At 70.8% G+C, this 57,671-nt stretch carries 44 protein-coding genes and 5 pseudogenes (1 of these 49 running past the window's edge); 19 read left to right on the plus strand and 30 right to left on the minus strand.

The genetic code is table 11. The annotated features are described in order from the left end of the window. The coding region (locus tag AC3EO4_RS44260) for a hypothetical protein (protein ID WP_431901758.1) at positions 1-254 on the plus strand (254 nt) is incomplete at its 5' end. Positions 255-446: 192 nt separating this feature from the next. Further along, positions 447-670 (plus strand): annotated as a pseudogene (locus AC3EO4_RS44265) (response regulator transcription factor); the annotation flags it as partial. Here the strand turns inward: AC3EO4_RS44265 and AC3EO4_RS44270 are convergent. Further along, positions 667-1,080 (minus strand): hypothetical protein, encoded by a 414-nt coding sequence (locus AC3EO4_RS44270; RefSeq protein WP_431901760.1) that lies wholly within the window; start codon positions 1,078-1,080, stop codon positions 667-669. The pseudogene AC3EO4_RS44265 and the gene AC3EO4_RS44270 sit on opposite strands and share 4 nt — an antisense overlap. A gap of 113 nt (positions 1,081-1,193) precedes the next feature. Continuing rightward, positions 1,194-3,833, minus strand: coding sequence for a LuxR C-terminal-related transcriptional regulator (locus tag AC3EO4_RS44275; RefSeq protein ID WP_431901761.1), 2,640 nt, complete (start codon positions 3,831-3,833; stop codon positions 1,194-1,196). Between the two features lie 87 nt (positions 3,834-3,920). Between AC3EO4_RS44275 and AC3EO4_RS44280 the strand changes: the two genes are divergently transcribed. Then, positions 3,921-4,490 carry a DUF4262 domain-containing protein gene (locus tag AC3EO4_RS44280; RefSeq protein ID WP_379570356.1) on the plus strand — a complete coding sequence of 190 codons (570 nt, stop codon included), beginning with the start codon at positions 3,921-3,923 and terminating at the stop codon, positions 4,488-4,490. Positions 4,491-4,525: 35 nt separating this feature from the next. Here the strand turns inward: AC3EO4_RS44280 and AC3EO4_RS44285 are convergent. Continuing rightward, positions 4,526-4,822 (minus strand): annotated as a pseudogene (locus tag AC3EO4_RS44285) (IMP dehydrogenase); the annotation flags it as partial. Positions 4,823-4,838: 16 nt separating this feature from the next. On the opposite strand from AC3EO4_RS44285, the gene AC3EO4_RS44290 reads away from it, so the two are divergent. Then, on the plus strand, positions 4,839-5,111 hold the full coding sequence (locus AC3EO4_RS44290) for a hypothetical protein (protein WP_379570354.1): 273 nt from the start codon (positions 4,839-4,841) through the stop codon (positions 5,109-5,111). On the opposite strand, the pseudogene AC3EO4_RS44295 reads toward AC3EO4_RS44290, so the two are convergent. Next, positions 5,095-6,117, minus strand: a pseudogene (locus tag AC3EO4_RS44295) (IS5 family transposase). The gene AC3EO4_RS44290 and the pseudogene AC3EO4_RS44295 overlap by 17 nt on opposite strands. A gap of 68 nt (positions 6,118-6,185) precedes the next feature. Continuing rightward, positions 6,186-6,542 (minus strand): P-loop nucleotide/nucleoside kinase family protein, encoded by a 357-nt coding sequence (locus AC3EO4_RS44300; protein WP_379582488.1) that lies wholly within the window; start codon positions 6,540-6,542, stop codon positions 6,186-6,188. 44 nt (positions 6,543-6,586) lie between these two features. Here AC3EO4_RS44300 and AC3EO4_RS44305 point away from each other — a divergent pair, with 44 nt between their 5' ends. Next, a complete protein-coding gene (locus AC3EO4_RS44305) occupies positions 6,587-6,718 on the plus strand; it encodes a hypothetical protein (protein ID WP_431901765.1) in 132 nt (43 codons plus the stop codon). Between the two features lie 303 nt (positions 6,719-7,021). Here AC3EO4_RS44305 and AC3EO4_RS44310 read toward each other — a convergent pair whose 3' ends face one another. Further along, the gene (locus AC3EO4_RS44310) at positions 7,022-7,633 is read right to left on the minus strand and encodes a class I SAM-dependent methyltransferase (protein WP_379582490.1); all 612 of its coding nucleotides are present in this window, start codon (positions 7,631-7,633) and stop codon (positions 7,022-7,024) included. A gap of 258 nt (positions 7,634-7,891) precedes the next feature. Then, positions 7,892-8,362: a hypothetical protein gene (locus tag AC3EO4_RS44315; RefSeq protein WP_431901769.1), complete on the minus strand. Its 471-nt coding sequence runs from the start codon at positions 8,360-8,362 to the stop codon at positions 7,892-7,894. A 662-nt stretch (positions 8,363-9,024) separates the two neighbouring features. Here AC3EO4_RS44315 and AC3EO4_RS44320 point away from each other — a divergent pair. The 5 genes and pseudogenes from AC3EO4_RS44320 to AC3EO4_RS44340 all read left to right on the plus strand — a co-directional run. Then, positions 9,025-9,194: pseudogene (locus AC3EO4_RS44320) on the plus strand (IS5/IS1182 family transposase); the annotation flags it as partial. A gap of 345 nt (positions 9,195-9,539) precedes the next feature. Then, entirely contained in the window at positions 9,540-10,658 is a 1,119-nt protein-coding gene (locus AC3EO4_RS44325) for an RCC1 domain-containing protein (protein ID WP_431901868.1), read from the plus strand. 279 nt (positions 10,659-10,937) lie between these two features. Further along, on the plus strand, positions 10,938-11,807 hold the full coding sequence (locus AC3EO4_RS44330; RefSeq protein WP_431901770.1) for a GNAT family N-acetyltransferase: 870 nt from the start codon (positions 10,938-10,940) through the stop codon (positions 11,805-11,807). A 261-nt stretch (positions 11,808-12,068) separates the two neighbouring features. Continuing rightward, a complete protein-coding gene (locus tag AC3EO4_RS44335; protein ID WP_379582498.1) occupies positions 12,069-13,490 on the plus strand; it encodes an amino acid permease in 1,422 nt (473 codons plus the stop codon). 290 nt (positions 13,491-13,780) lie between these two features. After that, complete coding sequence (locus AC3EO4_RS44340) at positions 13,781-14,245, plus strand: hypothetical protein (protein ID WP_379582500.1); 465 nt, start codon at positions 13,781-13,783, stop codon at positions 14,243-14,245. A 21-nt stretch (positions 14,246-14,266) separates the two neighbouring features. Here AC3EO4_RS44340 and AC3EO4_RS44345 read toward each other — a convergent pair whose 3' ends face one another. The 4 genes from AC3EO4_RS44345 to AC3EO4_RS44360 all read right to left on the minus strand — a co-directional run bounded on the left by AC3EO4_RS44345 (position 14,267) and on the right by AC3EO4_RS44360 (position 20,852). Continuing rightward, on the minus strand, positions 14,267-15,631 hold the full coding sequence (locus AC3EO4_RS44345; protein ID WP_431901773.1) for an ATP-grasp domain-containing protein: 1,365 nt from the start codon (positions 15,629-15,631) through the stop codon (positions 14,267-14,269). Continuing rightward, positions 15,628-16,872, minus strand: a complete 1,245-nt coding sequence (locus AC3EO4_RS44350; protein WP_431901775.1) for an MFS transporter — start codon at positions 16,870-16,872, stop codon at positions 15,628-15,630. The genes AC3EO4_RS44345 and AC3EO4_RS44350 overlap by 4 nt, the downstream gene beginning before the upstream one ends. Beyond that, positions 16,869-18,887, minus strand: a complete 2,019-nt coding sequence (locus tag AC3EO4_RS44355; RefSeq protein ID WP_431901778.1) for a PEP/pyruvate-binding domain-containing protein — start codon at positions 18,885-18,887, stop codon at positions 16,869-16,871. Before AC3EO4_RS44355 ends, AC3EO4_RS44350 begins: the two co-directional genes overlap by 4 nt. Positions 18,888-19,754: 867 nt before the next feature. Then, positions 19,755-20,852 (minus strand): MASE1 domain-containing protein, encoded by a 1,098-nt coding sequence (locus AC3EO4_RS44360; protein WP_431901780.1) that lies wholly within the window; start codon positions 20,850-20,852, stop codon positions 19,755-19,757. Positions 20,853-21,503: 651 nt separating this feature from the next. On the opposite strand from AC3EO4_RS44360, the gene AC3EO4_RS44365 reads away from it, so the two are divergent. Next, the gene (locus AC3EO4_RS44365) at positions 21,504-22,703 is read left to right on the plus strand and encodes an MFS transporter (RefSeq protein WP_431901783.1); all 1,200 of its coding nucleotides are present in this window, start codon (positions 21,504-21,506) and stop codon (positions 22,701-22,703) included. Between the two features lie 161 nt (positions 22,704-22,864). Here the strand turns inward: AC3EO4_RS44365 and AC3EO4_RS44370 are convergent, their stop codons facing one another. The 4 genes from AC3EO4_RS44370 to AC3EO4_RS44385 all read right to left on the minus strand — a co-directional run bounded on the left by AC3EO4_RS44370 (position 22,865) and on the right by AC3EO4_RS44385 (position 27,161). Next, entirely contained in the window at positions 22,865-23,305 is a 441-nt protein-coding gene (locus tag AC3EO4_RS44370) for a MarR family winged helix-turn-helix transcriptional regulator (RefSeq protein WP_379582512.1), read from the minus strand. Next, a complete protein-coding gene (locus AC3EO4_RS44375) occupies positions 23,302-23,514 on the minus strand; it encodes a hypothetical protein (protein WP_431901785.1) in 213 nt (70 codons plus the stop codon). Before AC3EO4_RS44375 ends, AC3EO4_RS44370 begins: the two co-directional genes overlap by 4 nt. Before the next feature lie 64 nt (positions 23,515-23,578). After that, entirely contained in the window at positions 23,579-25,873 is a 2,295-nt protein-coding gene (locus tag AC3EO4_RS44380; protein ID WP_431901787.1) for a hypothetical protein, read from the minus strand. Positions 25,874-25,901: 28 nt separating this feature from the next. Further along, positions 25,902-27,161 (minus strand): glycosyltransferase, encoded by a 1,260-nt coding sequence (locus tag AC3EO4_RS44385; protein ID WP_431901790.1) that lies wholly within the window; start codon positions 27,159-27,161, stop codon positions 25,902-25,904. Positions 27,162-27,533: 372 nt separating this feature from the next. On the opposite strand from AC3EO4_RS44385, the gene AC3EO4_RS44390 reads away from it, so the two are divergent. Further along, the gene (locus AC3EO4_RS44390; RefSeq protein WP_379582520.1) at positions 27,534-28,325 is read left to right on the plus strand and encodes a GNAT family N-acetyltransferase; all 792 of its coding nucleotides are present in this window, start codon (positions 27,534-27,536) and stop codon (positions 28,323-28,325) included. 134 nt (positions 28,326-28,459) lie between these two features. After that, positions 28,460-29,086 carry a maleylpyruvate isomerase family mycothiol-dependent enzyme gene (locus tag AC3EO4_RS44395; RefSeq protein ID WP_379582522.1) on the plus strand — a complete coding sequence of 209 codons (627 nt, stop codon included), beginning with the start codon at positions 28,460-28,462 and terminating at the stop codon, positions 29,084-29,086. A 2-nt stretch (positions 29,087-29,088) separates the two neighbouring features. Here AC3EO4_RS44395 and AC3EO4_RS44400 read toward each other — a convergent pair whose 3' ends face one another. Further along, positions 29,089-30,303 (minus strand): cytochrome P450, encoded by a 1,215-nt coding sequence (locus AC3EO4_RS44400; RefSeq protein WP_379582523.1) that lies wholly within the window; start codon positions 30,301-30,303, stop codon positions 29,089-29,091. A 140-nt stretch (positions 30,304-30,443) separates the two neighbouring features. Further along, on the minus strand, positions 30,444-30,845 hold the full coding sequence (locus AC3EO4_RS44405; RefSeq protein ID WP_431901793.1) for a winged helix-turn-helix transcriptional regulator: 402 nt from the start codon (positions 30,843-30,845) through the stop codon (positions 30,444-30,446). 118 nt (positions 30,846-30,963) lie between these two features. On the opposite strand from AC3EO4_RS44405, the gene AC3EO4_RS44410 reads away from it, so the two are divergent. Next, positions 30,964-31,857 (plus strand): NADP-dependent oxidoreductase, encoded by an 894-nt coding sequence (locus tag AC3EO4_RS44410; RefSeq protein WP_431901870.1) that lies wholly within the window; start codon positions 30,964-30,966, stop codon positions 31,855-31,857. A gap of 108 nt (positions 31,858-31,965) precedes the next feature. Here AC3EO4_RS44410 and AC3EO4_RS44415 read toward each other — a convergent pair whose 3' ends face one another. After that, complete coding sequence (locus AC3EO4_RS44415; protein ID WP_431901799.1) at positions 31,966-34,872, minus strand: YbhB/YbcL family Raf kinase inhibitor-like protein; 2,907 nt, start codon at positions 34,870-34,872, stop codon at positions 31,966-31,968. Positions 34,873-35,021: 149 nt separating this feature from the next. Between AC3EO4_RS44415 and AC3EO4_RS44420 the strand changes: the two genes are divergently transcribed. Both AC3EO4_RS44420 and pdxR read left to right on the plus strand, forming a co-directional pair. Next, positions 35,022-35,633, plus strand: coding sequence for a GrpB family protein (locus AC3EO4_RS44420; RefSeq protein WP_431901802.1), 612 nt, complete (start codon positions 35,022-35,024; stop codon positions 35,631-35,633). A 421-nt stretch (positions 35,634-36,054) separates the two neighbouring features. Next, a complete protein-coding gene (gene pdxR / locus AC3EO4_RS44425; RefSeq protein ID WP_431901803.1) occupies positions 36,055-37,521 on the plus strand; it encodes a MocR-like pyridoxine biosynthesis transcription factor PdxR in 1,467 nt (488 codons plus the stop codon). A 122-nt stretch (positions 37,522-37,643) separates the two neighbouring features. On the opposite strand, the gene AC3EO4_RS44430 is transcribed toward pdxR, so the two are convergent. From AC3EO4_RS44430 to AC3EO4_RS44460, 7 genes are read right to left on the minus strand one after another with little or no spacing between them, the layout of a single operon-like run. Continuing rightward, a complete protein-coding gene (locus tag AC3EO4_RS44430; RefSeq protein WP_379582534.1) occupies positions 37,644-39,035 on the minus strand; it encodes an amidase in 1,392 nt (463 codons plus the stop codon). A 17-nt stretch (positions 39,036-39,052) separates the two neighbouring features. Further along, positions 39,053-39,796 carry an ABC transporter ATP-binding protein gene (locus AC3EO4_RS44435; RefSeq protein WP_379582536.1) on the minus strand — a complete coding sequence of 248 codons (744 nt, stop codon included), beginning with the start codon at positions 39,794-39,796 and terminating at the stop codon, positions 39,053-39,055. Continuing rightward, a complete protein-coding gene (locus AC3EO4_RS44440; protein WP_379582538.1) occupies positions 39,793-40,719 on the minus strand; it encodes an ABC transporter ATP-binding protein in 927 nt (308 codons plus the stop codon). Before AC3EO4_RS44440 ends, AC3EO4_RS44435 begins: the two co-directional genes overlap by 4 nt. Positions 40,720-40,721: 2 nt before the next feature. Next, positions 40,722-41,573 (minus strand): ABC transporter permease, encoded by an 852-nt coding sequence (locus tag AC3EO4_RS44445; RefSeq protein ID WP_379582540.1) that lies wholly within the window; start codon positions 41,571-41,573, stop codon positions 40,722-40,724. Beyond that, the gene (locus tag AC3EO4_RS44450; protein WP_431901806.1) at positions 41,573-42,547 is read right to left on the minus strand and encodes an ABC transporter permease; all 975 of its coding nucleotides are present in this window, start codon (positions 42,545-42,547) and stop codon (positions 41,573-41,575) included. The genes AC3EO4_RS44445 and AC3EO4_RS44450 overlap by 1 nt, the downstream gene beginning before the upstream one ends. Continuing rightward, on the minus strand, positions 42,517-44,127 hold the full coding sequence (locus tag AC3EO4_RS44455) for an ABC transporter substrate-binding protein (protein WP_431901809.1): 1,611 nt from the start codon (positions 44,125-44,127) through the stop codon (positions 42,517-42,519). The genes AC3EO4_RS44450 and AC3EO4_RS44455 overlap by 31 nt, the downstream gene beginning before the upstream one ends. Positions 44,128-44,156: 29 nt before the next feature. Continuing rightward, positions 44,157-45,791, minus strand: coding sequence for an amidohydrolase (locus AC3EO4_RS44460; RefSeq protein ID WP_379582546.1), 1,635 nt, complete (start codon positions 45,789-45,791; stop codon positions 44,157-44,159). 108 nt (positions 45,792-45,899) lie between these two features. Between AC3EO4_RS44460 and AC3EO4_RS44465 the strand changes: the two genes are divergently transcribed. Further along, positions 45,900-46,598: a TetR/AcrR family transcriptional regulator gene (locus tag AC3EO4_RS44465; protein WP_379582548.1), complete on the plus strand. Its 699-nt coding sequence runs from the start codon at positions 45,900-45,902 to the stop codon at positions 46,596-46,598. A gap of 363 nt (positions 46,599-46,961) precedes the next feature. Further along, positions 46,962-50,366: a M28 family peptidase gene (locus AC3EO4_RS44470; RefSeq protein WP_379582550.1), complete on the plus strand. Its 3,405-nt coding sequence runs from the start codon at positions 46,962-46,964 to the stop codon at positions 50,364-50,366. On the opposite strand, the gene AC3EO4_RS44475 is transcribed toward AC3EO4_RS44470, so the two are convergent. After that, entirely contained in the window at positions 50,363-53,131 is a 2,769-nt protein-coding gene (locus tag AC3EO4_RS44475; protein WP_379582552.1) for an ATP-binding protein, read from the minus strand. The genes AC3EO4_RS44470 and AC3EO4_RS44475 overlap by 4 nt on opposite strands. A gap of 467 nt (positions 53,132-53,598) precedes the next feature. Here AC3EO4_RS44475 and AC3EO4_RS44480 point away from each other — a divergent pair, with 467 nt between their 5' ends. Continuing rightward, positions 53,599-53,760, plus strand: coding sequence for an SbtR family transcriptional regulator (locus AC3EO4_RS44480; RefSeq protein ID WP_431901811.1), 162 nt, complete (start codon positions 53,599-53,601; stop codon positions 53,758-53,760). A gap of 127 nt (positions 53,761-53,887) precedes the next feature. Here AC3EO4_RS44480 and AC3EO4_RS44485 read toward each other — a convergent pair. The 4 genes and pseudogenes from AC3EO4_RS44485 to AC3EO4_RS44500 form a co-directional block, all read right to left on the minus strand. Then, positions 53,888-54,253 (minus strand): annotated as a pseudogene (locus tag AC3EO4_RS44485) (TetR/AcrR family transcriptional regulator); the annotation flags it as partial. Positions 54,254-54,274: 21 nt separating this feature from the next. After that, positions 54,275-55,711, minus strand: a complete 1,437-nt coding sequence (locus AC3EO4_RS44490) for a carboxylesterase/lipase family protein (RefSeq protein ID WP_431901814.1) — start codon at positions 55,709-55,711, stop codon at positions 54,275-54,277. 138 nt (positions 55,712-55,849) lie between these two features. Further along, positions 55,850-57,130 carry an ATP-binding protein gene (locus tag AC3EO4_RS44495; RefSeq protein ID WP_379582557.1) on the minus strand — a complete coding sequence of 427 codons (1,281 nt, stop codon included), beginning with the start codon at positions 57,128-57,130 and terminating at the stop codon, positions 55,850-55,852. A gap of 276 nt (positions 57,131-57,406) precedes the next feature. After that, on the minus strand, positions 57,407-57,671 hold the end of the coding sequence (locus AC3EO4_RS44500; protein WP_379582558.1) for a Pr6Pr family membrane protein. The gene runs 305 nt beyond the window's last position; only the last 265 of its 570 coding nucleotides appear in the window; its start codon lies off the right edge, out of view; the stop codon is at positions 57,407-57,409.

Here is a 57,671-nt window from a genome sequence, read left to right on the forward strand (position 1 = left end):
GATCATTCAAATACGCCCACGACTACGGGCAGCACACCGCTTACCTCGTTATCTACAACCTCACCGACAAGCTCCTCGACTTCCCCACCGACGGCACCCCCGACGCCTGGCCGCCGTACGCCGAACTCGTCGGCATCCGGGTGTACTTCATCCACGTCCGGGCCCTACCGCCGACCACCACCGCCAGTAAGGCCGGCAAGGCCACCCGCGTTGTCATCGCCCGCGACGACCTCGCCAACCCCGACAACACCTGAAACCAAAGACGGCTCCCCACAGCGTCACCAGGGCTGCGAACGCCTGCTGGGCCTCGGACAGCTCTCCGAGGTCAGCCTGCTCCTGGCTCCCGGCGAGGCGTTCACCGCCCACTTCTGGGACGTGGAGTCGGGCATGCTCGGCCTGGCCTCCCGCGGTGTGGCGGCGGCCGCCGCGGCAGAGGCTTGGGCCTGCGGCGCGAGCCGCTCGGCAAGCTCACACCGCGCGAGCGGGAGGTGCTGGAGCGATGGCCGAGGGCCGGTCGAACGCGGCCATCGCCCAGCGGCTTTACCTGAGCGAGAGCGCCGTGGGCAAGCACACGGCGTCCATCTTCGCCAAACTCGACCTGGCCCCCTCCGACGACGACAACAGGAGAGTGCTGGCCGTGCTGGCCCATCTCAACACGGCGAGGCGCTAGCCGCAGTTGCTGTAGCTGCCACGGCCGCCGTGCGCGGAGGTGGCGTCCTGGCGGGTGTCGAAGGTGTAGCCCGAGTACTTCACGCACTGACCCGCCGCCTTGGCGACGACGGCGGCGTAGTACTTGTAGCTCTTCGTGTCCGTGTACGTGCGCCCGTGCTTAATGCTGAGCGTCGCGTTGGTGGTGGTCGCCGTGCCGGCGAACGCCGTCTTGATGGTGGCGACGCAGTTGGTGCCGCGGCTGCCGTTCCACATCAGCTGGACGTAGCCGAACGTGTCGCCGAACGGCGTCTTCAGCGTCCTGCGACCGTCGGTCGCGTTGGTCCAGCCGCCGTATCCCGCGGTCTCCGCACAGGCGGCTTCGGGGGAGTACGGGGCGGCCGCGGCGGACGCCGGGCTGGCGACGATCACACCGGCAAACAGAGTGGCGGACACAAGAAGAGCCTTGACTGGCTTACGCACGCGTTGTTTCCCTTCGAAAGCACTGATCCGCAGCACCGTAGTAGGCCCATGGGATGACCGCATCAGTCATCCGTGCCGACTGATTGAGTAATCTCCCTGAGTTGACCGCGTGAGGAGACACCTAATTTGGGATAGGCGCGGTAGAGGTGCGAGCCGACCGTGCGGGGGCTGAGACGCAGGCGGGCGGCGATCTCCCTGTTGCTCAGGCCCTGCGCGGCCAGCCGTACGACCTGGGCCTCCTGGGGTGTCAGGTCGAGCACGTCGAGAGGCGGGAGCGCGGGGTCGCCGGTGGCCGCCAGTTCCGCCCGTGCGCGGTCCGCCCACGGGCGGGTGCCCAGCTCGTGGAAGGCGGCCAGCGCGCTCCTGAGCTGCTCGCGCGCCTCCCCCCTGCGCTTCGCCCTGCGCAGCCACTCGCCGTAGGCGAGGTGGGTCCTGGCGTGGTGGTAGAGGTTGCCGTCCTTCTCGTGCTCGCGCAGGGCCTGGACGAAGAGCTCCTCGCCGGAATCGGGCCGGGCGTCGAGCTCCGTGACGAGCATGGCCATGCACCTGTCGGTAACCGCGGACGCCCACGGCCGCGCCGTCACCTCCGCCCATTGGGCGAACCTCTCCAACAGAGGGCCCGCGGCCTCGGCCGCACCTGAACGGACCGAGGCCTCGATGAGGTCAGGCGCGGCGTGGAGCGCGACGACGGGGTGGTCGATCGCGCTCAGGTGGCCGAACGCGGTCTCGTAGCGGTCAAGGGCGAGCTCCAGCACGCCGAGCGCCCAGTGGCCCAGCGAGGCGGTCGTCGCGACGCCGCCGGCGATCGCTTCCTCGGCCAGGCCCCTGCACCGCTTCTCGTCGCCCTCCATGGCCGCCAGCAGCGCGGAGAGCCCTTTTAGATGAGCCACCCTGCGGTCGTGACCCAGCTCGTGGGCCATGCGCAGTCCTTCGGCCGCCTCTCTCGCGGCCTCGGCGTGCTTCCCGACGAAGAGCTTGGCATGCGCGCGCACCTCGAGCGCGTACACGCCTTCCAGCCCCTCGATCTGCCGCTCGGCCAGGACACCATCTCCCATGATCAAGGCGAGGGACGCGGCGGTCAGCCGCTGCGGGGCAGGGCCATCGGCGGCGGCCAGGCCCCGCAGGGACGCCAGACTCGTCGGTGGGCCGCCCGCCAGGAAGTCCGCCAACCCCGCCATCCCGCTGACGAACGGCACGAGCGCGGAGCCCTCCGGCAGCCGCAGCGACCTGAGCAGCACGGCCGCCTCCTGCGCCAGCGCCGTGTCGCCGGCGTGCGAGCCGTATCTCACGGCCTGCAGCGCCATGATCGCCGCCTGCTCTGGAGCGCTGTCGACGACGGGCACGGCGCCCTCGATCAGCAGGCGGCCGGCCTCGCCCGGCGATCCCTTCTCGAACAGGGCGACCGCCCGCATCCTCGTCACGTCGGCCAGCATGCTCGGATCGGCGGACAGGCGTGCCACGCCGTCGACGAGAGCCGTCCCCCTGCGCACCTGGCCGAGCGCCGTGGCAGCGAACGCCGCCGCCTTCAACCTGCGCGTCCTGTCGCCGGGGTCCTCGCTCAGTTCGGCGGCCCGCTCGTAGGCGCTCACCGGGTCGGCGGCCTCGCTCGCCGCCGCTTCGAGCTCGGCGGCCACGCTCTCGTCGGGCCCGGTCGCCGCGGCCGCCCTGTGCCAGGTGGCGCGAGACCCTTCGAGCGACTCGGCGAGCGCCAGATGCGCCTCCACCCGCTCGGCCGCCGTGGCCTCCCTCCTGGCGGCCGCCCTGCCCAGCGGGTGGACGAACGCGATCGCCCTTCCCGACAGCCTGATCAGCCCCGCTCGCTCCGCCGGAGCCACCGCGGCGAGGTCCGCGCCGGCCGCGCGCAACACCACGTCGAGGTCACCCGTGCTGTCGCTCGCGGCGACGAGCAGAGCCCTGCGCGCGGGCGAGGCGAGCGCCCTGATCCGCCTGACGAACACGGCCGGCGCCTCCGCGTCCAACTCCATCGGCAGGAAACGGCCCACCCGCTGCTCGGCGGTGAGCGCGTCGGACAGCTCGCGCAGCGCCAGCGGGTTGCCTCCGGCCTCCTCGACGATCAGTTCGCGCACCTGCCGCGCCAGATCACCGAACCTGGCGTCGAGCACCTGGGCAGCCGCCTCGTCGGACAGCGGTCCCAGACGCAACTCGGGCAGCCCCTCCAGCCGCGGCACCGGCCCCCCTCCCAGGCTCGATCCCGGCAACCCCTTCACACCCGATCGGGGCCATCCCTCCAGCCCTGGCCGGGGCGACTCCTCCGGCCGCGGTCGCGGCGACCCCTCGTCCAGTGCCGCGAACACGATCGCGGTGCCTTCCAACCTGCGGGCGGCGAAGGCCAGTGCCCGCGCGGACTGATCGTCGAGCCAGTGCGCGTCGTCGATCAGGCAGACCGTCTTCGCCCGCCTCAGCAACGCGAGCGTGGCGAGACCCGCGCGGAACGGATCGGGCTCGGCCGTCTCGAACAGCCTGCTCGCCTGCTCGCCCTCCATCCTGTTCGCCAGCAGGTGCAGCGCGGCGTACGGCATCGCCGCCTCGTCCTCGTGGCCCGCGACGCGCAGCACGTCCCCTTCGACGCTGTCAAGCAGCGCGGTCTTCCCGATACCCAGCTCGCCTCGCAGGACGAGCGCGCCGCCTGTCGTCAGGAGCTGATCGAGCCTCGCCTTCTCAGCGTCACGTCCGAACAGCATGCGGATCATTATGCGCCCCGTTGACAGGCGGCAACCCGGAGAGTCGAATGCCGAGACGAGCCTCCGTCAGCAGCGTCGACTCGGCCGATGCCGAGCCCGCTCGCGGAGCACCCGAGAGGATCGGATACCTTCACGTCCGTGTCCTCCTGCCCCTGTCTCATCTGCGCCGATGCCACCGATCTTGACGCCATCGACCGTGACAGCGTCGAAAACGTCCGGCGGTACGGCTGGAGCGTCATGATGATCCCAGAGGACGAACACGGCCCCGGCTGGGCCTTCACCATCGGCCTGCGGCATACGCGAGGCACGCCCGATCTGATCATGTGCGGGCTCGACCTGGACCTCATGCACGAATGCCTCAACATCCTCGGCGAGGCCGAGCGCGCCCCCGCCCCCGAGCAGCAGCGTGACGACGTGTTGGAAGGCCATGCCGTCCTCGTCAAGACGGTCGATCCGAGCTGGCACCCGATCCTGCTCGGCTCCGCCTCCAGCTTCTATCAGCATGCTCCGATGGAGGTCCTGCAGGTCGTGTGGCCAGACAAGGACGGCCGGTTCCCCGGCGACGAAGACGTGGCGGAGTGGGCCGGCGAGCTTCAGCCCCTCCTGTGGATCGCCAAGGATCGCCATCTGGCCGGGCCTTGGACCGAACTGGACTGACGCGCCATGGACAAGTTGGGTAAGCAACAGTTCTTGAGTTGACGGGCCGCCAGCACGCCGAGCAGGCCCACCGCGCCGTCACCGACGACGGCGACGGTCTTGCCGGGTCCGGCCTCGGCGGCCACTGCGGCGAACCAGCCGGTCCCGAGCACGTCGGAGGCGGCCAGCAGGGACGGGATCAGGTCCTCATCCGGGGTGGCGGGTGTGGCGACCAGGGTGCCGTCCGCAAGGGGGATGCGGGCGTACTGGGCCTGGGTGCCGATGGCGCCCATGAGCTCGGCGTGCACGCAGCGGGGCTGATAGCCGGCGCCACTGATCCTGGTATTCGCTGACACGGACGGCACGGGGGTGCCGATCGGGCCCGCGCTGGAGCTCGCCAGAGCCCGGCCCGATCTCGTCATCCTCGTCCAGACCAGCGGCGGAGGGCACGTGGGGTCAGGGCGGTCTCGCCGTTGGCAGGCCCTCGCCCCCGACGGGCGTACCGTCGTGCACCGCGCCGCCACCCGTACCGAGGCCGTCGACCAGCTGCTCGCCACTCCCGGCCCGCTCTTCGGCGATCCCGCCGACACCGTCCTCCACGACCTGTGGCTGTTCGGGGTTCGGATCATGTGGCTGAGGTGAGGAGCTTCAACCACATGATCGAGCCACGGAGGTGGAGTCCGGCCTCGTAGCTCTCCGGGGCCTTGTCGTAACGGGTAGCCAGGCCACGCCAGGTCTTGATCTTCTGAAAACAGCGCTCGACAGTGTTGCGCTGCTGGTAGCGATCCTGGATCGAAGCCGATGGGCCGCCCACCGGCTGAACCCTTCTTCTTCCGGTTGGCCTGCTGATCAGTCTTCTCCGGGATGACCGCGGCGATCCGGCGCCGGCGCAGATGGGCACGGTTGGCCTTTGAGGAGTAGGCCTTGTCTGCGGCCACCGCAGTAGGGCGGGTACGCGGCCGACCGACCGGACCGGGGACGCGGATCTTGTTCAGGACGGTGATGAACCGCGGGCAGTCGGCGGCCTGTCCAGGCGTGAGCACGAAGGCCAGCGGCAGCCCGGCGGCGTCGACCGCGGCATGGACTTTGCTGCTTAACCCGCCTCGGGATCGGCCAAGCCCGGCAGCCTTGGCCCGGGCCTTGCGGCGTCGCCGCGTGGCGCCACGATCCTGGCCCGACGATGTGTCCGTGTCATCCGCGCTGGGTGTGACCTGCGGCGCATCACGCGCAGCACCGGCGGCTGCTCCGGTAGTGGAGCCCCTTTTTCCTCGGTCAGCGCCTGCTCCAGCGCGTCCAAGGTCTCCCCGGCGACCGCCAGTCCAGCCGACTCTTGATGCGCCCGCACGATCGTGGAGTCCACGCTGACCAGCTCCAACCCGACCTGCCCACGCGATGCGGCCTCGGCGATCAGCGCGTCCATCAGCCCTTGGAACACGCCGGCTTTGGCCCAGCCGTTGAACCGGGAGTAGAGCGTGGACCAAGGCCCATAGCGGTCTGGGACGTCACGCCAGCCGGATCCGGTGCGGAACCGCCACAAGATCCCGTTGAACTGATCACGCACCCGCCGTGGCAGCGGCCCGGTAGCCGCCACCGGCAGAAACTGCTCAATCAACGCCCACTCGGCATCTGTCACATCGAAGCGCGCCACATCCGAGTTCTACCAGCGACGGCCAGGCCACCACTGGGACTCACCTAGATCCGAACCCCGAACAGCTCCTAGATCCGTGAGCGCGCTGCCGTCGCAGACATCACCTGATCGCCAACTTGCCGCGTCGTGTGATGGTTGATCTGCGCTGCCAACCAGACACAATCAACGGGCCGGCTTGTGTCGACCATGACGGTGGGTATGAGGCCCAGCGGCTCAGCCTTCGCCGCCCACGTCTGCCAATCGTCAGCCAGGCGCCGCTCGTCCTGGTAAAGGGCGCTTCGCCGTCGACTCGCGTAACGTTCCCTGGCGACCTCGGCGGGCACATCGCACCAGACTTCCACGGCCCGGTCGGCTCGCGTGCCCTCGATCCCGGCCTTCGCGTGCAGCAGGTCACACAGCCGAAACCACCACGAGTCGACTACCACGCTTCCCGGGATAGCACGCGCCAGTGCCCATACCGTTTCCATGGATGCCGCCGAACCCCGGGATGGACGCGACATCGTCCACGCACGTCTCCAACGCCTCCTTCATGGAGTCCTTCGACAGCAGTCGCGCGCCCAATTGCGCGGCCAGGGCTCTGCCCAAGGTCGACTTGCCGTGACCCAGGTGGACCGTTCACCAGAACTAAGAGTCTGTCCACCCGATCATGATGCCGAGCCCGTGAAGAGAGCAGAATCCGCTCCAACCGTTCTGGCCGGATAGCAGTGGGGAGCATTGATGCGCTGGGTGCGCGCAGGCACGGTGGGGCGGCGGAGAACAGCGGCCGGCGGTGTAGCCCGGCGCGGGCCAGGTGGAGCTTGAGCAGGGTGACGTAGCCGCGGTCGTCGAGCAGCATGGTGCGCACGCTGCCGCCCTTGCCGATTCGCACTGTCATAGTGAGCGCGGGCAGCGGCACGCGGCTGGTTCAAACCTCGCGGCGGATCGCGAGCACGCTGAGCCACGTGCGGTGGGTGGCACTCTCGGCGTGCTCGCGTACCTCGAAGCCGATCTCGGCGAGGACCGCAAGCAGCGTGCTCGGCTTGCGGTGTACGAACCAGCGCAGAAGCCCTTCGTCGTGCGGGACCGGCTCCCAGACCTCGCCGTCGCCGGTCGAAGTGCTCAGCCCGAGCACGCCCCCAGGGCGCAGGGCTGCGTGCCAGGCGCGCAGCGTGGGGACGGTCTCGGCGGCCGGTACGTGCAGGAGGGCCGCGACCGACCACAATCCTGCCAGCGAGCCGGGGGCCAGTGGGGGGCGGCGCAGGTCGCCCAGAGCCACGGGAACGCCGCGGTCGGTGGCCAGTGCAGCCATGGCGGCCGAGCGGTCCACCCCTACCGGGCAGAGCCCCTGCTCTTGGAACCAGGCCGCGTCCCTTCCCGGGCCGCATCCTAGGTCGGCGACGCGTCCTCCGGTGGGCAGCGCGGCAGCGAAGCGCGCTCGAAAGGCGCGGAACGCGGCATCGGGGTTCTCGGAGCGGGAGGCGAAGACGGGGGCGATGCGGTCGTACGTGGCGGTGGTCCGAGCGGTGGGATCTTCCATCCTGCGGATATTGCCAGGTTTTGGTCTGCCGGTAAGAATCGCGCCACACGGCCCAATCGAGCGGCGTTGCCGCAGGTCACGGTACGCGACGGTGCCACCCGCCGAAGAGGCTCGACATGGAACCGCACAGCGATGACCTGCGCGGACACGGCTTAGCGCACGATCCGGTTCCGATGTTTCCCAGACCCCGACCCCGAGGGATTCCTTCTCACGGCCGTAGATGCGCCGGATGTTGGCGAGCTGCTGGTCGCGACAGGGTCAGGATACACGGCGCGCTCGAGGATCTCGGGCTGCGACGTGGCTGGCGACGGCGTCGACGCCGGGTCGGGCATAGCGTTCGAGAGAGCGGACCGAGGCATGCCGGGAGCGGGCCAGCAGGGTGGGGGAGTTGGTGCCGTCTTCGGCCTCGTGGGTCAGTGCGGAGTGCCGTTGCTGGTGCAGCGTCCAGCCGCCACACAGCTCGAGTTCGGCGGGGACGGTGATGCCGGGGTGGGCCAGCGGCCGGGTGAGGGTCTCGAACAGTTCGGCGGCGCGCCGGTAGGACAGGCGCGCTCGGCCGGTGACCGGGCAGACGTCGAGGGTGGGGGTGTGGGCGGGTGCCCGCCGGTCGGTGAGGAAGACCGGGCCGCGGGTGCGTCCCTTGAGCAGCCGGGGCAGCTCGGGCTCGGCATCGAGGACCCGTCGGTGGTGAAGCGGTACGCCGAGCGGCGGCAGACGCTCTACGACCACGCTTGGGAGATCCAGGACGCCTAGACAGCAACTCGTCCGAGCCCCGCGCGGCGGCTGCTCAAGGACGGCCAATGGGAGCCACTCGAAGGGTGCCCGCGCGGCCTTATCGTGTTCGGCCGATGGGCGAGCGAGCGCCCCCGGCTGAAGGATCTCCCGCACCTGGTCCCCCAGCACGGCCACCTGGCCGAAGGGCTACGGCAAGGCCGTGGTCTGCGGCTCGACTGAAGGTTCTCGGTTCTTGACCGACACTGCCCGCGTGGCCGTATAGGCGACGGTTTCCGAGCGACTGGGGCGCGCAGGCGGTGCAGAGAGCCTGTCCCGAGAGGTCTTCTGCACAACCCTGCCGGGCGGGCGCGCCAGCCGCGGGCCGGGCATCCTGCGTTTGCTCGGGGCCCGTGCCGTGAGCAACTCGATGTCGACGGCTCGTCATGAAGGTGGCGCGCGAACTCGTCGCGGGCGCTGGCCGGCCTTGCGTCCACCTCCTGCACGCCGGTCGCCAGCGGCCCCGGCATTCACCCAACCGAAGATCTCCCGCGAGAAGACCGGTGACTTATCAGTGCTCGGGCACATCTACTAAGCGGCCTCGAAAAGAGGAATCACCTGGAGAACGGTCGGCCAGCCCTAAATAGTCGGCCGTTCTCGGTGCAGGGACGCCCGCTCACCGGGACGTCAATCGTGCCATGCCCCGCATCCGAGCCTTCGGCGAGCGTGCCATTGCGACCTTGAGGTCATGGAAGGTGCTGAGCAAGCAGCGCTGCTGCCTGCATCGCCGACCACGCCCGGGCAGGCGATCCTCGTCCTGCCGCTCATCGAGAAGGGCCGCTTCTCAGGCGGAATGGGCTCTATGTACTACCGGGAGGGCGCAAGGCCCGTCACTTCCTACCACCAGGTGTCGTGACAAAAACTCGCCAGCTGCCCCTAAATTGCTGCCCTACTGCCCTCAAGTTCCCTTAACGCCCGCAGTTCGTCTTGGGTGAGGCCGGCGCTGCCTCTTATAGTTCCAATGGTCCGAGCCCTCGATTCGCCGGGCATTGATACAGCTAGTGCATCGTGGTGCAATGGAGCGGAGAGGATCGCGTTGCGATACTTGAGAATAGGGGTAGTTCAGCTCAGGGCATGGTTTACCCGCTTCCGAATACTAGAAGTGGCAACCTTGCAGGAGGTCAAAAGTTGGGGGATGAACAGATCTGGGCAGCTCGGCTACGGCAGTCTGACAGCGCGCCGTACTCCTGTTACCGTGTCTGGCTTGAGTAGGGTTCAATCCATTGCCGGGGGCTTTGAGCACAGTTTGGCTCTCATGGCCAACGGCACCGTCCGATCCTGGGGATGGAACGATAAAGGGCAGCTTGGTGACGGTAGTCTGACACTCCGCCGTACTCCTGTTGCTGTGGCTGGCTTGAGTGGAGTCAAGTCCATTGCCGCTGGCGGGGACCACAGTTTGGCCCTACTAGCCGATGGAACGCTTCTGTCATGGGGATGGAATGACGCAGGTCAGCTCGGTGACGGCACCACTACTAATCGCGTTACACCTGGGGCTGTCATAGGGCTGGGAGGTATCATCTTTCTCCCGGTTGGCAGAAAAGGTGTCGTGGAGATTGCCGCCGGCTGGAGGCACAACCTTGCCCTCCTAGTCGACGGCACCATTAAAGCTTGGGGCGCGAACGTTAATGGTCAAGTCGGTGATGGAACGATTGCAGCCGTTCGCTCTACTCCTGTATCCGTCTCCGGCTTGAGTAATGTTCGCGCCGTTGCCGCTGGCACGCAGCACAGTTTGGCTCTTATGGCCGATGGCACCGTCCGCTCCTGGGGGATGAACGACGTTGGACAGCTCGGTGACGGTAGCCTGACCCTTCGCCCTGCTCCTGTTTCCGTGTCTGGGTTGAGCAATGTTCGTGCCATTGCCGCTGGCACGCAGCACAGTTTGGCTCTTATGGCCGATGGCACCGTCCGCTCCTGGGGGATGAACGACGTTGGACAGCTCGGTGACGGCAGCCTGACCCTTCGCTCTGCTCCTGTTTCCGTGTCTGGGTTGAGTAATGTTCGTGCCATTGCCGCTGGCAGGGACCACAGTTTGGCTCTCATGGCCGATGGCGCCGTCCGAGCCTGGGGCTATAACGGGTATGGCCACCTCGGTGACGGCACCTTCACCGACCGTCCCGCTCCAGTGACCGTTACTGGGCTAAGCCATGTCACGGCCATTGCGCCAGGCGCTTATCACAACCTGGTCATCCAAAAATCCGCTAGGTGCTTCGCAGTACGCATCTTTGGATTCCGTATCTACATTTGTACGGGGTGACGTTCTCATCTCCCCTGGAAGAGGGCGTGCTTCGATGCCCGACGCGCCAGGCGTGCCATCCGCCGCCGCGGGCCCGGCTGGCGGAGGCGGCGGTCATCGGCGGCTTCGTCGAAACACCCGTAAGGTCGCCGCCGAGTTCGTCGGATCGGATGAACTCTCGCAGCCTCCGTCGGCGCAGGATGCTCGCATGTCGACGACGCTGGTGATTCGCGGTGGCGCAGTCCATGACGGCGGCGGCCCCGGCCGTGCCGCCGCCGTGCTCGTCCACGGAGGATCCGTATGACCGCGCTGTCCCACCCGGAGCTCGGCGAGGCGCGGGCGGCGGCCGATGAGGCGTCGCGAGCCGGCGGCCTCGCCGTCCGAGAGCTGACAGGGCCGGTCGAACATCGGGAGGCGGAGCGGCTGCTGGCGCTCGTCTGGCGCATGGGCCAGGGCAGCCCCCCGGTGTCAGGCGACCTGATGCGCGCGCTGTCGCACGCGGGCGCCTACGTCGCGGGCGCGTACCTCGGCCGCGACATGGTCGGCGTCACCGCGGGCTTCCTCGGCGGCCGTCCAGGTTCCGCCATCGAGCTGCACTCGCATATCACCGGCGTCCTCCCGCGCGTCCAGGGCAGGCGGGTCGGCTTCGCGCTGAAGCTGCACCAGCGGGCCTGGGCGCTCGAACGCGGGATCGACACGGTCGTCTGGACCTTCGACCCGCTGGTCCGCCGCAACGCCTACTTCAACCTCGCCAAACTCGGCGCCCGCGTGGCGTCGTACCTGGTCGACTTCTACGGCGAGATGCCGGACGGGCCCAACGCGGGCCATGGCAGCGACCGGCTGCTGGTGCGCTGGCCCCTGCGCGCGCCCCACGTCGCCGCGGCCGCCGCCGGACGGCCGGTGGACGTGCTCGATGTGGGGGGAGCCGTGCTCCTGGACACCGATCCGGACGGCCGGCCGCGGCGACGGGCCCCACAGGCCGCGGAGACCATGCTGTGCGCGGTGCCCGACGACATCGACGTCCTGCGCCGCCGGGCGCCCGGACTCGCCCGGCAGTGGCGGCACGAGGTACGTGCGGCGTTCGCGACCGCCCTGGCCTGCGGCGCCCGGGTGTCGGGCATGACGAGAAGCGGCTGGTACGTGCTCGCCCCGGCCGGGGCGAGCCGATAGGCGCCGTGCATCACCAGCGCCACGCCACCAGGCGGACCCGCCCCTCTGGTCACACAGCGGTCGCGGGCCTGCCGGTACAGCAGGCGCTGAAGCGCCGCGGCGAGCCGCGCGTCGGCGTCGTCGAGGCCGATGCCGATGACCGCGCCCGCGCGGCCCGGCCCCTGTCGAGCCACCCCGGCTCGGACTCATCACCTCCGAAGCGGGTACGTTCGGATCATTCCCCTCACAGCTGACAAACGTCGTGACGAGGGAGGCGAGACCATGACGGCTCGGCAATCGTTCGGAGGCGGCTCGGGAGTGTTCCGGCGCAAGCCGGTGGAGCAGATCGCCAGCGAGCACGAAGGCGAACTCAAGCGGGAGCTCGGCCTGTGGCAGCTCACCGCGATCGGCATCGGCGGCATCATCGGCGCGGGGATCTTCGCGCTGGCCGGCGCGGTGGCCAACCAGACTGCCGGGCCCGCCGTGCTCATCTCCTTCCTGCTGGCCGGTGTGGCCAGCGCGGCCGCGGCGTTCTCCTACGCGGAGTTCGCCGGGCTCATCCCGAAGGCCGGATCCGCCTACACGTACGGCTACGCCGTACTGGGGGAGCTGGTCGGGTGGTTGATCGGCTGGGACCTGTTGCTGGAGTACACCGCCATCGTCGCGGTCGTGGGGATCGGCATCTCCGGCTACTTCGGGTTCCTCGTCGGCAACCTGGGCCTGCACCTGCCCGAATGGATGCTGGGCGCCCCCGGCACCGCGCCCGGGCGGGTGATGGACCTGTTCGCGGCGCTGCTGTGCCTGTTCATCGCGTACCTGCTCAACCTGGGCATCAAGGCCGCCGCGCGGTTCGAGACCTTCGTCGTGGCGGTGAAGGTGGCGGTCGTCCTGGTCGTGATCGTGGTCGGCTTCTTCTTCATCAACCCGGCCAACTACACCCCGTTCTTCCCGTTCGGCGTCGCCGGCGCGATCACCGGAGCGGCCACGGTGTTCTTCGCCGTTTTCGGCTACGACGCCATGAGCACGGCCGCCGAGGAGTCCAAGGACGCCCAGCGTCACATGCCCAAGGCGATCATCTATTCACTCGCCGTCTCGATGGTGCTGTACGTCCTGGCCACGCTGGTTCTCACCGGCATGCAGAACTACCGGGACATCGACCCGGAGAGCGGCTTCTCCTCGGCGTTCGCCGCGGTCGGCCTGTCCAAGCTGGCCGGGGTCATCGCGGCCGGCGCGATCGTCGGCATCCTCACCGTCATGTTCACCTTCATGCTCGGTGTCACCCGCGTGTGGTTCTCGATGAGCCGGGACGGGCTGCTGCCGCACTGGTTCGCCAAGCTCCACCCGGTGCGCCGGGTGCCGAGCCGTATCACCTGGATCGTCGGGGTGGTCTCCGCGATCATCGCCGGGTTCCTGCCGATCCGGGAGGCGGCCGAGCTGACGAACATCGGCATCCTGCTGGCCTTCGTCGTGGTGTGCGTCGCCGTCATCGTCCTGCGGTACCGGCGGCCCGACCTGCCGCGGACCTTCCGCACGCCGGGCATGCCGGTGGTCCCGGCCATCGGCGTCCTCTTCTCGCTGTGGCTGATCACCTTCCTGAACCCGGTCACCTGGCTGCGGTTCGCGATCTGGTTCGCGATCGGCTTGATCATCTACTTCGCCTACGGCTACCGGCATTCCGAGCTGAACCGTCAGCAGGCGCCGTAGCGCGCCCGGCAGGGCGCAGGCGTGGCCTGCGCCCGCCCCCTCCGGGCCTGCCCACCGGGGCGGCAACCCCGAGGTCGAAGAACCGGGCGATCTTCGGCCACATGTCATCCCAGCGGAACAGGTCGCCGTTGTTGATGTCGAACGCCTGGTCGGCGCAACGGGGGTCGGTCGCCGCCCATACCGTGGCCTTGGCCGGCTCGCCGGGCGACCCGGGCGGTCCCGCCGTCGCAAACGGCGGGACCGGCGGTGATCGTGTTCGATCAGCGGTCCACTGCCGGATATGGTGCGACATGACCGAAGTGTCCTTCACCTTCCCCGGGGACCACACGCACGCAGTCCCGTCGCTGCACCAGCTCGCCCTGGCGGGCACCCCCGGCTCCTCGTACGAGTCGATCCGCCCGCAGCTGCGCGACACCGACACGCTGTCCTTCTGGCCGATGGTCGTGAACGGCGCCGACGTGGTCGCGGTCGGCATCAACGCGAAGACGTTTCCGCTGGACCGTGAGAACGTCACCCGGCTCGCCTACCTGCTGGGCCTCGCGGACGACGCCCCGCACCAGTTCGTGGTGTCGATCGACTCCGACCCCCTCACCCCGGACTACCTGAGCGTCGAGGTCGGCCTCGGCCGGGTCGAGCTCCGGCTCTACCAGGAGCGCGTGGACACCCGCGTCCGCGTGATCATCCCCGCCGACCGCTGCGACGCGGTACGCGGGGCCCTGACCGCGCTGTTCGCCCAGGCCAGGCCAGTCGCCTGACGGCCGGCGCCGTGGCACCCCCTATGAGGCGGCAGCCTGGCCGAGCCCGTCCTCGAGACCGTCGAGCACGGCGTTGCAGTCCCGCAGCAGCGTTCCGGCGTCGGCGGCGGTGAGCAGGAGGACACCCAGCCAGTTCGCGACGCCTGCGGCCGGGTCGTAGGCGGGGACGGGCCGCCCGGCCGGCAGGTCGAAGGCCGCCACGGGCTCGACGGCGCTGCCCGGCGACAGGATCGCCGGCCAGTTCACGGCCCGCGGCGACCAGGGCGGCGTGCTACGCCACGGGTTCCCCGCGGCGTCGGCGGGGACGGCGACGACGGAGGCGGCCGCGCCGTCCCCTTCGACGAGCATCCGCTCGGGGTAGCCGACGCGTTCGCCGAGCAGCTGCCGGGTGAGCATGGCGATCGGGTCGAGCCCGAACACCTCCTCGATCTGCCTGGTGATCATGACGCCGCCGAACCTCGCGCCGGTCTCGATGACGGCGGGCTCGCCGTCGGCGCGAAGCTTCAGCTCCGTGTGCGTGCCGCACGTGCCGAGCCCGAGCGCGTCCACGGCCTGCCGGGAGACCTCCTCGATCGTGCGCTGCAACGGCTCCGGCAGCACGCACGGCATGAGGCTCGCCACCTCGTTGAACGGCGGGATCGGCGGCAGCCGGGCCGTGATGCACAGCGGGTGGTAGACGCCGTCGGCGACGATCCCCTCGACGCTCACGTAGTCGGCGTAGCCGGGCACGTCGTACCAGCCGTCGACCGAGCCGGTGACGATCTCCTCCACGAGCAGGTGCCGGTCGGCCTCCGTCTCGTACAGCTCGCTCATCCCGGCCTGGTTGCCCTTGTCCAGGGCGGCGGCGACCTGCGTCCACGCGGCCGGCGCGTCGTCCGGCGAGTGGAGGACCAGCTGGGCGATGGAGCCCGCGCCCCACGCCGGCTTCAGCAGTACCGGCGGGGTCAGCTCGGTCAGCGCGGACCGCAGGTCGGCCTCGGCGCGGACCCGGCGGAAGCCGGGGATGGGCACGCCGGCGGCCGCCCAGCTCTCCCTCATGAGCCGCTTGTCGCGGGCCTTCTCGGCGGCGGCGGCGCCCGCCCCTGCCAGGCCGAGCCGGTCGGCGGCGTGCGCCACCGCCAGGACCGCGAACTCCGACAGCGTCATGACGGCGTCGGCGCCGATGGCCTTGGCGTGCCGTACGATCTCGTCGACGGCGGCCTGGCCGCGGACGCCGTCCGCGCCGGCCTCGGTGATGCTCGCGCAGTGCGGTCGCCACCGCTCCGCCCCGGCGACCGGCAGCGGCATGAGCGCCAGCACATGCAGCTCGCCGCAGCGGGCGATGCGCGGGAAGGCGTGTTCGAGCGGCGCGCCGCCCTTGGCGTAGACGTACAGGATCGTGTTCACGTGACGTTCTCCTTCGTTGCCGTGGGTGCCTGCGCGGTGGCATGCCGCCGCTGCTGGCTCCGGCGCAGCAGTACGGCCAGCGCCGCCATGAGCACGACGGTGCCGACGGCGACATGGGTCAGGAACAGGTCCATCGCGCCTTCGGACAGGTAGCCGCTGAGCGCGAGCACGACGACGGCGCAGACGGAGCGGTCGATGAGGGACTCCAGCGACAGCAGCGTGGCGCGGTGCCGCGAGTCGGTGATGGCGGTGTTGACCAGCCGCCGCTGGACGGGGAAGACCAGGCCCGAGGCCAGCGAGAAGACGCACAGGAGGATCACCGTGCCGGTCGCTCCGGTGACGGCCACCAGCGCCAGCGTGGCCGCCATGACCGTGGTGAGCGCGAACACCACCGGGACGTCGCCGAAGCGCCGCAGCCAGGTGGAGCGGGCCGCACCCGCCAGCTCGAAGACCGTGGTCACCGCCATGATCACGCCGAACGCCGCGAGCGGCAGCTCCTTGACGGTGAGGATCGGCTGGAAGAGGTTGGCCTGGCCGATGCGCACCAGCGTGAAGACGGCCACCCCCTGCGCGATGAGCAGCATCAGGAGGGGCGAGTGCCGCAGTACCCTGCCCACGAGGAGCTGATCGCGCACCGACGTATGCCGTCCGCCGTGCCCCTCACCTCCCGGAGGCAGGGCCGGCAGCCGGATCGCGAGCAGGACGGCGACGGCGCAGCAGGCGGCTGACAGCCAGTACGGCGAGGGCGCGTACCACTGCATGAGCACCCCCGCCGCGGGCAGTCCTGCGATGCGGCCGGTCAGCGTGTAGGCGCGGCCGCTGCCTTCGGCCTGCTGGTAGGCGGCGACGGAGCCGGTGCGCTGCAGGTACTCGAACAGGTAGGCGCTGCCCGCGCCGGACACCAGCGAGTTGCCGAGCGCGACGAGCAGGAAGTGGGTGAGGAATCCCCCATAGGACGTCCAGGCGACCGGGACGAGGTTGGCCGCCGTCAGCACGACCGCGCCGGCCCGCAGGAACCTGCGGTAGTCGAAGCGGTCGGCCAGCGCGCCGGTCGGGATCTCCAGCAGGCAGAACGCCAGGTAGTAGATGCTCTGGATGCCGAAGATCTCTCCGTCCGACAGCCCGTGGTCGCGCTGGTAGACGTAGTAGATCGGCAGCCACCACAGCAGGCCGGTGAACAGCTTGAAGCCGTTGAGGGTCCTGATGACCCGCCGGGCGGCCGGTGTGACGCCCGCCGTCATGGCGCTGACCGGTAGGGCCGGATCTGCAGCAGTGTGATCCGGTCACCGTCCATGGCCCACTCGATGTCGACGGGGACCCCGTAGAGGTAGTCGGGGGAGAAGTGGGACTGCAGCAGGCGGCCGATCAGTGCCAGTCGCGCGAGGGAGTCCTTCGTGGCGGTGTCCAGGTCGGAACGGGCGGACCCGAGGGAGATCGTCCGGCCGCCGCCCTCGACGGTGTTGTAGAGATGCTGCAGGGGGTCGCGGGTACCGGAGACGACGTCGGTGACCGAGCCGGTGGAGATGTTGACGTAGACGTTCCTGAAGTCGCGGGGGTCGGCCGGGTTGCAGGTGACCAGGACGCCGCCGAGGGGGACGTCGACCCACTCCTGGACGATCACTCCCATGTAGCAGTCCTCCAGCTGGATGCCGGCCTGTTCGCGCAGCCGTACGCTGCGCGCGGACACCAGCGAGGCCCACACCTCCTTGATGCCGTCGGCGATCGAGTCGAGTGTGCGCGCGTGCAGGACCGACTCGTAGACGCCCGCCGCGGAGAAGCCCGCCAGGTCCTCCGCGTTGGACGAGCTGCGCACCACGAACCGGCCGACACCGGACAGGTGGGTGACGATGGCGTCGTCGATCCGCCGCAGGATGTCGTCGGGCAGCCGGGTCTCGACGATCATCCGCTGGAGTTCGGCGCAGAGGCTCTCGACGTGGTCGGTGCCGGCCTCCAGAGCCATCTTCACGCGGCCGATGGTCTGCTGGATCCGCGGCGAGGACTCCAGGAACTCCTGCTGCAGGGAGAACGGCAGCGCGATGCCGCGCGGTACCTCGACGTGCTGTCTGAGCAGGCGCTCGGCGGCGGCCGTCAGGGCGGCCTCGTCGGCGGGGCCGGTGACCCCGAGCTGCCCGGCCAGGTAGCCGAGGAGGTCGGGCCGCGGCGGCCGGGGGATCTGGTAGAAGCCCAGCCAGCGGCGGGAGCCGTGGACGAGCACATGGCACAGCTCGCCGAGGTTGGCGGCCTTGGTGCCGAAACGGTAGTGGTCGCCCATCCGCAGGTGCGACAGCGGGGTGATCTCGGTGGCGTCCGTCTCCGGCCGTTCCAGCGTGACGCGTTCGGCGGTCCACGGCGGCCCGGAGTCGAGGGTGTCGGGCGGTTCGGCCGCCTCGACGAGGATCCGCGGGGCGGCGGGGTCCACCTCGTACCGCACCCAGGTGCCGTCGAGCCCGGCCAGGCCGGGACGGTCGAGGAGGTCGGTCTGGATGGCGTTGGGGATGCCCCACCCGGTGGCCAGCACGTTGGTGTGGGACAGCGGGGTGGTGTGCTCGGTGTTGACCAGCCCGGAAACCCGGGGGATGTCGTCGGGTACGCGCGGCATGACCACGATGTCGTGCCATTCCACGGTGCCGGCGGCGGCGCGGTAGTCGGCCGTCGACGTGAACAGCCGGAGCCTGCCGTACGTCGTGCCGGGGTTGAGCGGCACGAACGGCGCCTGAGACAGCAGCTCGTGGGCGAGGAGCCGCGGTAACTCCTCCTGCGGGATGCGGGCGACGTGGGATTCCTGCAGGTGGTTGGCCGGCTTGAGGAACAGCGGCACCGACGGGTCGAGGTGCGCGCGCACGTGCCGGTAGAAGGACAGCAGCATGTCCGCCGACATGGTGTCGGCCTCCACCGTCTCCAGCGACAGGAAGACGCGCTCCTCCTCGTCGCCGTCGTCCCGCCCACGCCGGTGCATCGCGAGCAGCCCCAGCAGGAAGCGCCGGTCGGGGCGGACGTAGACGTTGTGGTTGAAGGTGTCGATGTCGCGCAGCAGGACCTCCACCGGCTCGCCGAGGATGTGCTCGGCGATGTACCGCACGTGCAGCGGGTTGCCGGTGCTGTCGATGAAGTGGAACTCCGCCTTCTCGAGGTCCACCACGACCTTCACGAACGGGAACCCGGCCAGGCTCCCGGCGAGCTTCATGAACGTCGGAACGGTCAACGGGACGTCCAGCGTGGCGGGAACGACGGAGGTGCGGGGGAGCGTTTCGCTCATGGTGGTCACCACTGCTGGACACCGCCCGTCGTCGTCGGCGTGGACCTGCTCATGTGATCTCCTGTCGTCACGGCGTGCGAGCACGCGGGAGGACGCCGTACGCGCACCGCGCGGACGGCGCCTCGCTGTCAATAGGTGGATGCGAGGGGGCGGGTACGCCCGATGCGGCTCAGCCGCTTCTCCTGCCCTGGTCGCGGATCATGGCCTGCGACGTCGGAAGGGCTCGCGCGGCTGCTTGGCGCGGCGCGCGGAAAATGCCTGTCGGATAACAGGAAATAAAGTATCCCATCGCGATCAGATGCCCTCCTTGAGAATTACTCTACGAGGCCGCTGAGTTGCGAAGTGCTGATAACTCTTCTACTGCAACCTTAAACTTCTCCTTGCTCAATCACATTGGCCTGCCGGTGCTTGTGCGCCGACGCCGGGTACGACGATACACACGCCTTGCGAAAAGGAAAAATCTTCCCGTCCGCAAGGTGTATGACCTGTGTTTTCGCTGGTTTGTCGACGCTGTCGAATAGGTTATGAATAGTGATCGGGGCATCACGGGGATGAGTCACTGTCCAGTCACTGTGAGGCCTGATTCGCATATGGGTGACCCCGGTTCGCCGCCGTCGTCGGCGGACGAGTATGATCAAGGGCTTAATGGCGGGGGCATTCGCATTGCCATTTGCCCGGACTTCCTTTCCCGATCATGTCCGGGGTGGTTCGCCTGGTGGAAGCGGTCGCCGCTGACCGGCGGCACAGCCGCGCACGTGCTCCACCCTCCAGGGCGGGGAGACACCCTCATCGGGCCGGCCGACCGGGAGGTGCGGGCGCTGTCCATCCACTCGAAGCAGGGTCGGGAAGGACGGGTCGTTCAAGGGCTCAACGCCACAGCTCGCTGTCCTCGTGTCGCGCCGGCGGCAGGTCCTCGGACGGCGCGGAGGGCCACGGTTTCACGCCCTGGCCTCGCTCGAGCCTGACCGCCATCTCGACGAGCCGCGCGCAGATCTGCTCGAGATTGTGATGCGCGTGGTTTCGCTCGGCGATGATCGCCGCGAGCAGCAGCGCGGTCAGCGCCGCCGAGCCGTTGAAGGCCTGCAGAATGACCATGTTGACGAACAGGTCATGGTGGGCGAACGGGCCGATGCCGCGCGCGGCGTTGACGATCGCCACCGTCGAGACGATCAGCACGCATGCCGTGGCCCCCGGCAACTGGAAGCGCAGGGCCGCCCAGATCAGCAGGGGGAAGACGAGAAAGAGCATGTTGGTCGAGGTCGTCGTGGCCGCCAGCGTCACCAGGAATGTGAGCACCACCAACGCCGCGGCCTCCGCCCACCGCCCCACAAGCGCCCGGCGCGGCAGCCGGAGACTCTCGCGCAGTGACAGCGCCTGCGTCCGCCAGCTCGCATGCACCTCTCGCGGCAGCCGGAGCCCCTTGTGCAGCACGAGCAGGAGTGGCGTGATGACCAGCACGCCCATCGCGTCGCCCGTCCACCACACCGACCACGTCGGCCAGAACTCGGCCGGTTGCAGCGCGCCGGAGAGCACCAGCACGCCGCTGCCCAGCGTGGCGCTGACCAGCATTCCGGCGAGGGCGCCGAGGAACACCAGGGCGAGCGCGTCCCTCAGCCGATTCAGCGAGCTGCGGAAGCCCACGCTGGCGAGGAGGAAGTAGGAGCACAGCGGACCGATCGTGTTCCCCACGGAGATCGCCAAGACCGCGAGCATCGACGGCCCGAGCGTCGCGTTGACGAGGAAGGCGCCCAGGGTGATCCCCGGCCAGGCCCGCACGCCCATGAGGAGAAGGCAGGCAAGGGCGATGCCCGTGGGCGGCCACAACGGCGTGACCTGCCCCCGTACCAGCTCCTGTAGAAGCCCCAGCTCAGCGGCTGCGAGATAGACACCTGCCACGACAAGAATGGACAGGCCCTGCGCGACGTAACCCCTGAGCCCCCCGTCGTGCTGCACCAGCCTCACCACGCTAGGTATCAAGACAATCGAGGCTTCGCCCACCTTATCGTGTTGCGAGTCACGGCATAAGGGCTGACCTGGCGCTTCGTGAACGGCGGGGGTTCCGCGGAATGCGCGATGCCGGAGCGGGCATGGTCGTGCGGGACGGTTGCCGTACCGCCGCGAACGCGGTTCCGTGCGCGGGGTCGCCGTCCGGCCGAAGGGATCGCACGATGGAGCGGCTCGAGGAGGACGTCCCTGGTCGCGCCTCGTTTTGCGGCGCAGGTGGGTGGGCATGAACGCCGAGCGGGAGCTTGCCATGGCAAGCCTCGACGGCCTCGGGCGAGTCCCGGTCGGGCTCCCGCGAGCCCCGGGTGCTCGCCCGGCCGTGCGTGCGGCTCGGCTGGGCAGGAGCACCCTTCGCGGACGGGCCCATGCCCGATCCACGCCGGAAGGCTCCGGGGACTCCCGGAGCCTTCCGCCGTCTCTCGCGCTCTCGGCCTTGTCGCGATGTCCCGGCCAGGCGGCCGGCGATCCGCCGAGCGATGATCGTGTCGGCGATGCCCGCCTCCCCCGGCGCCTGTCTGCCATCCCGGCGAGCGGCGCAAAATGGTTGGACTCCGGCCGGTAGAGTCGACAACCTTGGGTTGACGTTTTCGATTCGTTCGAAGGGCCGGCCGCGTGTCGCTGTGGCGCAACAAGAACTTCTCCCTCTTTCTGGTGATCCAGGCGATGTCGGTCGCCGGCGACTCCTTCTCCATGATCGCCATCCCCCTGCTGGTGCTGCGCGAGACCGGCTCGGTCGTGCAGATGGGCCTGATGACCGGACTGTCCGGCGTGGCCTCGCTGGTGGCGGGCGCGTTCGCCGGGCTGGCCGCGGACCGGCTGGACCGGCGACGGCTGCTGATCGCCTGTGACATCGCCAGGGCCGTGCTCTACGCGCTGGTTCCCCTGGTGTGGATCTTCGCGCCCCAGATCTGGCTGCTGTACGTGATCGTCCCGCTGGGTGCGGCTCTGGGCATGGTCTTCCAGGTCACCTACGTCACCGTGGTCCCGCGCCTGGTCGGCAAGGACCAGATCACCCAGGCCAACGGCCGCCTGTACGCGGTCTACGCCGCCGCGAGCGTCGGCGGTCCCGCACTCGCCGGCCTGGCCTCCCAGCGGTTCGGCCCGACGGTCGCGCTCGGCATCGACGCGGTGAGTTTCGCCATCTCGGCGCTGGGCCTCAGTCTCGTACGGCTGCGCCCCGCCGAGGCGCCGGCCGCCGAGCGCGGCGGCTTCCTCGACGGCGCCCGGTTCCTCTGGCGCCACCCGGTGCTGCGCTCACTGACGGTCCTGCTGACGTTCTTCATCTTCCTCACGGCCGGGCTGGACGACATCATCATCTACTACCTCAAGCACGACCTCGGCCAGAACGACGACGCCGTCGGTGTCGTCCTCGCCTGCGCCGCGGTCGGCTCGCTCGCGGGGGCCGCGGTGGTGGCCAAGCTCAGGGGGCGGCTCGGGTTCGGCCCGACCTGGATCGCCGGCATCGCCTTGTCGGGTACGGCTGTCGCGTGCGCGGGCCTGGCCCCCGAGGTCCCGGGCATCGCGGCGATCATGGCAGGCTTCCTGTTCGGCTCCGCCATCGGCGGCATCTGCTCGCAGTCCCTGCGCCAGGAGATCACCCCCGACCACCTGCTCGGCCGGGTCACCTCGGCCTTCTGGACGATCCACTTCGCGCTCGGCCCGATCGGCGCGGCCCTGCTCACGCTGGCCGCCTCCCGCTACGGCGCGCCGGAGATCGCGCTCGCCGTCGGCGTCGCCATCCTCGCGATCGCCCTGGCCGGAACGCTGACGCCGGTCAGGCAGCCCCACCCTGAGCCTGTCGCCTCGACCTGAGCCTCACCGCTCGGCTTCGGCGGCGCGAGAGCGCGACGCCTGGTCCGCCCCGTGAAGGACGGCGGTGAGTGGTGGAGGAGCGCCGGCGCGGGCCTGGGGCGAGGGCCGACGTGGCACCGGTGGGCGGTGCGCACCCGGCGACGCCCATCGGGGGCTCGCGGCTACGGCTGATCGGACTCGAGGTTGGCGATCATGCGGCCCAGGGTTCGCATGAAGGCGTCGATCTCCTCCTGGTCGATCCCGTCCAGCGCCTGGGCGTTGGCCGCCCGCGCGCCCTCGGCGAGGGCGTCCTGGATCTGGCGGGCCCGCTCGGTGAGCGTATAGCGGGAGCGCCTGCGGTCCTCGGGATCGGTGGTGCGCACGATCAGCCCGTCGCGCTGCATGCGGTTGAGCGTGTGGGCCATCGTGGACTGGTCGATCCTGACCCGGTCGCACAGCTCCTGCTGGGTGAGGCCGTCCTCCTCGTAGAGGGCCAGGAGCTGGGCGAACTGCCCCGGCGTCACGCCCGTGCCGGAGATGTTGGCCCGCAGCCCGTTGGCGAGCAGCCTGGCGAGGTGGTTGACCTGGTAGCCGAGGGACGACCGGCGGGGCAGTGAGGTCACACGCGGTCCTTCGCGCGGATCAGGCGGCGGACGCGCGGCCACTGCCACATGGCCACGCCGGACGCCACGAGGACGGGCACGACGAACCAGCGTATCGCCGTGTGCGCGGGGGAGTCCGCGGGCGGCGCGAGGTAGATGTAGGCCACGATCGCCAGCCCGGTGGCGAGGTGGACGGCACGCTGAATCGTGCGGATCTGTTTCGCCTTCATGGCGTCCTCCGATTTATATGGCTTGCCATGGATAATACATGGCAAGCCATTTAAATCAACGGGCTCAACCGGTGATCTCGTAGACGGCGATCGTGCCCTTCGCGTAGCGGAGCGTGGCGAAGTCGTCGAGTTCGGGGGCGACCGGGATCTTCCGCCCGCGGTCGGCCACCAGCCACCGCACGCCGTAGCGCTCCTTGAGCGAGCGGACCGCCTGCTCCGTGGGCGCGGTGAAGGCGGCGTCGTTGGCCGCCAGCAGGGAGAGGTCCCAGAACGGGCGGGTGGCCATGGACTGCCGGTTGACATCCTCCAGTGCGGCCAGGTTCTTGGCCGTGTAGCCCCAGCCTTCGATCAGGACACGCCGCTCCGCGTACGCCGAGATCCAGAAGTGCCTGCTGTCGCACTTCCTGGCGTTGGAGCGGCAGTGCGCGTTGGTCGCCAGGACGTCGCCGGGATCGGAGTGGTCGCGCACCCAGCGCGCGGCCTCGATGCCCTCCCAGGGGATCTCCGGTACCGCTGGGACGTCCGCCGGTGTCAGCGCCCCTGTCACCGACATGATCGCCGAGGGCGCGGAGAACCCCGTGACCAGCAGCAGCACCGCCGCGCGCCGCCACGGGACGCGCCAGAGCGCCAGGGCCACGACGATCACGAGCAGGGCCAGCACGCCGTACGGCAGGACGAAGGCCTTGCTGAGCCCCGTGTCGCCGAGCACGGCGAGCTGGGGCGCCGACGTGTCGCCGGCCGTTCTGAACAGGTGCAGGACGGCCGCTCCTGCGGCGATGGCCGCGACGACGAGCGGCGGGCGCAGCCGCCGGGAGACGGGGTCCAGCGCGGCCAGCACACCGGCGACGGCGACGATCCACAGGTACGGCTTGGCCGCCGTGAGGAAGTACAGCTGGCTCATCCCCGGATGTCCGAGGAACAGCACCGCGCCGAGGGAGCCGAGGCCGAGCCCGAGGAACAGCGTCAGCGCGCGGTCAGGGCCGGACCCCGGATCGCGCCTGGGCCCGAACACCCCCACCCAGAGCGCGGCCCACGCCAGCAGGAGCGTCGCCGAGACGACGGCAGGGGAGAGGGGGAGCTCGTCGATGAGGCTCTTCGTCGGCCAGGTTCCCACCTGCCTGACCGCCGTGGAGAACGGCCACAGCCGCATCCCCTGCGACGCCCCGCCGAAGACGACGAACTGGGCGAACGCCAGTGTCGCCAGCGTGATGGCGCCGAGCAGCAGCAGATCGCGCTCCACCCGCCGCGAGCGCACCCAGTCCACGGCGACGAGCAGGCAGATGCCCGCGAGCAGCAGGGGCAGGTACGTCGCCTTCGCCCCGGACAGCGCGACGAGCAGCACGGTCACCGGAACGAAGATCACCTTGTTCCGGCCCTCGCCACGCAACAGGCTGATCACCAGCAGGCCGAGGGCTCCGAAGAGGGCGGCGCCGAAGACCTGCGTCGGGCTCAGCCACGCCCACGCGTTCAGCGGACCGAACCCGAAGGTGCTGCCGATCAGCCACGCGTAGGGATTCGGTGGTGTGAGCAGATGGGCCGCGGCGAGGGCCAGCACTCCGGCGAGCCAGGAGCGCGTGATCATGAACGCCGTGGCGGGGACGAGCACGACGAAGATCGCCAGCATCGGCAGCATGGACAGCCGATACAGGAGTGTCTGCGCCTCGATTCCGGTCGCCCAGCTCGTGGCGGCCATGTCCGCGTAGACGAACCAGTGGTAGGACAGCGGCTCGCCCGCGACCTGAGGCACGGTCGGCGGCATGTGGTTGCGCAGCTCGCCGACGAGCGAGATGTGGAAGGGCATGTCGACGTAGGGGACGGCGTCGCCCGGCCAGCTCAGTCCGTGGCGCCGGAAGAAGGCGAGCCCGCTGGACACGACCAGGTAGCAGTACACCGCGCTCATCGCGCAGCCGTACAGGAAGGGGACGCGGGGCGCTCCGCGCGACCGCCAGTGCCGGCGCAGGCGCGGGACCGCGAGGAAGGCCACGACGACCGGAACGGCGCCGAGCACGGCCAGCCGCGGCAGGCCCGCGGCTCTGGCCGCCATGTAGGTGAAGATCTCCAGCGCGTAACCCAGGGCCGTCCCCGCCGCCAGGTCGACGGCAGTGGGCAGCGACAGCCTGGTCAGCGCGCGCCAGAGCAGGGTTCCCGGCAGGGTGAGGACGAGCGCGACGTAGGCGGCGAAGAGCGCGATGTCCTTCGGCGGCGTGCCGTTGGCCACGAGCGTCTGCGCGGTCACCACCACGGCGACCACGCCGGGGGCCGCCCCGAGCCACCGCCGTGCCGCCCGGTGCCGGTACGGCCCGCCGGTGCCTTCCGCGCCTGCCGTTGTCCCCGGGCCTGCGGCGATCGCTGCCGTCATCGCGTCATCCCCTGTTGTGTACTGCCGCCTACGGGCTGACGGTCCGCTCCGCGGACCGGAACACCCACCGGTCGAGGGCGACGAAACGGAAGATCGTCACCGCCAGGTAGGCGGCGATGAGAGTGGTGACCTCCATGGCCCGCCCGTGTTCGGGCAGAGCCTGGACGACCGCCGTCACGACGACCGTGGTCACCAGATAGTTCAGGGCGAACAGCAGGCCCGCCCTGAAGTGGGCCCGCAAGGGCGGGCCGCCGTGGCGGCGGAAGGTCCATCGCCGGTTGGCCTCGGTGTTGAACAGCGTGGCGACGCAGAGAGCGGCCAGGTTGGCCATCGCCGGTGACCAGGCCGCGCGCAGCAGAAGGTAGAGGAGCGTGTGCAGCACCGTGCTGACCACTCCGACCATCGCGAACGACAGGAGCTTGGCCAGCAGCGGGTTGCGCGGCTCGGCGATCGTGGCCTGCGGATGGAGCGGGGCGAGCTCGGACCGCCGGGTCACGGGCACCCGCGCGGCTCCCGTGGACATCGCCCAGGCCATGCGCCACAGGCCGCGGAGGTCGTCCCACGCGGTGCGGCAGACCTTGACCCGGGTGTCCACGTCCTCGTACCAGTCGACAGGCGTCTCGTGGATGCGCAGCCCGTTGTACTCGGCGAGCAGCAGCAGCTCCGTGTCGAAGAACCACTTGTCATCGGAAATCTTGTCCAGGATCGGCCGGACCACCTCGGCGTGGACGGCCTTGAAGCCGCACTGCGCGTCGCTGAAGCCGGCCCCGAAGCCGACCCGGATGATCAGGTTGTAGAGGCGTGAGACGATCTCCCGCTTGGCGCCGCGATGCACCCGGGCCGACCGCGCGAGCCGCGTCCCGATGGCGACCTCGGAATGGCCGCTGATCAGCGGAGCCACCAGCGGAAGGAACGCGTCCAGGTCGGTGGAGAGGTCGACGTCCATGTAGGCGACGATGGCCGCAGGGCTCTCGCGCCAGGTCTGCTTCAGCGCCGCCCCCCTGCCCCTGATGTCCAGGCGGCGCGCGAACACGTGCTCGTGGCTCTCGCAGAGCTCCTGCGCGATGGCCCAGGTCCGGTCGGTGCTGCCGTTGTCGGCGATCGTGATACGCCAGGGGAGGGGGAAGGAGTCCGACAGGAAGGCATGGAGCGTCTTGATGCAGCCGGGGAGCGCCAGCTCCTCGTTCAGCACCGGGATGACGACGTCGACGACGGGCTGCTGGGTGCCGTCCGGCGCGAGCTCGGGCCGGAACGCCGTCCTCGTCCGGGCGGCGGTTGCCGAGCTCATCACCGCTCCCTCCGGCCTTCTGCGACGTACGCCGCCGGCCGCCCGATCCCCACATCACCCATGCGTTCACCCGTCCGTTCACCGCGCATGACCATGCCGGCTCGGGTAGCCCCCGGCCCAGACACGATCGTCTTGCGCGGGGAAGGGCGAATCCGCGCGATTCATGGTTCGAGGACCGTGCCCTTGCCGAGCCTTTGCGACAGGCAGACCAAGATGGCCGGATCGGGGGCCTTTCGCCCCGGTCGGCGACCGGGCCTGTCGACCGGGCGGCGGACACGCGCCCCACCGGCAGGTCCGATGGGCGGCACAGGTCCGGGGATAGACTCGGCTGGGACCGATCCTCGTCACCGGACGAGAGGGCGGGTGTGGCTGGTGTCCGATGTGCATCTGACCCATGGCTGGGAGCCTGACCTCGACGCGGGCGACTCCCTGTTGCGCAGGTTCGTCGTGGCCAACGCCGAGCGGAACGCCTTCGTCGCGGCCTGCGCGGGCGGGCGCTGCGGACGCTGGGACGATCTCGCGGCGGCCGATCCCGCATCCCCTGTTCTGTTCGACAACGCCGCGGTACTGCTGCGGCCGCCGCCGTACATCCATCTGCCGGACACGCTGCGGCGGCTCCTCGCCTTCTACCCGCCCGAACGCCACTTCGTGTTCCTGTCGGTATGGCCGACGCCCGACCTCACCTCGGCGGGTCTGGAGCTGATGGGTCATCCTCCGCTCATGCTGCGCCCGCCGGGCGGCACGCCGCCGCCCCTGCCTGACACGCTGCGGATCGTGCCAGTCGAGGATCGGCGCACACTCGACGACTTCGTCGGCACGCTCGTCGAGGCGTACCCGATGCCGGAGGCGAAGGGCGCGATCTTCGGCGACACGGCGGTCCTGCGGGGGCCGGTGAGACTGTTCGTGGGCTACGTCGACGGTCGTCCCGTCGCCACCTCAGGGGCCAGGCTCGGGCAGGGCATCGTCGATGTGGAGTGGGTGTCCACCCTGCCCGAATATCGGGGCCGGGGCATCGGCACGGCCCTCACCTGGGCGGCCACGCTCGTCGAGCCGGGCGCGCCGGCCATGCTCATCGCGAGTGACGAGGGCCGGCCGGTGTACGAGGCGATGGGCTACCTCCGGTTGATGCGGCTGACGATGTGGCACCGGCCGCCCACCGGCTGACGGGGCGGCGGGCTCTCCCAGGTGCCTGACGAAGGGGCCCTCGTCGCTCTCCCGAACGGCCGGCCGCGCAGTGTCGTCCAGGACGGTTCCCGTTCGTCGTCGAGGCGGAAGACCTCCGACACAAGGGAACACCGATGAACGACATCAGAGCGGCCATCGCCGCCGAACGCCGCGACCTGGCCGCCGTGCTGGCCGGCCTGTCACCCGAGCAGTGGGACGAGCCGACCCTGTGCGACGGATGGCGCGTGCGGGAGGTCGTGGCCCACATGACCATGGCCTTCCGGTACTCGCTGCCGAAGGTCGCGCTCGGCCTGCTCATGGCGCGCGGCGACTTCAACAGGGCCGCCGACAGGTTCGCCAGGCGCGACGCGGGCAGGATGACCCCCGCGCAGCTCACCGCCTCGTTGGGTCAGAACGCGAACCACCCGTGGAAGCCGCCGGGCGGTGGCCACGAGGGCGCGCTGGCCCACGACGTGATCCACGGCCTGGACATCACCGTCCCCCTGGGGCTGGATCGGAAGGTCCCCGAGGATCGGCTGCGTCCTGCCCTGCCGGACGATCCGTCGGACAGAAGCGTCGCGTTCTTCGGCGCCGACCTGGACGGCGTCGAGTTTCGCGCCGACGACCTCGACTGGACCTTCGGCTCGGGCACGCCGGTGCACGGCTCGGCCCAGGACCTGCTGCTGGCGATCTGCGGCAGGAAGCTGCCGCGGGGCAGGCTGCGCGGCGCGCCCGCGGCACGCTTCACCATCGTGCGCTGACGTCACGTGCGGGAGGTGACCCACATGGCGACCGGCCGGTAGACCAGGCCGTCGGTCCATGTCACCGATTCGGCCGGCTCGGTCAGGCGCAGCGCCGGCCGACGCGCGACCAGGGCCCGCAACGCCTCGGTGAGCTCGACCCTGGCAAGGCTGGCGGCCAGGCAGCGGTGCGGGCCGTACCCGAACGCCACGTGCGGATGGGGAGGATGCTCGGTGAAGCGGTGGATGTCGAACCTGCCGGGGTCGGGGAAGGCCCGCGGGTCGTGGTTGGCGGCGTTCAGGTTGGGCATGACGACCGTCCCCGCGCTGAGCGAGCCGCTGGGGAAGTCGGTGTCCTTCGTGATCCGGCGCATGAAGGCGCTGGCGGGCGGCCCGTCGAAGCGCAGGATCTCCTCGACGGCGGTGGCCGTCAGAGTGGGGTCCGCGACCAGCTCGGCCCACTGCCCTGGGTGCAGCATCAGGCGGAAGACACCGCGGGCGATCATCGAGGCCGTGGTCTCGTGGCCGGCCGTGATGAGGGAGAACACAGTGTTGACCAGCTCGCCCTCCGACAGCCGGTCGTCGGCGTCCCTGGCCTGGATCAGCAGGTCGATGAGATCCGCGCCGGGTTCAGAGCGATGCTGGGCGACCAGTTCGGCGGCATAGGCCATGAACTCGGTGTAGCCCTCATATCGGGCCTGCTCGGTGGCCGTGGAGGTGGTCAGGAACATGTCCGTCCATCGGCAGAACTGCTCGTAGCGGTCCATCGGCACGCCGAGCATCTCGCAGATGACGTGGCCTGGCAGCTGCAGCGCGTATCCCTGGACCAGGTCGAAGCGGTCGCCCAGGCCGTCCAGGAGATCTTCGGCGATCTTCGCGATGCGGGGGCGCCACGGCTCGATCTGGCGGGGGGTGAACGTGCCCTGCATGATCCGGCGGTAGCGGGTGTGCTCCGGCGGGTCCTGGTTGATCAGCGCGTCCGGATCGTCGTCGATGCCGATGCCGCTCACCAGCCGAGGTAACCCCGGCAGGCGCAGGTTGCGGCTGCAGGTAGGCGAGGCCAGCAGCGCCCGGACGTCCTCGTACCGCACGGCCACCGGAACCCGGTCGCCGCTGGGCATGGTCGCCGGCTCCAGCGGGCCGGACTCGCGTCTGCGGGCGAACTCCGGCGGTGGCGTCCCCAGGGGGCCCGGCACCATGTCCGGCCACGACCCGTTCGAATCCCGCTCGGCGGTCATCGCAACCCCTTCCGGTCCTGGAGCTGCAAGGCGGCCCACGCGGAACGTACGAAACCCCGAGCCGGTGGTCAACGGCCACATCAGGACAGGAGCCGGCGAGGAGCCGGGCGAGGCCCGACGTGAGATCCACCGAACCCGCATCAGCCCGCCTTGTCGTAGCGCTCGCGGGCCGCGTCGACCTCCTCGATGTGGGTCTCGGCCCAGTCCTTCACCGCCGAGAGCAGGCAGCTGAGGCTGCGTCCGAGGTCCGTGAGCTCGTAGTCCACGCGCACGGGCACGGACGCCGTCACCGTGCGGGCCACGATGCCGTCCCTTTCGAGGGAGCGCAGCGTCTGGGTGAGCATCTTCTCGCTCACGCCAGGGATGCGGCGGTTCAGGTCGCTGTAGCGCATCGGACTCCGCTCGCCCAGCGCGCTCACGATCAGGCTCACCCATTTGTCGCTGATCCGCGCGAGGAGCCGGCTGGTCGGGCAGTCCTTGACGAACGCGTCGTACGCGAGACGCTCTTCCGTTCGGCGCTCGGCGGCGGTCCGGGTAGCCATGGCTCCTCACCTCCGGGTCGGGTACGCACTCTGGAGTGCGTACTTCCCAGGAGAGAGTAGCACTCCCTAGGTTCGTAGCAGTGCGGAAAACATCGTTGAAGAAGGAGCTCTGTTGACCATGCGCGCCGCGATCGTGAGAACCTTCGGCGGACCCGACGTCGTCGAGATCGCCGACATCCCGCTGCCCGAGCCAGGACCCGGCCAGGTGCGGATCAAGGTGGTGGCCGCCGCGCTCAACCCCGTGGACGTGGGCATGCGCGCCGGCGTCTTCGGCGGGGACGGCACGCCGATCGGCCTCGGGTGGGACGTGGCGGGGACGATCGACGCGGTCGGCGGGGGAGTGGCGGACCTGGCGGCGGGTGACGAGGTCGTCGGGCTCGCCTACGGTCACCGCAAGCCCCTGGGAACCCATGCCGACCACGTCGTGATCGACGCGAGCGCCGTGGCCGCCGCCCCGCGCACCGCCGACGCCGCGCACGCCGCGACGCTGCCGCTCAACGCCCTGGCCGCGGCCCAGGCCCTGGACCTGCTCGCGCTCGAGCCGGGCAACAGCGTGCTGATCACCGGCGCCGCAGGCGCGCTCGGTGGCTACGCCGTCCAGCTCGCCCACCACAGGGGCCTGAAGGTCGCCGCGCTGGCGGGCGCGGCCGACGAGGACCTCGTCCGCTCGCTGGGCGCGCACGACTTCGTCACCCGTACGGCGACGCCCGCACGGGTGGACGGCGTGCTGGACGCGGCCGTCATCGGCGCCCCCGCGCTGGAGTTCGTGCGCGACGGAGGCGGCTTCGCAGGGGTGATCCCCGGCGCGCAGCCCGCGGGGGTGCGGAGCATCCGTACCGGCGCCATCGAGGTGAGCCCGGACGGAAAGCGCCTCGCCGAGCTGGCCGAGCTGGTCGACGAGGGACGGCTGACGCCGCGCGTGGCCCGGGCGTACCCGCTGGACGCGGCGGTGCAGGCGCACGCGCGGCTCGCCGAGGGCGGTCTGCGCGGCCGCCTGGTGCTGGTGCCCTGACGGAGGGCCCGCCGGACATGGCGCCAGAGGTGGGATCCGCGCGGGCGGGAAGGTGTCCTCTCCATCCGATGAATCGGGGGCCGGGGTGCCGGCCCCCGATTCGGGCGGTCAGCCGGTGGAGGCGGCGGAGTTGCCCGCCAGCTTGGTGGAGGCCAGGTCATGAGCCAGGATCGCGGTCTCGACCTGGGCGACCGTCGAGCTCGAGCTCAGGCCGGGCAGTGTCGCCGTGTCCACCGCGTACAGCGTGAACTCGTACTTGTGGGTCGAGCCGCCGGGGCACGGCCCGAAGTACTGCAGCGACTTGTTGCCCGAGCTCATCGCCTTCTGCTTGGCAGGCGACTGGTTCGGCACGTTGAAGCCGAGCCCGAGCCCTTCGGGCAGCGACAGCCTGCCGGAGGGGATGTCCCAGACAGCCCAGTGCTTGCCGCTGTTGGCCGTGTCGATGAAGGTGATGGCGTAGCTCTGCGTGCCGGAGGGCCCGCCGGACCAGGACAGCGGCGGTGAGATGTCGTTGCCCGATACCCCGTCCTGGGCGCAGGTGTACTTCGTGGGGATGGTGCCGTTGTTGGCGAAGGCCGTGCTCGTGAGCCCGAACGGCGGTCCCGCGAACTTGAGGCGGACGACGTCGTTGTCGATGGTGGACGGCGTGCCGCCGTTCTTGTCGTTGTTGGTGGAGGTCAGCCAGAGGCCGCCGTCGGGTGTCTTGACGATCGTGCGCAGGCGGCCCCACCGGCCGTTGAAGAAGGCACGAGGCGTGTCGGTGGTGTTGCCGTTGATCTTCATGACCCACAGGCGGGCGCCACGGACGGCCGCCATGTAGATCCAGTCGTTGACGATCTCGATGCCGCTCGGCGAGGCGGCGGCGACGTCCCACTGCTGGACGGGGTTGACGTAGCGGGTGTCGCTGCAGCGGCCCTCGCAGGTCGGCCAGCCGTAGTTCTTGCCCGCCTGGATGATGTTCAGCTCGTCCCACGTGCCGTCGCCGAACTCCGACTCCCACAACCGGCCCTGGGAGTCCCACGCCAGGCCCTGCGGGTTGCGGTGGCCGAGGCTGTAGACGCGCGGAGCGTTCGGGAACGGGTTGCCGGGAGCGCCGGCTCCGGTCGGCGTCACCCGCAGGATCTTGCCGTTGAGCGAGTTGAGGTCCTGGGCCCTGCTGGAGACCTGGCCGTCGCCGGTGGTGATGTAGAGCATGCCGTCGGGTCCGAACGCGATCCGGCCGCCGTTGTGAAACTTGTTCTTCACGATGCCGGTGACCAGCGCTTCGCGCGGGCCGATCGCGTTGTTCTCGAACTTGAAGCGCACGACCCTGTTGTCGGAGGCCGAAGTGTGCATGGCGTAGACGTAGTGGTCGGTGGCGAAGTTCGGCGACAGCGCGAGGCCCAGCAGGCCCCCCTCGCCGGTGGTGGTGACCGCCTCGGTGATCTTGCCGACCGTGGTCTTCTGGCCGGTCGCGCTGACCCGGACGATCTCGAAGCGGTCGCGCTCGGCGACCAGCGCGCCGCCGTCGGGCAGGAAGGCCACGCCCCAGGGCAGGTCGAGCTTGGCGATGTCACGGTCATAGACGGGGTCGCCCCCGGTGGCCGTGCTGGTGGTCCTGACCTTCAGTTCGGGGCTCCTGGCCGAGGTGTTGGCGTTGGCGTCGAAGGCCTCGACCTGGAAGGAGTACTCCGTGTTGGGCGCCAGACCGTCAGCCGTCGCGGTCAGGTCGGGGACCGTGGCGAACCTGGCGCCGTCGCGGTAGACGTTGTAGCCGCTCACCTCGACGTTGTCGGTCGAGGCGGCCCAGGCCAGCGTGACGCTGGTGGCGCTGACGTTGGTCGAGCGCAGGTTGGACGGCACGCTCGGCGCCTCGTGGTCGTCGCTCGGCGGAGTGGTGATCGGCACATTGGCGCTGCCCTGCGAGGCGTTGCCCGCGGCGTCGTAGGCCAGGACGCTCAGCACGTAACCGGTGTTGGGCGTCAGGCCGGTGATCGTGGCCGTCGTCTGGTTGCCGCCGACCGTCTTGAGCACGTTGCCGCCGTTGTAGACGACGTAGCTGGAGACGCCCACGTTGTCGGTGGAGGCGTCCCAGGCCAGGTCCACGGCGGTGGGGCGGACCTCGCCGACCACGCGCGGGTTGCCCGGTGGGGTCGGGGGCTCGGGATCCGACGGCACGGTGGTGCTGATCCGGTCCAGGTTCGGCCCGCCGTTCGCGGTGCTCGCGGTGGCGCGGATCTTGTTGGCGCCCGCGATCAGCGGGGCAGTGACCGCCTTCTCCACCCAGGTGGTCCAGGCGCCGGTGCCGGGGAAGCCCACGCTGGTGGCCGCCGCTCCGTTGACGGTGACGTCCATCGGACGGTCGACGGTGGTGCCGTTGGCGAAGCGGAACTTCACCTCGTAGTTGCCCGCGGTGGCCGCGTTGACGGTGAACTCGACGAAGGAGCCCGCCACGTTGTCGTAGTTGACGAAGCCGGTTCCGGTGAATCCCGCGTGGTTGGACTCCACGACGCCCTGGGAGATCGTCGCGTTCTCCGCCTGCAGGTCGCTGCTGGGCGCGGCCACCTCGACGTCGACGAAGTCGAGGTTGGGGTTGCCGTTGGCCGTCGTGGCGGTGAGGCGGATCCTGTTGGCCCCGGCGGTGACCGGCGCGGTGAGGGTGGAGGTGACCCATGTGGTCCACGCACCGGTGCCCTGGAAGGGCCGGCCCGCGGAGACGACGGCGCCGTTGACCGAGACGTCGGACGGCCGGTTCACGGTGGTGCCGTTGGCGTAGCGGATGCCGATCGTGGCCTGCCCGGCCGTCGCGGCGTTGACGGTGAACTCCACGTAGCTGCCCGCCGCGTTGTCGCCGTTGACGAATCCGGCGCCGGAGTAACCCGCGTGGTTGGACTCCACCACGCCCTGGGAGATGGTCGCGTTCTCGGCCTCGTACCTGGTCGGAGCCGCTTGCGCGGGCGCCGCCGCCACCGTGCTCGCCAGTAACGCGGCCACGAGCGCGCCGGCTAGGGAGCGCGCCCGGGTCAGAGGTCGCATGGATCCTCCTTGATGGGGGGATTAGTTAGGAATATTTCCTAACTTGCGATAGATGGGATCACCCCCCACCCGGCCTGTCAAGCGATCTGACTTGACACGCGAGACATCCCACCACCCGCGAGGTCGCGCCCTTCCCTACACTTGATCGAATGCCCGACGACACAACACCCGGCCCCGTCGTGGTCGAGCACGACTCCGCCTGGCAGGCGCAGGGGGCCGCCCTCGCGAGCGACATGCGTGCCGCACTCGGGCCGCCGGCGCTCCACGTGGAGCACATCGGCAGCACGGCGATCCCCGGCATGGCCGCCAAGCGGGTGTTCGACCTGCAGGTCAGCGTCCTGGATCTGGGCGAGGCCGAGCAGGCGTTCGACCGGCCGCTGGCGGACCTGGGCTTCCTGCGGTCCCTCCACCGGCACGACCACGTTCCGGCAGGACGCGACGACGACGCGGAGCTCTGGGCGAAGAGGCTGTGGTCACGGCGCGGCGGGCCGGACGTGGACATCCACCTGCACGTCCGCCTCCTCGGCTCGCCCAACGAGCGACTCGCGCTGCTGTTCCGCGACTGGTTCAGGGCCCACCCCGAGGCGGTGCCCGCCTACGCGCGCTTCAAGAGCGTCCTGGCCGGGACCGTCAGCGACACGGGTGTCTACTCCGACGTCAAGGACCCCGTCGTCGATCTCGTCATCACGATCGCCGAACCGTGGGCCGCCGCCACCGGCTGGACACCGCACGACGGAGCGGCCCGCTGGGCACCGGCGTGACCACCAGGAACGTCCCCGCCCGACTCCGGTCGGCGGCGAGGCCGACGCCATGGCCGGCGAGGACGCGAACCCGGCGGAGGCGGGAGGCGCGGGCGCTTCGTTCGTCAGCCGCGGCCCGCCTCCCCGTGGGCAGGCGGGCCGGCCGCTCGTGGGGGGCCGCGGCTCCCGTGACCGGGTGGTGAGGGCTCTGGCCCACCGGGTGAGGGCGTCCGCGCGACGCCGCCGTCCCCGCATCCCGCCCGGCGCGCCGGGCCGTCCTGCCAGCATCCCGGTGGGCGTCCCCGGCCGCCCCGCCAGGCCCGCCATCAGCAGCCAGGAGGGAACGCCTTCCCGGTCCGCGCGTCTTGCCATGCCCGTTCTCCTTCGTCTCTTGGTCACCTCAACCATGAGGCAGAGCGGAATGGATACCCTGGCCAATCAGATGGCGAAGAAGCAGACCGATTCGGCGTGGGAAACGCTGCTGGACCTCGAGGAGCAGGCGGCGGGGCCGCTGCACAACCGCCTGCGCAGGGCACTGCGCTCGGCGATCGTCAACGGCCGGATCGCCCCCGGCAGCGCGCTGCCGCCGAGCCGTACGCTGGCGGTCGATCTGGCATGCTCGCGGTGGGTGGTCACCGAGGCCTACGCGCAGCTGGCGGCCGAGGGATATCTCGAGGCGCGAAGCGGCTCGGCCACGCGGGTACGGCACGGCGTCGCGGCCGCCGCCACGCGACCGACCCCGCCGAAGCCGCCGCGGGTCCCTCCCCGCTTCGACTTCGCCCCCGGACTGCCCGACCTGCGCGCATTCCCGCGCAAGCGCTGGTCGGATGCCATACGCGAGGCCGGCCTGCAGGTGCCCTTCACCGATCTCAGCTATCTGGCCCCCGCCGGCCACCCACGGCTGCGGAGGACGCTCGCCGGCTATCTGAACCGCTCGCGCGGCACCGCCACCTCGGCCGAGGACGTGACGATCTGCGGGGGAACGACCGACGGCCTGGCCAGAATCGCTCGGGGCCTGCGCGAGCGAGGGTTCACCCATCTGGCCGTGGAGGACCCCGGCTGGACCTGGACGCGCGAGGCGATCGCCGACGCCGGGCTGCTTCCTGTCCCGATCGGCGTCGACAGGGACGGGCTTCGCGTCGATCTCCTGCGTGCCCAGCCCGAGATCCGGGCGGCCATCGTGGCTCCCGCCCACCAGTTCCCCACCGGCGTCGTCCTGGCGCCGGCACGCCGCGCTGAGCTGATCAGGTGGGCCCACGACGTCGACGGCATCGTCCTCGAAGAGGACAAGGACGCCGACTACCGCTACGACCGCCGCCCCGTCGCCGCCATCCAGGGCATGGCGCCCTCACTGACGGCCCTGCTCGGCTCGGTCAGCAAGACGCTGTCGCCGGCGCTGCGCATCGGCTGGTTCGTGACCCCGCCGCGCTGGACGCCGGCCGTCGCCGCCGCCAATCCGCTCGCCGTCCCGCCTCCGGTGCTCGACCAGCTCGCCTTCGCCCACTTCCTGGACAGCGGCGGCTACGACCGACACCTGCGCGCCGGCCGGCGGCGCTACCGGGCCCGGCGCGACGCCCTTTTGGGCGAGCTGGCCCGGCGGCTGCCGCAGGCCCGCGTCTCCGGCGCGGCGGCGGGACTCCACCTGTTACTCCACCTCGACGGCGTCCAGGCAACCAGGGTGGTCGCCGCCGCGGCCCGCGCCGGTGTCCGCGTCGACGCCGTCGCCGGGTACGCCTCCGACGCGGAGACCGGCGACTCGACCGTGATCCTCGGCTACGGCAACCTCGCCGACAGCACCATCCCCGAGGCCGTCGCGCGCCTGGCCGACGCGATCGAGGCGGCGGCCAGGCAGGCCGGTGGCCCAGGAACCCCGCCCCAGGAAGGTCTCCAGCTGCCCGAGGCGGATTGAGACCGGGCGTCACGCCATGTGGGCGACCCCCGCGTGCGCCGGACGTGCCCGGCGCCATGCCACGCCGCCGGCGGGTGTCGGATCGGCCGGGCGCGACGCGCTGCTCTGCGGGTGCGTGTCCCTCACCGGCCCGGTACGGCGGGCCGGCCGATGCCGGGCAGCGCGGCTTCCAGGCAGGAGGCGATCTGGAAGACCGTCACGTCGTCGTAGGTGCGGCCCACGAGCTGCACGCCGGTCGGGACGCCGTCGGCGGCCAGCCCCGAGGGGACGGAAAGGACGGGGCAGCGGCTGGCGATGTTGAAGGGGATCGTCATCACCCCGAGCATGTAGTGGCCCGGCTCGCCGTTGATCGGCAACGGGCCGCCGTCGTGGTCGGCGGGGAAGGAGGACCTTGCCGTGGTCGGGCAGAGCAGCGCGTCGTGGCGCTCGAGCAGCTCGCCGAGCGGCCGGTAGATCTCTCCTTCGAGCTCGAGCCCCTGGTAGAAGGTGAGCTCCGAGCCGTTCTTCGCGAACGCGCGTGTGTAGTCCGACAGCAGGTCCGCGTGCTCCTCCGCCAGCTCGCCGATCCCGGCCCCGAAGATCCCGGCGAAGTGGGCGTCGGCCGCGGCCATGATCTGCTTCCTGGTCCAGGGCAGGTCGACCTCCTCCACGATCGCCCCTGCCGCGCGCAGCGCCTCGGCTGCGGCGAGCGTGTTCGCGACGATGTCCGGTTCCACCTCGTAGTCGCCGAGCGTCACCGACAGCGCGATACGCAGCCCGCGCACGTCGCCGGTGAGCGGCGGCAGCTCCAGCTTGGGCCGGACGGAGACGACGTCCCACGGATGCGGACCGGCGATCACGTTCTGCAGCAGGGCGGCGTCGGCGACGGTGCGGGCCATGGGGCCGTCGTGGCAGTACTGGTCGAGGTTGAACGGCGGCAGCGCGGGCACCCGCCCGAAGGGCGGCTTGAACCCGACCACGCCGCAGAACGACGCGGGTATACGGATCGAGCCGCCGATGTCGGAGCCGGTGGCCAGGAGCGAGGTGCCGGCGGCCAGCGACGCGCCGGAGCCGCCCGAGGAGCCGCCGGGCGAGCGGTCGAGGTTCCACGGGTTGCGCGTCACGCCCCACAACCTGCTGTGGGTGAACGCGGCGCAGCTGAACTCGGGTGTGGTGGTGCGGGCGTGGACGATGCCACCGGCCTGCGTGATCCGGGTGACCACCGGGTGGGTCACGTCCGCGACGACACCCTTGAGCAGGAGCGATCCCTCCTCATGGGTGCGGCCCTCGATCGGCTGCTCCTCCTTGACCGCCACGGGGATGCCCTCGAGGGGTCTGGCGCTGCCGTTCAGGTAGGCGGCCTCGGCCGCCTTCGCCTGCTCCATCGCCGACTCGTACAGGCGCTCGGTGAACGCGTTGATCCGCGGCTCCATCACCTCGGCACGGTCGATCACGGCGGTCAGCAACTCCACGGGTGACAGCTCGCGACGGGACATGAGGGCGTGGGCCTCAGTGGCCGAGAGGTAACACAGCATTTCCGGGAGATCTCCTCTTAAAAGGCGTTCTGGGGCACGGAATCCAGCAGGAGTCGCGTGTACTCGTGCTCCGGCGCGCTCAGCACCCGCGCCGTCGGTCCCGACTCGACGATCCGGCCACGCCGCATGACCGCCACATGGTCGGCGACGCAGCCGACCACGGCCAGGTCGTGCGTGATGAACAGGTAGGAGACGGCGCCGGCCGCGCGGATGTCGGCCAGAAGGCCGAGGATCTGCGCCTGGACAGAGACGTCCAGCGCCGCGACCGCCTCGTCCAGCACCAGCACCTTGGGCCGGACCGCGAGCGCCCTGGCGATGGCGACGCGCTGGCGCTGCCCGCCGGACAGTTCCCTGGGCAGCGCCCCCGCCTCGCGCGGCCCGAGGCCGACCTGGTCGAGCAGCTCGGCCACCCTCGGCGCGTACGGCTCGCCGGGAAAGTGCAGCCGCAGAACCTCGGTCAGGCAGTCCCGTACGGTGAGGCGCGGGTCGAGCGAGCCGAACGGATCCTGGAAGACGATCTGGATCAGCCTCGCCCTGGCCTTGCGGTCGAGCGCCGCCAGCGGCCTGCCCGCCACCAGCACCGTGCCCGCGTCGGCCCGTTCCAGGCCGAGCAACAGCCTGGCCGTGGTCGTCTTGCCCGAGCCCGACTCTCCGACCAGGCCGAGCGATCCGCCCGCCGCCAGGTCGAAGGAGACATCGTCCACCGCGGTGAACGTGCCGTAACGCTTGCGCAGGCCCCGGACCTCCAGGTCGATGTTCACAGTTCCGCCTTCACACAGGCGACCCCGTCCACCAGCGGCGGAACGGCGGCCGTACAGGAGTCCATGACGTGCTCGCAGCGAGGAGCGAACCGGCAGCCAGGAGGCGCCGACAGCAGGTCCGGCGGTCGCCCGGGGATCGCGGGCGGCAGCGTGCCCAGATCGGAGACGCGCGGGGTGGCGGCGAGCAGGCCGGAGGTGTATGGGTGGCGTGGTCTGGCGAACAGCCGCCGCGTCGGCCCCGTCTCCATGATCCGCCCCGCGTACATGACGTAGACGCGGTCGCAGATCATCGAGGCCAGTTCCAGGTCGTGGGTGATGAAGAGCATCCCGGTCCGCGTCCTGGCGCGCAGGTCGCGGAGCAGCCGGACGATCTCGGCCTGGGTGGTCACGTCGAGCGCGGTGGTCGGCTCGTCGGCCAGCATCAGCCGCGGCTCTCCGGCCAGGGCCGCCGCGATCACCACGCGCTGGAGCATGCCGCCGGACAACTCGTGGGGGTACTGGCGAACGTGCCGCTCCGGCTCCGGCAGGCCGACCATGCCCAGCAGCTCGACGGCCCTGGCTCGGGCCGCCTTCGCGCCGAGCTCCTCGCGGATGATCTCGGTGAGGAAGTCGCCGATCCGGCGGAAGGGGCTGATCGCCGCGCGCGGATCCTGGTAGATCATCGCGGCCGAGTGGGCGCGGTGGCGGCGCAACCCCGCAGGGGACATCGACAGCACGTCGGCGCCGTCCATCCGGATCTCGCCCGAGGTCCGCGAGCCCTTCGGCAGCAGTCCGAGGACGGCGCGCGCGGTCAGGGACTTGCCGGAGCCCGACTCGCCGACCAGGCCGACGGTCTCGTTCTCGGCCACGGTCAGCGAGACGTCGTCGATCGCGGGGCGGGCGGTGTGCGGCAGCCGTACGGAGAGGTCGTCGATCTCCAGCATGGTCACCTCCTGGAGACGCGGTCGGCGAGGTTCTCGCCGACGATGTTGAAGGCGATCACGCTCAGCACGATGGCCAGGCCGGGGACGAGGATCGGGCCGAGCGCGCCCTGCAGGACGGCGGTCTGGCCCTCGTTGATCATGGCCCCCCAGTCGGCGGCCGGCGGTTGCACGCCCAGGCCGAGGAAGGCGAGCCCGGCCAGGTCGAGCAGGGCGTAGCCGAAGTTGATCGTGGACTGGGCCAGGATCACCGGCGCGATGTTCGGCAGCAGGTGGCGCAGGCAGATGGCCAGGCCGCCGAAGCCCAACGCCCGGTAGGCGGCGATGTAGGGGCGGCCCATCTCCCCTCTGGCCACGCCGCGGACCAGGCGGCCGACGAAGGGCGTGTAGGCGACGGCCAGCGTGATCATGGGTCCGGTCTGGCCTGGGCCGTACATCGCGACCACCAGGATCGCCAGCAGCAGGCCGGGGAAGGCGAAGACCAGCTCCATCGACCGCGAGAGCGCGGCGTCCACCCAGCCGCCGTGCCAGGCGGCGGTCAGCCCGACCAGGACGCCGAGCACCGTGGAGATGGCCACGACGCCCAGCGGGCCGAGCAGGCCGGACCTGGCACCGTAGATGACCCGGGACAGCAGGTCGCGGCCTGAGGCGTCGGCGCCGAGCAGGTGATCGCCGCCGGGTCCGGCCAGGGCGGCCGACAGGTCGACCGCGTCGGGGTCGGCCGGGGCGATGAACGGAGCGAGGACGGCGGCCAGGACCAGCAGCGCGATCGCGACGAGCGCGGCCGTGAGCAGGCCGCCGCCCTTGACCCTGCCGCCGAGACGACGCAGGCCGGGTCTGACGACGAATGTCTCCATCAGTTCTGCGCCCCCAGTCGTACGCGCGGATCGGCCAGTGGCGCGAGCAGGTCGACCACGAGGTTGGCGACCACGAACACCGCCACGGTCAGCAGGACCAGCGCCTGCACGACGGGGAAGTCCTTGACCGTCACCGAGTACTGCAGCAGCTGGCCCAGGCCGTTGACCCCGAACGTGGTCTCCACCAGCACGGTGGAGACCAGCAGGCCGGGCACCAGCAGGCCGCCGTAGGTGAGCGTCACCGTCATGGCGCCGCGCAGCACGTGCCTGCGGATGATGGCCCGCTCGGGCACGCCGCGGCCGCGGGCGACCGTGATGTACTCCAGGCCGAGCTGGTCGATCATCGCCGTGCGCGACACCCGGGCCAGCACTCCCGCGAACGTCAACGCGAGCGCCACGGCGGGCAGCGTGAGGTGGTGCAGCCGGTCGGCCAGGCCCTCACCCGCGCCGATGGAGGGGAACCAGCCGAGGTTCACTGAGAAGACCACGATGAGCACGAACCCCAGGACGAAGGAGGGGGTGGCGACCGCGACCGAGCTGCCCACGAGCACGGCCTTGTCGATCGTGCCCGGCCTGGTCGCACTCCATACACCCAGCGCCAGGCCGAGGATCATGGTGAGCGCGAAGGCCATGGCGATGAGGGTGAGCGTGACGGGCACGCGGGAGGCGATCAACCCGCCGACGTCCGTGCGGAACTGCACAGAACGGCCGAAGTCGCCGGTGAGCACGCCGCCGATCCAGTGCAGGTACTGCACGGGGAACGGGTCGTCGAGCCGGTACTGGGCGCGGATGGCGGCGATCGCCTCGGGCGTGGCCGAGCGCCCGCTGAGCAGGAAGCTGGCGGGATCGCCAGGGGCGAGCTGGAGGGCGCCGAACACGAGGAACGAGGACACCCCCAGGATCGCGGCCATCCCGGCCAGCCGCCTCAGCAGGAAGCGGCCCATCAGCCCGCCGCGCCGATGTCCGCGGCCCACGGGTAGTAGAGGTAGGAGATGCTGGTGGGCGCCCCGGTGATGCGCTTGCCGAGGAACATCACGTTGTCGAGGTCGGCCAGCGGGATCCAGGGCAGCTGGGTGGCCACCGTCTCCTGCAGCTTGGCCGTCAGCCGCGCCCGCTTGACCCGGTCGAACTCGACCTCGGCCGCCTGGACGAGCTTGTCGTAGGCGGGGTCGGAGAATCCGCCGTAGTTCTCGAACTGTCCCGTCTCGAACAGCCCGTAGAGCTCCAGCGGGTCGGTGGCCGACAGGTACCAGAACGTCGGGAACAGGTCGATGCCCTTGCGCGCCTCCGGGTCGGAGAACAGCGCGGTGTAGGCGTCGGGGGCGACGGTCCGCACCTCGGCCGCGAGCCCGATCTCCTTGGCCGCCGCCTGCACGGAGTTGGAGATCACCGGGAACTCGGACGCCACGCCGGACGTGGCGATCACGATCTTCTTGCCCTGCGCCCCGGCCTCGGCGATCAGCTTCTTGGCCGCCTCGACGTCACGCTTGATGGCCGGAGCGGCGGGTCTGGCGTCCACGGCGTTGCGCCAGGACTGGACGGGACCGGGCACGAGCGTGGGCGCGCTGTACTCGCCGAGGGCCGCCTTGACCAGCCCCTGCCTGTCGATGGCCAGGGAGAGCGCCTGTCGTACCCTGACGTCGGCCAGCGGGCCGTTGGCGAGGTCGGAGACGATCAGGTTCGCGGTGGTCAGGTTGGGGCCGCCGTAGACGGTGCCCGCGCCCGAGGCGCGCAGCCGGGCGATGGAGCCGGCGGGGATCATGTAGCCGCCGTCGGCCTCGCCGGTCACCATGGCATTGGTCCTGGCCGCGGGGTCCGCCACGAAGGTGAAGGTGACCTTGCCCGACCTGGCCTTGTTCCCCCAGTAGCCGTCGAAGCGGTCCAGCTGGATCGACTGGCCCTTGGTCCAGGTGCCGAGCTTGAACGGCCCGGTGCAGTCCAGTCCGCCGTCTGCGGTGCCGAACGCCCTGCCCTTCGCCTTCAGCGAGGCGGCGCTGACCACCGTGCCGGGCGAGGCGCCCATCTCCAGATTGAACAGCGCGTCGGGCTGCTTGAACTTGACGGTCACCTCCATCGGGCCGGTCTTGCTGATCGACTCGACGTTGCGGAAGCTGGAGATCCAGTAGGAGCCGACCTTCTCGTCGAGATGCCGGTTGAGGCTGGCCACCACGTCGTCGGCGGTCATCTCGGCGCCGCTGTGGAAGCGCACGCCCGCGCGGATGGTGTAGACGAGGGTCTTGGGGTCGCGCTGGACGGCCTTCTCGGCCAGGCCCGGTTCCTCCTTCAGCTCCGGTGTCCAGCGCATCAGGCTCTCGCAGACGTTGGACAGCACCATGTTCTGCGGATAGTCGAAGGCGTGCACGTAGTCGAGGGTCGGGGGTTCGGCGTAGGAGGCCCAGGTGAAGGAGTCGATGTCACCCTTGGGCTTGGGTGTGTCGGAGCTCAGGCCCTTGCCGGGCGCGGGGGACGCGCCGCCGCCGCCACTCCCGCCGCACGCGGTCACGGCCACGGTCAGTGAGAGTACGGCGAGCGCCGTCCACAGTCGTCTGCTCATTAGTCACGCCTTTCGGGAGTTCGCGAACATCAGGCCTGGTGGACGAGCCGGCCCTCGACATAGGTCCTGACGACCCTGGTGGCGCCGATCTCCTCGGCGGGACCGGCGAAGGGGTCACGGTCCAGCACCACCAGGTCCGCGTCCTTGCCCGCCTCGACCGTGCCGGTGACGTCCTCCAGGTGGTTGATCCAGGCGCTGCCCGCCGTGTAGGCGGTGAGCGCCTGCGCCAGGGTGAGCGCCTGCTCGGGCAGGAAGGGCTCGCCGGGCTCGCCCTCGGGCACCGTCCTGTTCACCGCGACGTGCACGCCCCACAGCGGGTTGGGGCTGCTCACCGACCAGTCGCTGCCCGCGACCAGACGGGCGCCCGCGCGGAGCAGGTCGCCGAAGGGGTACTGCCGGGCCGCGCGCTCGGACCCGAGGAACGGGATGGTCAGCTCGTCCATCTGGGGTTCGTGCGCCGCCCACAGCGGCTGGAGGTTGGCGGCGGCGCCCACCTGCGCGAACCTGGCGATGTCGGCGGGGTCCACGACCTGCAGGTGCGCGAGGTGGTGGCGGTTGTCGTTGGCGCCGTTGGCGGCGCGCGCCCCCGCCAGGGCGTCGAGCGCCTCCCTGACCGCGCGGTCGCCGAGCGCGTGGAAGTGGATCTGGAAGCCGAGGGCGTCCAGCTCCCTGACCGCCTCGCGCAGCAGGCCGGGGTCCACGAAACTGATACCGCTGTTGGCGGTCGCGCACCCGCAGCCGTCGAGGTACGGCTCCAGCATCGCCGCGGTGAAGTTCTCCGCGACGCCGTCCTGCATGATCTTGACGCTGGTGGCGTTGAACCGGCCGACCTGCCCGGTGCGGCGTCGTTCCACGAGCTCGGGGATCTGCTCCAGGCCGCGCTCGCGGTCCCACCAGAGGGCGCCCACGACGCGGGCGCGCAGCGTCCCCTCGGCGGCGGCCCTGAGGTAGACCTCGTAGTTGTCGGGGTTGCCGGGGAACGCGCCGATCATGGCGTCCTGCCAGGCGGTGACACCCATCGAGAACAGGTGGGCCTGGCCGGCGAGCAGGCCGGCGTAGGCCTCCTCGGCGTCCGCCACAGGCACGTGCTCGCTCACCAGCGTCATGGCCCCCTCGTGCAGGGTGCCCTGCGGGGTGCCGTCCGGCTCCCGCTCGATGCGGCCGTCGACGGGATCGGGAGTGTCACGGTCGAGACCGGCCAGGCGCAGGGCCAGGCTGTTGGCCCAGGCGCCGTGCCCGTCGCGGTTGGTCAGCAGCGCGGGCCGGTCGGGAACCACCTTGTCGAGCATCTGCCTGGTCGGCGTGCCGCCGGGGAAGACGTCCATCGACCAGCCGCCACCGTGGATCCATGCCTTGCCGGGATGGGCCTCGGCGTAGGCGGCGATCACCGCGAGGTAGCCCTCGACGCTGTGCTCCGCCGACAGGTCGCACCGGAGCATCTGGCCACCGCCGAAGGCCGGGTGGACGTGGGCGTCCTGAAAACCGGCCATCAGCAGGCCGCCGGCGAGGTCGACCACCTCGGTGTGCTCGCCCGCCGAGGCTCGTACCGCCTCCTGGTCGCCGACCAGCAGGATGCGCCCGCCCCCGACCGCGACCGCCGCGTCGACTGGGGCGTCGGCCGTGCCGGTGAACACCCGCCCGCCAACGAAGATCGTTTCCACCATGACGGCACCTTCCGCTCACGCTGTGTTGGGGAGGAGTGAACGCCAGCACAACATAGATGTCAACAGTGTTGCGCTACGTGGAGACCGAACCGATACACTGGTGCGATCATGGCGAAGACACCTGTGAGGACCAGGCGCTCGGGCAGCCAGCTCAGCCCCGAGGCCATCATCGAGGCCAGCCTGCGCATCGCCGCCAGGGGCAGCGAGGACGCGTTCACCGTGCGCCGGCTGGGCGAGGAGCTCGGAGCCGACCCCACGGCGATCTACCGGCACTTCCGCGACAAGGACGAGCTGCTGCTGTCGGTGGCGGACCGGGCCTACGGTGAGATCCTGGAGGGCATTCCCGGCGGGCTCGCCTGGAAGGACCGGCTGCGGGCGCTGGCGGCGGGGTCGCTGCGGGTCGCGCTCAAGTATCCGGCGGTGGCCTCCATCACCGCGAGCCGTACGACCAGGCGGGCCAACGAGTTCAGGATCGTCGAACTCATCCTCGGCGCGGTCACCGAGGCGGGGCTCGACGGCGCGGACGCGGCGCTGTACTACCGGGTCGTGGCCGACGCCCTCCTGGCATTCGTGGGCCAGGCCGCCGCGTACGTGCTCTTCGCCCCCGAGATCAGGGCGGGCGACGAGTCGTCATGGAGGCGGGAGTACCGGATGGTCGACCCCGAACGCTTCCCCACGATCACCCGTCTCGGCACGGAACTGGCGGAGGTCAGCAACGATGCGATCTACGACGTCCGCGTGGAGGCCCTGATCGCCGCGATCGAGGCCAGGGTCGCGTCGCTTTCCGGTGATGGCGGGCGGGCCTGACGCGATCCCCGACCGTCGAACGCGACCACCCATTCGCCCGTGACGCTTTTGCGGGTCGTCCCTTTCTCCGGCTGAAATGAGCCCGGCGTGAGCGTCACGCCTCGGGCGTGCGCCGATACTTCGGGATGCCCTGCTACGCCCGCTGGAACATGGCGGCGCGCTTCCTGGTCGACGAGGCGCGCGCCTGAGCGAGGAATGACTCGGGAAGCTTATTTCCTCCTTATATCCGTACCTATACCGATATCTATACGGATGTCTTAGCTGCCAGTCCGGATCTATTGTCAAGCCGCCACACCCCCCACCTCCACACCGTCCCGCCCACCCGGCGGGCCCGTCTGGAGGACGCATGAAAGGAACTGGCGAGTGAGACGCAGATCCGTTCTCGCGGCAGTCGCCGGGCTGGCCACCACGACAGCCCTGGTGATCAACCCGGCCGCGGCCGGGGCGGCACCGCCCGGCGTGCGACCCCCTCAGAACCTGACCTCCGCCAACGACCCGGAGAGCCGCGCCGCGGCGGCCGCCGACCAGGCCGTCTCCAGCGGGCTGGACGAGTTACGCAAGGGACCCGACGAGACCTACTGGCGCCGAGCCGTGACGGCCGGCGCCAGTGGCATGTTCTACGTCTCCTACGAGCGCACCTACAAGGGCCTGCCGGTCGTCGGCGGCGACGCGGTCGTCGTCACCGACTCCGAGGGGCGGGTGCGCGACACCACCGCCGCGTCCGGCCCCGGCCCCCAGAATCTCGCCGTCGAGCCGCGGGTCAGCGCCGAGCGGGCGACCAAGGTGTCGAGGGCCCGCCTGTCGCGCGTCGACGACAGCGAGGCGCCTCGCCTGGTCGTGCTGGCCTGGGGCGAGCGGCCCAGGCTGGCATGGGAGACAGTGGTCTCCGGCGTGGCCGACGGCAAGCCCAGCAAGCAGCACGTCTTCGTCGACGCCCGCACGGGCAGGTTCGCCGACTCCTACGACGAGGTGCGGGCGGGCACCGGCAACGGCAACTACTACCCGAACGTGACCGTCGACACCAGCCAGTCCAGCGGCACGTACCGGATGGTCGACACCTCGCGGCCCGGCATCCAGTGCGGAGGGCAGAACGGTCAGCCGTACACCGGGCCCGACGACGTCTGGGGCAACAACTCCGGCACCAACCTGGAGACGGCCTGCGTCGACGCGCTCTACAGCGTGCAGCGCGAATGGGACATGCTCCGTGACTGGCTCGGCCGCAACGGCATCGACGGCCAGGGCCGCGGCTTCCCCGCCAGGGTCGGCCTCTCGGACGTCAACGCCTACTGGAACGGCAGCTACACCAACTTCGGCCACTCCCAGGACAACCAGCGCCAGGCCACCCCGATCGACGTGGTCGGCCACGAGTTCGGCCACGCCATCTTCCAGACCACGCCGGGCGGCGCCGGTTCCGGCAACGAGAACGGCGGCATCAACGAGGCCACCGGTGACATCTTCGGCGCGCTGACCGAGCACTTCGCCAACAACGCCAACGACGCGCCGGACTACGAGGTGGGCGAGGAGGTCGACCTGGTCGGCGACGGGCCGATCAGGTACATGTACAACCCCTCGCGCGTCGGCGACCCGAACTGCTGGTCCACCGCGATTCCCGGCACCGAGGTGCACGCGGCGGCCGGTCCGCTCAACCACTGGTTCTACCTGCTGGCCGAGGGGTCGGCGCCGGGCGGCGGCAAGCCGCCGAGCCCGATCTGCTCCGGCGGCCCCTCGTCGGTCACCGGCATCGGCATCCAGAAGGCCGGAAAGATCTTCATGGGCGCCCTGGCCCGCAAGACCTCGTCGTGGCGGTACGCGAACGTCCGCTCCGCCTCGCTGGCCGCGGCCGTGGAACTGTACGGGGCCGGCAGCCCCGAGTGCGCCACCACCAAGGCGGCGTGGAACGCCGTGAGCGTGCCCGTGCAGACCGGCGAGCCCAACTGCACCGCGCAGAGCCAGGACTTCTCCATCGGCACGAACCCGGCCTCCGGCACCGTCCAGCCAGGTCAGTCCGTGACGACCACGGTCGGCACCCAGACCACCGCGGGCGCCGCGCAGACGGTGAACCTCTCCGCCTCAGGCCTGCCCTCCGGCGCCACGGCCACGTTCAACCCCACCTCGGTCACCAGCGGGAACTCCGCCACGCTGACGCTCGCCACCAGCGGTTCGACGCCGCAGGGCAGCTACACGGTCACCGTCACGGGCACCGGGCAGACGGCCACGCACACCGCCACCTACAGCCTGACCGTCGGCGGCGGGCCGAACCCGACCGATCCGCCCGACGTCAGCCTGACCAACGTCAAGGCGCACCTGGCGCAGCTGCAGACGATCGCCACCAACAACGGCGGCAACCGCAGGTCGACCGGCCCCGGATACACCGCCTCGGTCTCCTACCTGGAGCAGAAGCTCACCGCGGCCGGTTACACGGTCGTGCGCCAGAACTGCGGCTCGACCTGCAGTTCCGGTGCGGGACCCAACCTGATCGCGGACTGGCCAGGCGGTGACGCCAACCAGGTGATCATGGCGGGTGCCCACCTCGACAGCGTTTCCGCGGGACCGGGCATCAACGACAACGGTTCGGGCTCCGGCTCGCTGCTCGAGGTCGCGCTGACCCTGGCCGCCAAGAACCCGACGATGGCCAAGCACGTCAGGTTCGGCTGGTGGAGCGACGAGGAGCAGGGGCTCAACGGCTCCGAGGGCTACGTCGCCTCGCTCAACTCGACCGAGCGCGCCAAGATCCAGGTCTACCACAACTACGACATGGTGGGCTCGCGCAACGGCGGCTACTTCATCAACAACATCAACACCACCGCGGCCACCCACCTCAGGGCGTTCTACACCGCGCTGAACCTGCAGCCCGAGGAGAACACCGAGGGTGCCAACCGCTCCGACGACGCCTCGTTCCGCAACGCGGGCATCGCGACGTCAGGTGTGGCGGCGGGCGCCAGCAACACCAAGACCTCGGCGCAGGCGGCCAAGTGGGGAGGCACGGCGGGTCAGGCCTACGACTCCTGCTACCACGCCTCCTGCGACACCACCTCCAACATCAACGACACGATCCTGGATCGTGCCGCCGACGCCGCGGCGTACGCCATCTGGAAGCTCGCGGTGGGCACCCCCTCCTCCCGTGACTTCTCCATCGCGGTGAACCCCTCGTCGGGCACCGTCCAGGCCGGACAGGCGATCACCACGACGGTCGCCACCCAGACCACCGCGGGCACCGCGCAGACGGTCAACCTGACCGCCACCGGCCTGCCCGCGGGCGCGACGGCGACCTTCAACCCGTCGTCGGTGACCTCCGGCGCCAGCTCCACGCTGACGATCAACACCACCGCGTCGACCCCGGCGGGCAGCCACCAGGTGACGATCGTCGGCACCGGCGAGACCGGCGCTCACAACACGGTGTTCACGCTGACCGTGCAGACCACCCAGCCAGGCCGCACGTTCCGCAACGACACCGACTACCGCATCAACGACTTCACCACCATCCAGAGCCCCATCACCTCCAACGCGAGCGGCAGCGCCGTCTCGCCGGTGAAGATCTCGATCACCAGCACGCACACCTGCATCGAGGACCTGGAGATCTGGCTGCGCGGCCCCAACGGCTCGTGGTACAGGCTCAGGTCGGCCGGCGGCGTCTCCTGCTCGGTCTTCGGCACGAGGAACTTCTCGGTGCCGGTGACCCAGCCGGCGGCCGGCACCTGGGTGCTGGAGATCGAGGACGTCTACTTCCTTGACACCGGAATCCTGGATTCCTGGAGCATCACCGTCTAGTGACCCGTGGTCCCGGCCGGATCCTCGGCCGGGACCACGATCTCGGTGCGCGACCGCACACCGAGCTTCCGCAGAAGAGCGGCCACGTGGGTCTCGACCGTACGGCGCGACAGGAACAGCACCTCCGCTATCTCCTTGTTCGTCCGGCCGAGCGCGACCAGCCTGGCCACCTCCCGCTCGCGCGGGGACAGCACCCCCGCGGCCCGGCGACGGACCGCGGGGGTCGCCACGCCGAAACCGCGCAGCTCGTGCCGGCAGCGGGCCGCGTCGCGGGTGGCGCCCAGCGCGGCGAAGCGCTCCGCCGCCTCGGCCAGCGCCGCGGCGGCGGCCGCACGGTCGCCCATGGCGAGCCTCGCGCCCGCCTCCGCCTCGCCCGCGCGAGCCGCCGCGTACGGCTGGGGCATCGCGGCGTACTTGACCCTGGCCAGCGCGAAGTGCGCCGCGGCCGCCTCGTGTCTGACCGCGGCCGTCTCGATCGTTCCACGCGCGAGTTCGACCGCGGCCGCGGCGGACGGCGCCGTCTCGCCGCGCGTCCCCTCGGCGAACCGCGACACCAGCTCGGTCGCCTCGGCGACCCGCCCGGCCTGGAGCAGGGCGCTGACGGCCGGCGGCACCACCTGGTCGCCCCACACCCACAACCCCGTCGCGCTGAGCCTGGCCACCGCCCGCCCTGTCTCCGCCACCGCCCGCGCCGGCTCGCCGCGGGCGAGCAGCAGCTCGATGAAGCCGCCCCACGCGGCCAGCACCAGCGGCAGGTAGCGCGCGTCAGGGTCGTCGAGTCCCGCCGCGCGCAGGCGCGCCGCCGCCTCGGCCCACTCACCGGAGGCCATCGCCAGCCGGCCGAGCACGAAATGCGCCTCCATGGCGGCCACCGGTGACTCCTCCATGGCCTCGATCGCCGCGGTGGCCCTGGCCGCCAGGCCGTCCCACCGGCCGGTCATCAGCTCGATCCGCAACGTCACCCCGTGGGCCAGGTGTGCAGGGAAGAACGCGCCCGTCTCCTCCGCCAGCGTGCGAACCAGCCTGCCGTACTCCTCGGCCTCCGCGTAGCGGCCGAGCATGGCCGTCAGGTCGTACAGGTTGCAGTAGGCGCGGGCCACCTGTCTGCGCACGGCGGCCGACGGGTCCGTGGCGGGCAGCGTCGCCGCCAGACCGGCTGCCTCGGGCGAGCCGACGGACATCGCCAGCGCCGCCCTGTTGCCCCGCACCGCCGCTTCGAGCTCGGCGTCATCGGCTGTGGCGACCAGCTCCTCCGCCCTCGCCATCCACTTCTCGCGCGTGGGCAGGGACTCCGCGCCCCACCCCGGCATGGCCAGGGCGGCCAGGCCCCTCGCCGCCAGCGGGCGATCGCCCAGCTCCTCCACCGCCGCGAGGATCGCCGTGCGCCCCGCGACCACGTCGCCGCCCTGTCCGAAGAGCATCAGGCCGAGCGACAGCCGCGCCTCACCGCGCAGGTCGCGGGGGAGCCGGTCATCGGAGAGCAGATGCCTGAGGAGCCTGATCACCCGCGGATACGACAGCCCGGCCAGTGCCAGGCGGCCCAGCGTGAGCACCAGCGCCACCTGTTCCGAACCGGGCAGCTCGGGGTCGGCGAGCATCTCCTCCAGCACCTCGACGGCGAGCGGTGTGTCGCCCATCGCCGCGGCGCGGGCCGCCGCCGCCGCGCCGTACCTCAGCCAGGCGGCCGTGTCGCCCGATCTGCGCGCGTGGAAGGTGAGCTGGACCAGCGGGGGAGGGTCGGCCGCCGCCAGCGTCGCGACGGCGCGCTCGTGGGCGAGCCTGCGGTCGGGGCCGGGGATCGTGTCGTAGACGGCCTCCTGGGCCAGGGCGTGACGGAAACCGTACCTGCCGGCCGGGTACTCGTGGAGCACGCCGAACCGCAGCGCCTCGACCAGCCCGCCCGCGTCGCCCGCCACCGCCGCGAGCTGCGGCTCGCCTACCGGCAGACGCAGCACGGCGGCCGCGCGCACGGTGGCGAGCGCCGCGGGGGAGAGACCCGCCAGCCGCTCGGTCATCCACTCGCGCAGCAGCCGCGGCACACCGGCGCGCTCCAGCGCCTCGGGCCGCCGGTCGTCGCCCAGCGACCGGACCACCTCCTCCACGAGGAAGGGGATGCCCGACGTGCGCTCGTGCAGCCGCGCCACGAACGCGGGCGGCAGGCCCGGCCTGCCGAGCAGCGTGGCCGCCAGCGTGCCGACGTCGTGCGCGTCGAGCGGTTCGAGGGAGATCACCACGCTGGTGGCCACGGGGGAGTGGCGGTAGGAGGAGCCGAGCGGCAGCCCCGTGGCGGGCAGGTCCTGCCTCCTGTAGGTCAGGACCAGGGACAGCCCTTCGGGCGGCCTGCGGCGCAGGAACCGCAGCAGGTCCTGGGTGCCGTCGTCGGCCCAGTGCAGGTCCTCGACCACGAGCACGGTGGAACCGGCCGCGGCGAGGAGTTCGTGGACCGCGCGGAACAGCCGGTGGCGTTCGGCACCCGGATCCGTCAGCGGCGCGGGGGCGGCGGGCAGCACGTCGGTCAGCTCGGGCAGGTGGCCGCGCAGCGCGCCGGTCACCGGGTTGAGCCGCCCAGGCCCCGGCAGCCGGTCCATGAGGTCGCGCAGCGCCTCGAAGACGGGGCCGTAGGGGAACGGCTCGCGCAGCTGGTGGCAGTGACCGAGCAGGATGGTCCGCTCCGCCTGTACGGCCTGCGCCGCGGCGTGCACCAGCGTCGTCTTGCCGATGCCCGGCTCCCCCTCCACCAGGGCGACCGACGGTGGGTGCGTCATGGATTCCAGAAGCACCTGAAATGCGGCGTCACGCCCAACTAACCCGCCCACATCGCGCATGAACGACTCCGAACGGCTAGGTGAATCCTCCCGGACGTTATCCACCCAGGGCACAATGTTCAATCCCGCATCAAAGCCTCGTGACACAACATTTCCACACGGAGTGGACCCTCCGGTCGGCGTCGCCGCGGGCGGTCGCATCGACGCGCACCGGCTCGCACCCGCCGCGACGGCGGCGATCAGACCCTCCCCCTGGCGGCGGTCCGAGGCTCCGGCACGATCTACCGCCAGTTCCCCACCAAGGAGGCCCTCTATCAGGCCATCGTGGTGGACAGGGTGGGCCGCCTGGCCGCCAGGGCCCAGGAGCTGGCGGGCGGCCGACGACCCGGGGGAGGCGTTCTTCGAGTTCTTCACCAGGATCGTGGAGCACGCGACGACCAAGAAGGTCTTCGTCGACGCGCTGACCAGTGCCGGCATCGACGCCAAGGCCGGAGCCCCCGACCTGCGCGCCCATCGAGGCCCTTCTGCTCCGGGCCCAGCGCTCGGGGGCGGTGCGGCGGGACGTCGGCATGCCCGAGCTCCTGGCCCTGCTCAGCGCCACGTGCCTGGCGGCCCAGCATCACGGCTGAGACGACACCCTGCGCACCGGGACGCTGCGGGTGGTCTTCGACGGGCTCAGGACTTCGTGAGGTCGCAGGGAGGACGGCTCGTCCACGAGTGACGTCCGGGTCGCCGGCCCAGGCCCGGCCTCGGTCGTCAGCCGGTGGGTGCGGGTCTGCCGGTGAGGCCTCTGACCGCCGGCTCCACGAGCTGTCGCACGCGAGTGCGCAGGACGGCCGGCTCCGCCCTCTCCTGGGCGATGCCGGCCTCGGCGAACATCTCCGCCCGGAACTCCGCCTCGACCGCCCCGGTGAAGAACCCGATCTTGATCGCGAGCACGTCGTGGAGCCGTTCCGCGACCGGGCGCCCGGAAAGCCGCGCCGTCGCCGCGCGGGCGACGATGTCATGGGCGAACCGCCGCGCCACCGCTCTGAAGACGTCCTCCTTCCCGCTGAAGTGCAGGTAGACGGCCGGTCTTGACATCTTCGCCGCTCGGGCGATCCGGCCAATGGAGGTACGGCGGTAGCCATACCTGCCCGGTCGTCAGATGATCGAGATGCCGCGCTCCGACCAGATCGCGCGCGAGGGCGCCTCGGGATCGGCGACGTCAGAGGGGTCGACGTCGAACAGGTGGGTGACGGCCTTCGCGGGCTCGTAGACGGGCCATCCCGGATCGCCGGTGGCCGCGAAGCGGGTCCACGCCGTGCGGAACTGGCGGGACAGCCCTTCCGCCTCGGCGGAGCCGCCCATCAGCATGCCCGCGAGCGGGGTGTCGAGGGTGCCGAAGGCCAGCGGCACGTCGAGCCCGTGGCAGGCCCCCAACGCGGTGGGCGCCCAGGTCAGCTCATAGGCGTAGGTCGGCCCGGGATGCGCGTCGGCCAGCAGCGCGGTGGGCATCCTGAACAGCCAGTCCGACATCAGCAGCACGAACAGCTCCTCAGTCGTCGCGTCGGGATGGGCGGCCCGGTAGGCGGCGTCCGCGCCGGCCGGCGCGAGCGTCTCCATGGCCGCGGCGAGGTCACCGGTCATCCCCTCGCCGAGCGCGTGGAAGAGCCGGTACTCGTCCCTGGTGAAACCGACGACGAGCTCGATGTCGCGCCCCGCCCCGCCCGCCGCCCTCCACGGGATGTCGGACAGCACCTCGCCGTCGACCACCGGAGCGAACGGCATGCGCGAGAACGCCATCGGCCCCCACCGGTCAGGGTCGTCGCGCCCCTCCTCGGCCATGACCGCGCCGGCCGCGGCGACCAGTTCCTCGGGCCTGCTGTCGTACGGCGAGGCGCCCCCGAGCCTGTCCACGATCGAGGCGGTGATGCCCGAGGCGACGCCGGGCGAGAAGAACACGCCGGGCACGCTCTGCGCGATGGCGCGCCCGAACAGCCCGGCCGCCGCGGGCATCGCCAGCAGGCAGGCGATCGAGCCCGCGCCGGCCGACTCGCCGAAGACGGTGACGTTGGCCGGATCGCCGCCGAAGGCCGAGGCGTTCTCCTGCACCCAGCGCAGCGCGGCGAGCTGGTCGAGCAGGCCCCTGTTGGCCGGAGCGCCCTCGACCTGCCCGAATCCCTCCATGCCGATCCTGTGGTTGAAGGTGACCACCACCACGCCCTCGCGGGCCAGGCGCGCCCCGTCGTACTCGGGAAGGTCGGCCGAGCCCGTGATGTACGCGCCGCCGTAGATCCACACCATCACCGGCAGCCCTGAGCCGCCGGGGTCGGGCGACCAGACGTTGACCGTCAGGCAGTCGAGCCCGTCCGCCGGGCTCCACGCCGGCGCGCCGAGCAGTATCGCCGGCTGGGGCGGACGCGGCCCGAAACGGGTCGCGTCACGGATGCCGTCCCACGGGTCCATCGGCACCGGCGCCGCCATGCGCAGCGCTCCGAACGGGCTCTTCGCGTAGGGGATGCCCTTGAACGCCGCGACGCCGTCGTTGAGGACGCCGCGGATCCCGCCTGTCGTGGTCGCCGCAGTGATCAACCGCATGGCTCGGCCTCTCTTCTGTGAAGGGGCGCATCGGCCCCAAGATCGTTCCGTGGGGCCGAACGTACATGCGGGGCGGCGTGGGTCCTGATCCGGGGGTGCCGTGCTCCCCGACGGCGCGGGGAGCACGGCCGCGTTCGCTCAGAGGCGAGCGTGCGAGGTGATGTCGGCGGTGAACTCGTCGATCATCGCGGCGGTGACGGTCGGCCTGCACTGGCCGATCGCGGCCAGATAGTCGGCCGTACCGGCGCCCGCGGGCAGTTCGGCGGACCGGCCGGCGCCGAAGAGGTCGCGTTCGAACGCGGTCTGCGCCGCGGACCTGGCGGCGTGCTCGATGTCGGCGGGCGTGAACAACTCGCTCGCCGCGACCAGCGTCTCCAGGTCCACATCGGGCCGCGCGCCGGAATAGCGCGACCAGATCGCCGAGCGGGCGGCCGCGTCGGGGGTGCCGATGGGCACCAGATAGTCGAACCGTCCCGGCCGCAGGAACGCCGGGTCCAGCGAGCGGATGGAGTTGGTCGCGCAGACCAGGAGCCGCTCGTCCCGCTCCCGGAAGCCGGGGATCAGCTTGAGCAGCTCGTTGGTGATGCCGTGGGTGCCCGTCTCAGGGCGTTCGGCGCGTACTGCGGCGATCTCCTCGACCTCGTCGATGAAGACCAGAACCCGCTCGAGCTCGGCGATCCGCGCGAACGCGGTGCGCAGCGCCTCCGCCAGGTTGCCGTCTCCTGCCAGCCTCGAGGGCAGCAGCTCCACGAACGGCCAGCCGAGTCTGGAGGCGATCGCTCGCGCGAACGTGGTCTTGCCGGTGCCGGGCGGGCCGAACAGGGCGATGGCCCGGGGCGGCCGTACGCCATGCCTGGCGGCCCGCTCGGGCTCGGCCAGCGGCAGCACGATGCGCCTGTCGATCAGGTCCTTCTCCACCTCCATCCCTGCCACCTTGTCCCACAGGTCGCCCGGCAGCAGCCGGCCGCCGAGCTCCGCCAGCAGGTTGGCACCTGGACCGACGGCGGGCTCGGCCTTCTCGAAGTAGGCCACCGCCGGCCGCCTGGCGTAGCCGGCGTTCACCAGTCCCTCGCCGATCAGCTCCTCCTCCGGCAGCACGTAGGCGATGCGCCGCACCCGCGCGTCGATCAGCCGCCGCTCCAGCTCTCTGAGCAGGGCGCTGGCCAGCCCGCGCCCGCGCCAGGCGGACGCGATCGCGATCCGCATCACCCAGGCCCGCTCGCCCGCCACGTGGGAAAGCGCCGCACCGATGGGGACGCCCTGGTGGACGGCCACGACGGCGGGCTGGCGTGAGGTCAGAGCCCCGAGGCACTCGGCGAGCGAGAACACCGACTCCTGGCCGAGGCCCGCGGTCGTGTCGATCAAATGGACGACGGCCGCGAGGTCGTCTTCGCGATAGTCATGAATGTGCCAGTTCACCGGTGTCGCCTCCTCGGCTGGGGGCTACCGACGCTAAGGCAGCGCGGGCGACTGGTCCCGCACCGTGCTGGACAACATGACGTCGGAAAATCTACCAAGTGGAATATTGGCCGAAATTTCCGGACAAACTCCGCGATATAGGTCACACCGCAGCCCGTGCCGCTTTCACGTGGGGCGGGAGGGCGCCCTGTCCCGGCGACGCCCGGCCCTGATGGCGTCGCTCTGGGAGATCAGGCGCCCTCATGTGATCGTTCGCTGCACAGGTCGGATGGACGATCAGCCGGCCAGGCCGCGGGCGGTCAGCCGGTGGAGGGCGATCAGCGCATAGCCCGCCACCACGAAGAGCGCGGAGAAGGCGAGCGCCGCCAGCGCGTAGTCCGTCCAGACCAGGACGTCGTCATGGAGGTACCTTGCGGCCATACGGCGCGGCAACGCGGGCGCGGCCACCAGCACCAGCGCCCCGTAGGCGAGCGGGAAGGCCAGCCACTTCAGCGGATCCGCCCACCCGGGCCGCCGCGCCCGGTCGAAGGCCATCCAGTCG

This window comes from Nonomuraea sp. bgisy101 (assembly GCF_057708945.1).

Excerpts from the sequence above, each read along its gene's own strand:
- AC3EO4_RS44415 (WP_431901799.1), bottom strand. The coding sequence starts at position 34,872 with ATGCGACCTCTGACCCGGGCGCGCTCCCTAGCCGGCGCGCTCGTGGCC.
- pdxR (WP_431901803.1), top strand. The coding sequence starts at position 36,055 with ATGGCGAAGAAGCAGACCGATTCGGCGTGGGAAACGCTGCTGGACCTC.
- AC3EO4_RS44445 (WP_379582540.1), bottom strand. The coding sequence starts at position 41,573 with ATGGAGACATTCGTCGTCAGACCCGGCCTGCGTCGTCTCGGCGGCAGG.
- AC3EO4_RS44325 (WP_431901868.1), top strand. The coding sequence starts at position 9,540 with ATGAACAGATCTGGGCAGCTCGGCTACGGCAGTCTGACAGCGCGCCGT.
- AC3EO4_RS44420 (WP_431901802.1), top strand. The coding sequence starts at position 35,022 with ATGCCCGACGACACAACACCCGGCCCCGTCGTGGTCGAGCACGACTCC.
- AC3EO4_RS44395 (WP_379582522.1), top strand. The coding sequence starts at position 28,460 with ATGAACGACATCAGAGCGGCCATCGCCGCCGAACGCCGCGACCTGGCC.
- AC3EO4_RS44380 (WP_431901787.1), bottom strand. The coding sequence starts at position 25,873 with ATGACGGCAGCGATCGCCGCAGGCCCGGGGACAACGGCAGGCGCGGAA.
- AC3EO4_RS44400 (WP_379582523.1), bottom strand. The coding sequence starts at position 30,303 with ATGACCGCCGAGCGGGATTCGAACGGGTCGTGGCCGGACATGGTGCCG.
- AC3EO4_RS44465 (WP_379582548.1), top strand. The coding sequence starts at position 45,900 with ATGGCGAAGACACCTGTGAGGACCAGGCGCTCGGGCAGCCAGCTCAGC.
- AC3EO4_RS44355 (WP_431901778.1), bottom strand. The coding sequence starts at position 18,887 with ATGAGCGAAACGCTCCCCCGCACCTCCGTCGTTCCCGCCACGCTGGAC.
- AC3EO4_RS44410 (WP_431901870.1), top strand. The coding sequence starts at position 30,964 with ATGCGCGCCGCGATCGTGAGAACCTTCGGCGGACCCGACGTCGTCGAG.
- AC3EO4_RS44350 (WP_431901775.1), bottom strand. The coding sequence starts at position 16,872 with ATGACGGCGGGCGTCACACCGGCCGCCCGGCGGGTCATCAGGACCCTC.
- AC3EO4_RS44430 (WP_379582534.1), bottom strand. The coding sequence starts at position 39,035 with ATGCTGTGTTACCTCTCGGCCACTGAGGCCCACGCCCTCATGTCCCGT.
- AC3EO4_RS44335 (WP_379582498.1), top strand. The coding sequence starts at position 12,069 with ATGACGGCTCGGCAATCGTTCGGAGGCGGCTCGGGAGTGTTCCGGCGC.
- AC3EO4_RS44275 (WP_431901761.1), bottom strand. The coding sequence starts at position 3,833 with ATGCTGTTCGGACGTGACGCTGAGAAGGCGAGGCTCGATCAGCTCCTG.
- AC3EO4_RS44490 (WP_431901814.1), bottom strand. The coding sequence starts at position 55,711 with ATGCGGTTGATCACTGCGGCGACCACGACAGGCGGGATCCGCGGCGTC.
- AC3EO4_RS44305 (WP_431901765.1), top strand. The coding sequence starts at position 6,587 with ATGCCGCCGAACCCCGGGATGGACGCGACATCGTCCACGCACGTCTCC.
- AC3EO4_RS44385 (WP_431901790.1), bottom strand. The coding sequence starts at position 27,161 with ATGAGCTCGGCAACCGCCGCCCGGACGAGGACGGCGTTCCGGCCCGAG.
- AC3EO4_RS44475 (WP_379582552.1), bottom strand. The coding sequence starts at position 53,131 with ATGACGCACCCACCGTCGGTCGCCCTGGTGGAGGGGGAGCCGGGCATC.
- AC3EO4_RS44405 (WP_431901793.1), bottom strand. The coding sequence starts at position 30,845 with ATGGCTACCCGGACCGCCGCCGAGCGCCGAACGGAAGAGCGTCTCGCG.
- AC3EO4_RS44460 (WP_379582546.1), bottom strand. The coding sequence starts at position 45,791 with ATGGTGGAAACGATCTTCGTTGGCGGGCGGGTGTTCACCGGCACGGCC.
- AC3EO4_RS44330 (WP_431901770.1), top strand. The coding sequence starts at position 10,938 with ATGACCGCGCTGTCCCACCCGGAGCTCGGCGAGGCGCGGGCGGCGGCC.
- AC3EO4_RS44310 (WP_379582490.1), bottom strand. The coding sequence starts at position 7,633 with ATGGAAGATCCCACCGCTCGGACCACCGCCACGTACGACCGCATCGCC.
- AC3EO4_RS44375 (WP_431901785.1), bottom strand. The coding sequence starts at position 23,514 with ATGAAGGCGAAACAGATCCGCACGATTCAGCGTGCCGTCCACCTCGCC.
- AC3EO4_RS44440 (WP_379582538.1), bottom strand. The coding sequence starts at position 40,719 with ATGCTGGAGATCGACGACCTCTCCGTACGGCTGCCGCACACCGCCCGC.
- AC3EO4_RS44280 (WP_379570356.1), top strand. The coding sequence starts at position 3,921 with ATGCCGAGCCCGCTCGCGGAGCACCCGAGAGGATCGGATACCTTCACG.
- AC3EO4_RS44455 (WP_431901809.1), bottom strand. The coding sequence starts at position 44,127 with ATGAGCAGACGACTGTGGACGGCGCTCGCCGTACTCTCACTGACCGTG.
- AC3EO4_RS44340 (WP_379582500.1), top strand. The coding sequence starts at position 13,781 with ATGACCGAAGTGTCCTTCACCTTCCCCGGGGACCACACGCACGCAGTC.